Origin of the sequence: Streptomyces sp. NPDC047000 (genome assembly GCF_040644295.1) — a bacterium.
Lineage (GTDB): Bacteria > Actinomycetota > Actinomycetes > Streptomycetales > Streptomycetaceae > Streptomyces.
In genome coordinates this window covers 209,176-265,808 of the sequence record NZ_JBEYWE010000003.1, presented here as the reverse complement: position 1 = coordinate 265,808, position 56,633 = coordinate 209,176, and the positions used below count along the sequence as shown (strand labels likewise).

Below are 56,633 nucleotides of genomic sequence, written 5' to 3'. Positions count from 1 at the left end.
CAGGCGGTGGTCGGCGCGCAGGGCGGCCAGCTGGGCGGGGTTGCGGAACAGCGCCCACCAGCCGTTGACCGTGGCGTTCACGGTGGCCTCGTGGCCCGCGTTGAGGAGGAGCGCGGCGGTGGCGATCATCTCCGTCCCGGTGAGGCGGTCCTCCTCGTCGTGCGCGGCGATCAGGGCGGAGACCAGGTCGTCGCCGGGGGCGGTGCGGCGGGCGGCGATCAGGTCGCGGAGGTAGGCGGAGAACTCGGCGGAGGCGCGGACCGCGCGGGCCGCCGTGTCCTCGGTCGGGTTCAGCTCGTACATCCCGCAGATCGCCGCCGACCAGGGCCGCAGCAGCCCCCGGTCCGCCTCCGGTACGCCCAGCATCTGCGCGATCACCGCGACCGGCAGCGGCTCCGCGACGTCCGCCAGCAGATCGCCGCCGCCCCGCTCCACCAACCGGGTGACCAGGCCGTCCGCGACCTCCTCGACGTACGGCTTCAGCCGCTCGACCGTGCGCGGGGTGAACGCCTTCGACACCAGGCGCCGGATACGGGTGTGGTCCGGCGGCTCCAGGTCGAGCATCCCGTGGTCGTTGAGGGTGTGGAACGGCTCGTGCTCCGGCGGGGGCGCGGTGCGGCCGAACTCCTCGTGGCTGAAGCGGTGCAGGTAGGTACGGCCCAGACGGCGCTCGCGCAGCAGCGCGGAGACGTCCGCGTGGTGGGGGACCAGCCACTGGCCGGTGGGCTCGTAGTACACGATCCGGCCGCGGGCGCGCAGTTCGGCGTAGGCGGGGTACGGGTCGGCGAGGAACGCCGGGTCCCAGGGGTCGAAGGCGAGGCCGGAGACAGGTGCCATGCACGGACGCTAGCCCGGCCGAAGCGGTTCTGAACAGGAGGGACTTGCCCGGCCGCCCGGCCGCGCCCCGGCCCGGCGTCCGCCGTCGGGCCGGTCCGGCTCCGTCACCAGGCCAGTTGCGCGATCTCCTCGGCCGCCACCGCGCAGGCGTCGGCCGCCGGGTCGATCAGCGGGAAGTGGCCCACGTCCTCCAGCAGCGTCAGCCCGATCACCTCGCCGGCCTTCGCCGCCGCCTCCGCGTACGCGTCGGCCACGGCCATCGGGACGACCTCGTCGGCGCGGCCCTGGACCAGCGTGGTCGCGGTCCCGGTCGGCAGCAGCAGCGCCGGGTCGGCGTACGGGCGGCGCTCGGCGAAGTGATCGTCACCACCGAGGAGTTGGCGGGAGGCGTGGCCGCAGACGGCGAGCTTCTCGGCGACCTCGAAGTCGGCGATCGGGGCGAGGGCGACGACACCGCGCAACGGGACGGGCGCGTCGGTGCGCCAGGGCGCGTCGGCGGGCAGGACGTGCCGGGCCGCCGTCCACAGGGCGAGATGCCCGCCCGCCGAGTGCCCGACGAGCACCGTGCGGCGCGGGTCGGCCTGCGGCAGGACCTGCCCTGCGAGGCCGGGCAGCGCGTCGATCGCGGCGGCGACGTCGTCGAACGTCTCCGGCCAGCGTCCGGCGACCGGCCCGCCGGACGGGCCGCCGGCACCGTCGTCCGGCACCGCCCCGCGCCGGTACTCCACACTGGCGACGGCGAAACCCCTGGCGGCCAGGAAACCGGCGAGCGGACTGATGTGCACCCGGTCGTACGGCGCCCGCCAGGCACCGCCGTGCAGCAGGACGACCAGCGGCGCCGACTCGTCACCGGCGGCGCCCCCTGCCGTACCCGGCGCGAAGAAGTCGATCACCTGGTCGGGGTGGTCACCGTAGGCCGCCGTGGCGTCGGGTTCGACGGGCGGATGCCCGAACGCGGACGCCTCCTCGGCGGCGGCCCGGGCTATGGCGGCGTCGTCCGGCATGCTGCACCCTCTCTGCGGCCAGGGGACTGTCCGGCCGTTGGCCGGGACGGTACCAGCCCGTGGACCCCCCACGCGGCCCAGCCGCCTCTCCCGCCGCACCGCGTTCCCCGCCGCACCGCGTTTCCGCCTCCGGCCGTCCGCCGGAGCCGTAGCCGCAGCCGCCTACGCGCCGTCCGTCCAGTACCGCTGGAGCCGGCCGACCGCCTGCTCCTCGGTCAGGGCCGCGGCCTCCGCGTCGGTGAGCCCCACACGGTGGATCAGCAGGTGCACCACCTCGGCGGGCACGGCATCGGCGAGCTCCGCGGTCCGGCGGCACCCCGTGCGGTGTCCGTGGACGTCCGGCAGACATCCGTGCCGGGTCTGCGTCCGCGCGCGAGCACCTCGATGGCACACTGCGTGCCATGACGACACACCGGAATCTGCTCGACGGCCCCGAGCCGACCTATCTGCCCGCCGACGAGGATGCGTACCGGATGCTGGACGAGGAGTCCGCGGCCGCCGTGGAGGTGGCGGCGAGGTATCCGTCGTTCTCGCCCGCCTGGGCGGTCCTCGCCGACGAGGCCTTCGCCGCCGGGCGGGTCGTCGAGTCGTACGCCTATGCGCGCACCGGGTACCACCGGGGGCTGGACGCGCTGCGGCGGGCCGGGTGGAAGGGGCACGGGCCGATCCCGTGGAGCCACCGCGCCAACCAGGGCTTCCTGCGCTGCCTCGGCGCGCTCGCACGGGCCGCCGGCGAGATCGGCGAGGACGAGGAGTACGAGCGCTGCCGGCAGTTCCTGCGGGAGAGCAGCGCCGAGGCGTACGACGAGCTGACCGAGAAGTAGAGGGCAGGGCTACCGCCGCTCCAGGGGCGGGGCCGTCAGACTGCAATGCCTGCGGCACTCGGGGTGACGGCAGTCCGGGGCCGGGCGGCGTACCAGGGCGAAGGCCAGCGCCGCCCCGGCCAGCAGGACCCCCGCGCAGATCGGCATCGCGGCGCGGAACGCGCTGTCGAACGCGCCCGGCGAGCGGTACGCCTCCGGGCTCATCCCCGTCAGCAGCGGCAGCGCCGCCACCGCCATCAGGCCCGCCGCCCGGGCCGCCGCGTTGTTGATGCCGCTGGCCAGCCCGGCCCGCTCGGTGTCCACGGCGGCCAGCACGGTCGCCGTCAGCGGGGCGACCAGCACCACCATCCCGGTGCCCATGACGACGAGGGCGGGCAGCACGTCCGTCACGTACACGGCGTGTTCGCCGACCCGCAGCATCAGCAGCATCGCCGCCGCGCACAGCAGAGGGCCCGCGGTCAGCGGGATGCGGGGGCCGATGCGGTCGGCCAGCTCGCCCGAGCGGGCCGAGAGGAGCAGCATCAGCACCGTGGGCGGCAGCAGTGCCGCGCCCGCCTGGAGGGCGGAGTAGCCCGCCACCACCTGGAGCTGGAGCGCGGTCAGGAAGAAGAAGCCGCCGAACGCCGCGTACACGCACAGCGTCACCAGGTTCACCGCCGTGAACTGGCGTGAGGTGAAGATGTCCAGCGGCATCATCGGGTCGGCGGTGTGTCCCTCGACGTAGAGGAAGGCCGCGGCCGCCACCACGCCGGCGACCGCCGTCACCGTCACCGTCGCCGGGTCACCGTGGCCCGCCTCGATCAGGGCGTACGTCAGCAGGGCGAGGGAGACGGCGGCCAGGGCCGCGCCCGTGATGTCGAAGCGCCGGTGGGACGTACGGTCTCCCGGGGCCGCCGATTCCGGGACGTGCCGTAGCGCCACCGGGACGCAGAGCAGGGCCAGCGGGATGTTCAGCAGGAACACCCAGCGCCAGCCGGGGCCGTCCACCAGCCAGCCGCCCAGGAACGGGCCGATCGCCGCGCCGATGCCGCCGAAGCCGGACCACAGCCCGACCGCCCGGCCCCGGTCGTCGGGGTGGAAGGACGCCTGGATCAGGGCCAGGGAGCCGGGGGTGAGGAGTGCCCCGCCGACGCCCTGGAGGGCCCGCGCGGCGACCAGGACACCCGCGCTCGGGGCGAGACCGCACAGCAGGGACGCCGTCGCGAACCACACCACGCCCGTCACGAAGATCCTGCGGCGGCCGTACCGGTCGCCGAGCGAACCGCCGAGCAGGATCAGGCCCGCGAGTGTCAGGAGGTAGGCGTTGACCGTCCACTGGAGCGCCGCCAGGTCGGCGCCGAGGTCCGCACCGATGTGGGGGAGGGCGACGTTGACGACCGTCGAGTCCAGCAGGGCCATCATCGAGCCGAGCACCGTCGTCAGCAGGATCCAGCGCCCCCGGGAGGAGTCCAGCCGCACGGCCGGGCCCACGGACGCGGCTACGGGCAGCGGGCCCACGGGGGCGGACGGCGACGGGGGTGGGGGCGGGGAGTCACGCCGGTTCGGCGGGTCCGGGGGGTCGGCTTCGGGCATCTCTTCGGTATACCCGCCCGCGCCCGGGATACGGAGAGCCCGGCGCCGTTCTTCCGGCGCCGGGCTCTTCCGGCCGAGGGGGGCGGCAGCGGGCGGCTGCCGTGTCCCGCCCCGCTTACTTGATCTTCGTGCCCGCCGAGCGCAGCGCCTGCGCGGCCTCGACGACGCGCTTGGCCATGCCCGCCTCGGCCAGCTTGCCCCAGGTGCGCGGGTCGTAGGTCGACTTGGTGCCGACCTCGCCGTCGACCTTCAGGACACCGTCGTAGTTGCGGAACACGTGGTCCACGATCGGACGGGTGAAGGCGTACTGGGTGTCCGTGTCGAGGTTCATCTTGACGACGCCGTTCTCCAGCGCGGTCGCGATCTCCTCGGCGGTGGAGCCGGAGCCGCCGTGGAAGACGAAGTTGAACGGGTTGGCCTTGCCGTACTTGGCGGCGATGCCGTCGTTGAGCTCCTTCAGCAGCTCGGGACGGAGCACCACGTTGCCCGGCTTGTAGACGCCGTGCACGTTGCCGAAGGACGCGGCGAGCAGGTAGCGGCCCTTCTCACCGAGACCGAGGGCCTCGACGGTACGGACGGCGTCGTCGAGCGTCGTGTAGAGGGAGTCGTTGATCTCGTGGGAGACACCGTCCTCCTCACCGCCGGTCGGGGTGATCTCGACCTCGAGGATGATCTTCGCGGCGGCGGCACGGGCCAGCAGCTCCTGCGCGATCGCCAGGTTGTCGGAGAGGGTCTCGGCGGAGCCGTCCCACATGTGCGACTGGAAGAGCGGCAGACGGCCGGCCTTCACACGCTCCTCGGAGATCGCGAGCAGCGGGCGGACGTAGCCGTCGAGCTTGTCCTTGGGGCAGTGGTCGGTGTGCAGGGCGACGGTGACCGGGTACTTCTCGGCCACGACGTGCGCGAACTCGGCGAGACCCACCGAGCCGGACACCATGTCCTTGTTGTACTGGCCGCCGAGGAACTCGGCGCCACCCGTGGAGATCTGGACGATGCCGTCGCTCTCCGCCTCCGAGAGGCCGCGCAGCACCGCGTGCAGGGTCTGGGTCGAGGTGACGTTGACGGCCGGGTAGGCGAACTTGCCTGCCTTCGCCCGGTCGAGCATCTCGTTGTAGACCTCGGGGGTTGCGATGGGCATCTGACCGCTCCTTGTATCCGCGGGTTGAGGTACAGCGTGTGCTGCGTGGTGCTACGGCCCTGAGTGTGTCCGGCCTCGTGTCGTGTGGCCCTGACCCGGCCCATGGTGCGACGCCATTGTCAGCCCCATCTTTCCAGACCCGGCCCGATGCTCCAGTCCCCCGCATCCGTCCCGATAGGGCCGTTCGTCCCGGTACGTACGGGCCGCTCAGTCCAGACCCAGTTCGTCCTTCCCGAAGGCGTAGAGGTACGGCACCCCCGCGCCCACCTCGATCTTCTCGGCCGCGCCGGTCGCCCGGTCCACGATGGTGGCGACGGCGACGACCTCGGCGCCCGCCTCCCGCACGGCCTCCACCGCGGTGAGCGGGGAGCCGCCGGTGGTCGAGGTGTCCTCCACGATGAGGACCCTGCGGCCCGCGATGTCGGGACCTTCGACCCGCTTCTGAAGACCGTGGGCCTTCGCCGCCTTCCGTACGACGAACGCGTCCAGCCTGCGGCCGCGGGCCGCCGCCGCGTGCAGCATCGCCCCGGCCACCGGGTCGGCGCCCATGGTCAGACCGCCCACCGCGTCGAAGTCGAGACCGGCCGTCAGGTCCAGCAGCACCTGCCCGACCAGCGGGGCGGCCTCGCCGTCCAGGGTGACGCGGCGGAGGTCGACGTAGTAGTCCGCCTCCAGGCCCGAGGAGAGGGTCACCTTGCCGTGCACCACGGCCTTGTCCTTGATCTGCCGCAGCAGGGTGCCGCGCACGTCGTCCGTCATGCCTGCCAGCTTAGAGGCGGCGCCGGATCCGGTCAGAAGCGGCGCCGGACCGGGGGCCGGGCGGGGCGGGGCGGGGTCGGACCGGGGGCCGGGCGGGGCGGGGCCGGGGCCGGTCAGAGGTGGCGCCAGGTCCAGGTCGTCGCGGCCTCCAGCGGCTCCAGCGGGGTGACCAGGCGCGGGAGGGTGTTGAGGCCGTTCGGCGGGCCGGTCTGCGGTTCCACGCAGACGGCGGCCTCCTGCTCGTCGTAGACGACCACCCACTCCTCCCGGCTCGTCACCCTCAGCTCCAGCCGGCCTGGCCAGGTGAGGGTGACGTCGACACCGCCGGGCATCCCGAAGCAGTCGTCCCAGGGGCCGGGGCGCGGGTCGGTACGGGTGCCGGTGGGGAGGTGGTCGGCGCCGCGCTCCTCCTGCCAGGCGGGCGCGAAGTCGAGCCGTACGCCGGCGCCGTCCAGGGTGCGGTGGAACCAGGGGTGCCAGCCGAGCTGCGCGGGGAACGAGTCGCCGTACGTCTCCACGGACATCGTGAGCGTGATGCTGTCCGGGCTCAGCGCGACCATCTGGGTGACCCGGCCCGGCCAGGGCCAGGGGTCCGTCAGGTCGTACGTGATCACCGCCTCGTCGGCCGAGACGCGGGCGGTGCGCCAGGCGCCGTCGCGGGCGGTGCCGTGGATGGCGTGCGGCGGGGAGTTGAGGGGGAGCCGGTGGACGGTACCGCCGTCCAGGAAACGGCCGTCGCGGGTCCGGCCGCACCAGGGGACCATCGGGAAGCAGCCGAAGCGGTCGCCCTGGCGGAGGAGTTCGGTGCCGGCGATGCGGAGGCCGGTCAGTCTGCCGCCGTCGGCGGGGGCGAGGGTCGCCTGCGCGTCGCCTGCGGTCAGGGTGATGTCTGCGGTCACGGTGCGACCCTACGCCGGGCGCCGGGGCGGGGTTTCGTCTTCCCACCCGCCCACCCGCCCACCCGCCCACCCGCCCACCCGCCCACCCGTCCCGGTCGGTCGCCTCCGCGCCGCACCGGGGCGCCGCCGCTCAGCGTCTGCGGCGCAGCATCCTGCCCAGCACGATCGCCGACGCCACCACCAGCGCGGCCGCCGGGGCCACCCAGCGGAGGGTGACGTCACCGGCCACGGTCTGCGGCACGGGCACGGGGGCGTACCGGCCGCGGGGCGGGGCGTGGTCCACCTCCTCCGCGCTGCGGCCGATCATCGTACGGCGCGCGTGCGCGGCTTCGGCGGGCGGCCGGGGGGACCCGGGAAAGCCCGCGGCGGGGGGACCGGGGGGCTCGGCGGGGCCGGCAGGTTCGGACGGCTCGGCGGAACCGGACGACTCAGCGGGACCGGCGGGCTCGGCAGGACCAGCGGGCTCAGCGGAACCGGACGGCTCAGCAGGGCCGGCGGGTTCGGCGGGGCCGGGCGGTTCGGGGGTGGTGGCCTCCGTCTGCGCGGGCTCCGCCTTGCCGTCGGACGGCGACTCGGGCGATTCCAGCGGCTCCGAGGGTTCCCCGGCCACCGGGGGCTTCCCTGCTGCCGCGTGCTCCGCACCCACCGGGGGCTCCTCCGCTGCTGCGGGCTCCTCCGGTGCCCGGGCCTCTTCCGCTGCCGCAGGCTCTGCCGCCGCCGAGGGGGGCGCCGCCGGTGTCGTCGGCTGTTCAACCGCCGTCGGCTCCTCCGCCGTTGCGGGCCCTGCTCCCGTCGGGGGTTCTTCCTCCGTGTCCGCCGGTGGGGACTGTGTCGTTCGCGCGAGGTGTTCCGCGAAACGGTTCAGCAGGCGGGTTCCCGCCGCCGCCACCGTTTCCCCGGGGAGTTCCGTGAGCCGGCCCGTCGCCGTCGCCGTGCCGCCGAAGGCCAGCGTGGTGCCGTCTCCCGACTCCCGCAGCCGCAGCGTGAGGGCGAGGTGCGCCGTGCCGCCGCCGCGGACCTCGGTGGCGTCGGCGTCGAGGGCGTACCCCTGCCCGGCGCGGGCGGTGACGCGCACCGACCCCCGGTAGGTGATCGTCGTACCGCCGACGCGGACCTTCAGGCGCCCGACGACGGCCCCCTCGTCAGCACCCTGCTCACCGCCACCGCCGCCCCCGCCGGACGAGGCGTCCCGCTGGAGTCCGGGGATCGCGCGGGCCACCCGGGCGGGGTCGGCGAGCGCCGCCCTGAGCAGGTCGGCCGGTACCGGAACGAACACCTCATGCTCCATGTCGGCGGAGCCTACCCAGCCCCGGCCCGGATTCCCATCGGTTCGGCCCCGCCGTCCGGCACCGTTCAGTACTGCGGCTGCACCAGCGTCGACGGTGCCACGCCCGGCACCCGGGTACGGTCCGCCGCCCTGGCGTCGGCGGTGAGGGCGGACTGGGTGAGCGTCCGCAGGAACGGTTCGCTGCCGTCGACGCGGAGGACGGGCGGCCGTACGGAGGCCAGCACGAAGCCCCAGTCGCGCGGTGCCCCGGCCGCCGCGCCGGAGGTGCGGCCGCCCACCCGGTAGGGCGCGGTGCGCAGTCCGGCGGCCCGGACGGTGGCCTCGACCGTCCAGAAGACGCGCGGGCGGGAGTCGACGGGCCCCGCGGACACGACGAGCCGTCCACCGGGCGCGAGGGCGCGGCGGACGAGGCCGTAGAACTCCTCGGAGTAGAGCTTCGCGCCGGACGAGACACCGGGGTCGGGCAGGTCCGCGACGACCACGTCGTACGACGCCGCGGGCAGCGCGCGCAGCCGGGAGAAGACGTCGGCCGTGGTGACGTGGACGCGCGGGTCGGCGTAGGCGTGCCGGTTCAGGCGGGCGAGCGCCGGGTCGTGGCGGGCGAGCCGTACGACGTCCGTGCCGGGCTCGACGATGTCCACCCGGCGCACCCCCCGGTGGCGCAGCACCTCGCGGGCGGCGAGCCCGTCACCGCCGCCGAGGACGAGGACGCGGGCGTGGCGGCCGTGCATCGCGGGGTGCACGAGGGCCTCGTGGTAGCGGCGCTCGTCGTGTCCGGCGACGCGGAGACGGCCGTCGAGGAACAGGTCGAGGGGCCGGCCGCCGGTGCCGCCGGTGAGGACGACCTCCCGGCCGCCGGTCTGCACGGCGACGCGTACGCCCGCGCCGTAGACCGCGCGGCGGGCGGCCCGTTCGAAGTCGTCGACGAGGACGGCGGCGGAGGCCAGGACGGCGAGGACGGTGACGTCGGCGACGAGCAGCAGCCAGCGGCCTCGGCGGCTGAGGTCGCGGCGGAACAGCCCGAGGACGAGGGCGGCGCCGGCGGTGACGTTCACCGTCCCGGTGAGCAGCGCGCCGGTCAGCTGGCCGAGGAACGGCAGGAGGAGGAAGGGGAAGGCGAGGCCGCCGACCAGCGCGCCGACGTAGTCCGCGGCGAACAGGTCGGCGACGGCGCCGCCCGCGTCCTGGCGCCGGATGCGCTGGATCAGCTCCATCAGCAGGGGGACCTCGGCGCCGATGAGCAGGCCGATGACGAGGGAGAAGGCGACCAGCAGCAGGCGGGGTCCGTCGGCCCACAGACCGCCCCAGTCGGCGGTCCAGGCGAAGGCGGCGTACAGCACCATGGCGCTGCATCCGCCGACGAGGGCGAGCCCGGCCTCGACGCAGCCGAACCCGGCCGCCGCGAGCCGGCGCAGCCGCTTCGCGGCGAGCGAGCCGACGCCCATCGCGAAGACCATCACGGACAGCACGACGGACGCCTGGGTGACCGAGTCGCCGATCAGGTACGAGGCGAGGGCGACGAGTTCGAGTTCGTACACCAGACCGCAGGCCGCACAGACGAAGACGCCCAGGAGGACGAGGAACCGGCCGGTCGCGGGCCGGACGGGCAGCCGCGCCGCGTCTCTGCCGAGCGGCCGGGTTTCCGCCGGGCGGATCGTCGGTGAACCTGGGGATGCCGGTGCGCGCGGTTCGATCACCCTGCGACGTTATGTCACGGATGCATCACGTCACGTCACCCACACGTGTGAAACGGGACCGTTGGGCGGGCGCGCGCACACCTGCCGTGCGCCGCGGGGCCGCCGAGCCTCCGGTACTCCCCCGCCCCTCCGCTCCCCCGCTCCCCGTTCACCCGTACTGCGCCGCCGCGGGCACCCGGGTCCCCACCCGGGTCCGCGTCGCCACCAGCTGCCCGTCCTGCGGGTACGCGTGCCAGGTGCGCCAGTGCACCTGGCCCTCGTACCGCTGGGCGAGCAGCGCGGTGAACGCGTGCGGGCTGCCGGGGAAGACGCCCGCGAGCCCGTGCGGATGGTCCGCGACCAGTGCCAGCAACTCCTGTGCCCGGCCCGCGAACTGACCCGGCGACAGCATCTCGACGCGCGCGGCGAACTCGTACTCCCAGTCGCCGACCCGCTTGGCCACGCCCAGCGGCAGGGGGGTGCTGGACCCCGCGATGCACGCGACCGTCTCCGAGCAGTGGCCCCCTCCCTCCTCGAGCAGCACCTGGTGGGACGCGCCGAGAAGTCTCAACTGGAGTTTCGCGCTCGCCAGTTCCAGGTCGAGCGTGGCGAGTGCGGGGAGCGGCTCGCGCCCCAGGGCCCAGGCGAGATCGGCCGCGCGTGTATCGGTGTAGGAGGTGTTCAGGGTCGTGAGCATGGATCGGCTCCGCTGGCGCGCAAGGAGAGGGGTGCGGTCCGGCCTGCCCCGATGACACCAGGGGCACCGGCCGGAACAGCCCAGTCGAGAGGGGGCGTCCTGCGGACGACCGAGGGGCTGCGTTGGTGATTTAGAGGGAATCATGAACTGTGGTGCCGCCACAGCGTTTTTACCCAACTTCGTGGGGTTTCCATCCCTCAGAGGGCCCTACAGCTCATCTGTTCACTCACCGGTGCGCGCCCGGTCCTGACAGGCGCACACCGGTACGACACCTTCCTCCCCGGTCTCTCACATCAGCCACCACCCCCGCAGCCGCCACCGCCACCACAGCCACCGCCCCCGCCGCAGCCGCCTCCACCGCCGCACGAGGAGTGCCCACCTCCGTCACCGCCGCCGTGGCCGCCACCGTGGCCGCCGTGATGCCCGCCGGAGGAGGACCCGCCACCGGCGCCGTCCGACCCCGCCCACCAGCTCGAGTGACTCCCGCTCCCGTACGACCGCGAGGACCGACCGGACCGACCGGACCGGCCGCCGCCCCGCCCCCTGCTCACCGGCCGGTTCCTGCCCCGGCTCCGCCGTGCCCTGCCGATCACGGACCCGAGAACCAGGACCGCGACCACCGCCAGGATGATGCCGAAACCCATGGCGTCACCCTCCTTCCGTTCCCCCGAAGCGGCCCCCCGTGGGCGCCCCGTCACCCGCGTGACCCTCACGCGGTTCAGCGTGACCGGGGGATGCCCGGCCCTCCTGCGGCCCAAAGCGGAGTTGAGGAACTTCTGAGGGTCTATCAACGCGAAAGGCCCCCGACCTGCCCAGATAGGCAGATCAGGGGCCGTCGTGGTCTCACTGGGCCGTCTGTGGGCCGTGATCTTCCTCAGAGAGACGCTGGAACACGGAGTCGATGGCACGGCGGGCACGCTCGCGGCTGTCCGGCATGAGGTGCGCGTACACCCGCAGCGTCAAGGCCGGATCGGCGTGTCCCATGTACTCACTGACGGCCTTGATGTTCTCCCCCGCGTCCAGTAGCGCCGACGCGTAGAAGTGCCGCAGGGCGTGCATCCCGTGCGCGCGGGCCGACTCGTGCTTGCCGTTCTCATCCGCCTCCGGGATGAGTCCCGCAACCGCGAGAGCGGGCTTCCATTCCTTGATGTTGAAGTTGCTCCGCCACACCATGCCGCCCTGCTCAGCCGTGAAGATCAGGCGAGCGGAGACCTTCGGCCCTTCCGGCACGTTCCACGGCAGGGTGACCTCTACGGGCTTGTAGGCGTCCATGTGCGCGCGAAGGGCATCCGCCACCGAGCCGGGCAACGGCACCTCGCGCTTCTTGCCTCCCTTGGGTAGGGCGAACACGGGGTGCCCCTCAACATGCTTGATCTGTCGGACTACATGCAGGGTGCGCCCCTCGACGTCAATGGCCTCTTCAGCCAGCCCGAACACCTCCCCCTGCCGCAGGCCGCACCCGGCACCGACGTCGACCATCGCTCGATACCGCTCCAAGAGCGCCGCGCGAACGGCGAACACCTGGTCGGGCACCCACGGGACCACGAGGTGAGCGTCAGCCTTGGGCCGCCGCACGGTTCGCGCGCTGCACGGGTTGCGCGCCAACAGCGAGTCGTCGACAGCCGCGGACAGGACCGACTGAACGTCCGCGAAGATGTTCCGCGCGTAGGCGGGGCTCACGCCCGGCTTGGCTTCCAGCGCGGCGACCAGGTCGCGGATGTGCTCGGGCCGGAACGTCCCGACCGGCCGGGAGCCGAGCACCGGGTAGACGTGCAGCCGCAGGCGCCGGCCAAGCTCCTTCCGGGTCATCGGGCTTGAAGTCTTGCTGTCCAACCACTTCTCGGCGTACTGGCGGAAGGTGATCCGAACGGACTTCGGGTCGGTGTACTGACCGCGCGTCATGTCCGTTTCAACGGCGCTCAGCCACTTCTCGGCGAGCCGCTTCTGTCCGTCGCGGAAGCTCTTGGACTTCTCTGTGCCGTCGGGCCCGACGTAGCGGGCGCGGTAGCGCAGGCCGGTCCCGTAGCGGTCGGTCTTGACGCGGACGGTCTTGCCATCGGCGCCGGTCTCGGCCTTGAACCAGCGGTCTTGGATGTGGCCAGCCATGTGGGCTGTCCCCTCTCGGTAGCAGGGCGCGGCGGGGGCCCGGTGGGGTCCGTCCGGCCGGTTTCGGGGTGTGCTGGGCCTGGCCCGCTACTCGCTACGGGCCTGATCACTGGGGGTTTGGGGTGCTAGCGGGGTTGCTACCGGTAGCGGGTGGGGGTGCTACCGGTAGCACCTCTCGGCGGTGCCTCAGGGAGGCAGGGACAGGGGGTGCCGGGGGCTTTCTGACAGGGGTTTCGGGGGTGCCGGGCGGGGTGCCTCCCTGCCTCCCTGAGGGGGTGTCCGTGCTGGTCAGCGAGAGGGAGGCGGGGCAGGGAGGCGGTGAGGGAGTTCTCCCTCCCTCCCTGGCCCGACGGCCGGTGCCTCCCTGCCCCGCGGGGTGTCCGCTCGGGCCCGGCGGGGAGGCGACGGCAGGGGGTCGGAGGGACTTGCGGAGGGGGTTTCCGGGTGGGTTCCGGGGGCGCCTCCCCGCCTCCCCAAACTGCTGTTCGCGCTGGTCGGTGCGGGGGATGCGGGGTGGGGAGGCGGTGGGGGAGTTCTCCCCGCCTCCCCCGCCCGGCGGCAGGTGCCTCCCCGCGCTATTCCCGGTCGTTGCGGGGTGTTCGGCGGCGGGGTGACGCCCCCCTTTACCTCCTCTACTTCGCAGGTCGCGGGCCCTTACCTCCCCCTCTACCGGGGTAGAGGGCTCCCCTTACCCGCAGGCGGCGGGTAAGGGATTCTGCGCCGCTGAGCCGCGGGGGTGGCCGGGGGCCGGGGGTAGAGGGGGAGGGCTCTACCCGGGTCGGTTGCCGCGTGACGAAACCCGCGCCAGCTGTCCGGGTTTCGTCACGCGCCCCGGTCCCGTCCCGGTGGCTCAGGCCGCGTCGTCGAGGGCGGTCCGTTCCGCCTCCCATGCCTGCACGGCGGCGGGGTTGAAGCGGAGGTAGCGGCCGACGCGGAAGCCGGTCGGTCCGATGCGCTTGCGGCGCCACTGGTAGACGGTCTCGACGCTAGGGAGGCTGAACATGGTGACCAGGTCTTCGGGGGTGAGGTAGCGGTCAGGGAGGCCGCCGCGCAGGGTGGTGCGCAGGTCGGTCGGCTCGGTGGTGGCCATGACGGTGGTGACTCCTCGTGTCCATGGGTGTGGTGCGTGGGAGTGGTGCCGGTCGCCGTCCTAGAGAGTTGGTGTATCTCAGCGTCCGCAGCGCTCCAGCGTCCGCACGGCCGCGTTCATGCAGGTCAGTGGGGGTGAGGGGTGTGGACGCTGGTGTGGACGCTGCGGGCGCCGGACGGTTGTAGCGTCCGCAACGTCGACGTGTCCGGGCCGCTGGTGTGCGGCCCGGCCCGGAAGGCTTTCCGGCTACGTCAGGGCAGTTCAGGCGGGGTCCCGCTGTCCCCGGTCGGGGCCCGTGTCCGGCCATAGAGCGGCCTGGTCGGGTGCGGACGCTGACTCCTCTTCGTCGGGTGCGTGGGACAGGGTGAGGAGTCGGTGTCGGTGCCGGTCGCGGCTACGTTGCGTGTCGTCCACGGTGATTCCGATGGACCGCAGCAGCGGGGCGAGCCGCTTGACCCTGCCGCTTGCGCGGGTGGCGTCCTTGGGCCAGTTCGGCGGCCGGACCAGCGGCGCGGGCAGCGCTTCGAGCAACTGCCCGGCGGTGCCCTGCCAGGTGCCTACCTGGTCCACCAGGTGCGCGATGGCCATGGCGAACAGGTCGCCCTCCATCGCGTCCGTGGCGACGTTCGCCGACGTGGCCAGGTAGTCGCCCAGGGTGTTCCAGCCCTGGCTCTGGTCGACGGCCGCCAGCACGCGGGCGAAGTCGGCCATGCGCGGCATGGACTCCAGCCGTACCGACGGCAGCACCGCAAGCACGCACGCCAGCACATCGAACAGAGCCCCGAGCACCGCCGGGCGTACCGCGGCGAACGTGGCGTCCAACTCTTCCTCGGAGCGGCGCCGTTCGGAGTCGATGAGCTGGAGGTCCAGCATCAGCACCCGTTCGGCCAGGTCCCCCGCGAGGGCTCCCGCGTCGATGGTGGTCATGGCGAGCACCCGCCGGAAGGTGAGCACCACCACGTCGTCGTCGGTGTAGAGGGCGCGGTCGACCACGCCGTCGCCGGTCACCGCCTTGCACAGGGTGTCCGACAGCCACGGCGGGATCGTGCTCACGTTGTCCAGGCACAGGGCCCATGAGCTGAACGCCTGCCGTGACCACGCCTTTTCGTCCCGGGGTGGACTGCGCCGGGCGGCAGGGGACGGGTCGATGACGTTGACGGCCATCTCGGCCGCCTTGGACTTGCCCGTTCCTTGCTCGCCCTTGCAGACCAGCACCGGGTGCGGGATGTCCGGGATCCATCCCGCGACCAGCCACGCCACAAGCTGACGGAACGTGGGCTGGTCCATGTTCAGCAGCGCGTGCAGCTTGGCCAGCCCGTCACCGTCCAGCACGGGCGGGGGCATGGGTGCCATGGCTCCGGATCGGCGGAAGAGCACCGGGGCCCGGTCGACCACGTCCCAGCCCAGCCCGGAGACCACGACCGCGCGGCCGTCCGTGCTGCCGAGGTCGACCACGACCGCGCCGGACGGATCGCGGCCCACCCGCAGGTGGACAGGTACCGGGTCGGTGTCCTCCGCGATGCCCTCCAGCACGGTCATGGCGTCCGCGAGCGCGGACTGTGAGGCCACCTCGCCGGGGTAGGCGTCCGCGAACTGGCGTGCCAGACGCTGCCGCACGCCCGCCTTGCCCCTTAGCGGGAGAGCGATGTTCGGGCCGTCCAGCGCGACCGCGTACGGGCGGCCGTCGGTGGACGTGACGAACCGGTACTGCTCACGCGCCATGTCCACGATCCGCGCGGCGGCCGGCGGGGGCTTCCCGTCGTCGCCGCGGGTCGACCGGCGCGAGGCCGATCGGGTCGGGTCGGTCGGGTCGACCAGGGCCCGACTCTTGCCGGGGTGGGCGTGGCCGTTGACGGGCTTCTCGGATCGGGTCGCTGTCACGCGAACACCGCCTCTCCAGTCGGGCCCGCGCACGCCCGCACCGGGCGGGGCGCACGCAGGCAGTCGGGTCGGATCGAGGGACGCCGGTCGACCGCACGGCAGGCCGGTCGGGCCACCCGTGCGACGGTGTGACGCGGGGTGTGACGCGGCTCGTCACGCAGGTCAGGGGTAGACCGTCGCTCGATCGGGTCGGGCGACCGAACGGCCGCGAACGTCGACCGGTTGGCGTGCGCGAGTCGGGCCAGCAGGGGCCAGACGGCCGGGTCGACGGTCGGCCGGGTCGGGTCGACCCACGCCAGGACGAGCAGGGCGAGGGAGAGCGGCAGCCGGTCGGCCTTGGCCTGGTTGCAGTCGACGCACGCCAGTATCAGTGACGTGACCGACCACGACCGCCACAACGACTGAGGCACGATGTGGTCCAAAGTGGCTTCCGCCAGATCGGCGAACGGGCGGCGGCAGTACGCACAGCGCTGCCCGTGGCGGCGGGCAAGCTGTTCCTTGCGCAGCCGCCGCCGCGCCGCGTTCAGGGGGCAGTCACGGCGCACGGCTACCACTCCGCCCGCGCAGGCCGCAGCCACCGGCCGTCAGGGCCGGGCGGCGGGGTGAGCCCGATCAGGTAGCCGCCGGTGTCCGGCCGCACGATCAGCGGCGCAGGCTGGCTGCGCTCCCACCGGATGAGGTCGAATGCGAACCGGCGGCGGTGGTAGTCCGGCAGGGCCTGCCGGTACAGCCACTCACGGTCCCGGTCCCGGTCGGCTCCGCCCAGTTCCCCGGACATCACCGCACCGAGCCGGATCAGCGTCTCGGTGGGTACAGCCGTGACGCCCTCATGGATCGCACGGGCCAGCATCAGCTTGCGGCGCGGGAGCTCCCGGAAGACCGCCGACCGGTACCGGTCCAGGCTGGACAGGTAGACGGCAACACCGACCTCACCGGCCGTCATCGGACGGGAGCGGGCACCCGCGTACCAGAACGACAGGGCGAGCCGGTACGCGAACCGGCGGCACTCCGCCACCTCGGGGAACTCATCACCGCCGAGTCCCTCGAAGGTGGGCGTGATGTCCGCGATCCCCGCCGGGCCCAGCGTGTTCACGGCCGCCGTGAGCGCCACGTACAGGGCATCCGTACTGGGCACCGGAAGCGCCAGATCCTCCGCGGCCGTCTCGAACAGCGCGGCGGCTGCCTCCGCCGGGGTCAGCTCCAGCCCGCTCACGGGGATGGTGGGGAAGTCGTCGCCGTACCGGCGCCGGTCCATCTCCGAGAGGGAGACGACCGGCACCGGGGCGGACTGCACCTGCGCGTACAGGGCGTCCAGGGCGGTGGTGCTCACGCGGTCACCCCGAACACGCGGGTGACCGCTCCGGCGAGCATCTGCACGAACAGCGCCGACCTGCACTGTCCGGCCCGCGCGTTGCGGTACTCGACCATGGCGCGCTCGCCGTTGATCTCCAGCGTGCGCGTGTTCGTGTCGATCACCGCGAACTGAAGCGAGTCGGCAATTGCCTCGTCGTCCTCCAGTTCTTCGAACAACAGGCTCAGACCCGGCGTGTAGAGCAGCAGACCCAGGATCTCCGCGAACGACAGGCACATGCGTACCTGCACCTCGGCCCGCACCGGCTCACCCGGCTCCGGACCGCCGAAGATCTCTACTCCCTCACGCAGGCCGACGGCCGACACGGACGGGGAGGGCGCAACGAGAATTCCAGGCATGATGGACGTACCCCTTCTATGGGTGTGGGAGCGGCGTTCTGACTTGGCGGTTGGGCGCCGCTCTTTCCTTGCCGTGCATGACCTAGGGTGTTCTAGGTGGCCTAGGTTGTCAACCGGTTCGGTTAGGTGTCTTAGGTCGACCTAGGCGGTAGCCTCGTTCTATGGCCTTGAAGACTGATGACCCGCGTCCGCCGTATGTGCAGGTCGCGGATGAACTCCGCAGAGAGATCCAGGCTGGCCGCTACAAGCCCGGTCAGAAGCTGCCGTCCTTGCGGGAGCTCTCCGAGCGCTTCGACATCGCGCCCATGACGGCCACCAATGCTCTCCGCGCGCTACGTGAAGACGGACTGGTGATGGGGGTTCCTGGTCGGGGCACCTTCGTTCGTGCAGAGAGCGCGTCCAACCCCACCGTGTCGGACACCGACCAGGTGGCTCAGCTGGCCGACCGAGTGCAGACGCTTGAGACCACCGTGAGCGACCTCATCGAACGGCTCGCGCACCTTGAGGGGCAAAGGCCGGCCGACGGGGCAGAGGACTGACGGTCCATCACCGGTGTTCGCAGCCGTAGTCATTGAGTGCATGCCTCTCGTGTAGGTTCCGGATCGACACGAACAGCAAAGACCAGGTCCGGCCTGTGATTGCAGGCTGAGACTCGATCACTCACAACTCACTCACGGACACAGGGGGAGAGATGGCGAGCGAGGTCCCGGCAGAAGAGCCGTTCATTGCCGAACTCAAGCGTTGGCGGGATGTGAGAGGGATGTCTCAATCCGCCCTGGCCAAGTCGGTTGGCTACACACCGTCTTACGTTTCCAAAGTAGAGAGCGGGCAGCAACGGCCGTCGGTCAGCTTCGCAGACGAATCCGATCGTGTCCTGCGTGCTGGAGGAGCAATCCGGCGCAGCTTCGCAGAACTTGAGGCACGCGGCCGTAATGGCGGCATCACGCCCCACACCCACAAGCCGGATCCATCACACGGTCTAGCGCAACCGACCAGCATCGTCGTAGAGCACGAAGATGCAGAACTCTTCTACTCTGACCAGACGTACCGAGCCACGCAGCGGCGAAAACTCTACAACGCAAGCTCTGACCCTATTGCGCGATATCTAATTCGGATCTCCGTAGACCGGCACCCGGGAAATCCGGAACGCTCTAACCGACTCTATCGAGAGAATCCCCTGACATGGGAAGAGCTGGGCTTAACCGCTAGCATCGGCGGTGAACCCATCGGTTGGCGCATCCAGCACGACCGAGACGCCTTTAAAGAGCTATGACTTCTCTTCGAAAACGACTACGGCCGCTATCCGTTGTATCCGGGCGAGACGGCTTGGCTGGAATACTCGTACACAGTCAGCGACCACAAATGGGGGACCTGGTTTCAGCGTGCCATTCGCCTCCCCACTAATCACCTCAGCGTACGTCTAGACTTCCCCGCAGCGCTCGATCCTGTGGTGTGGGGCACAGAGACAACCATGACAGCTGAAGCGTTCCCATTCCGTACCGCTATCCAACGCGACGATTCCGGCGATCGGCGCATCTTCTCTTGGAGCACCGAGGAACCACCGCTACACGCCCGCTTCCGGCTTGAGTGGAAATTTCGCGCCCACCCGAACACCGAGGAGAGCGGTCCCGACATGTCGCCCGTCAGCGCAAGTCAGAAAATGCAGAGCATCGGAATCCTCCAGGAAGGGGATCCGATCCTCTCTCGCACAGCGCGCCCCTTTACACTGCCGGAAGAAGCAGAGGACGCACGGCGAGTTGTCGCCGAACTCGCATCCGCCGCCGACCGGGCCGACTCCATTCACGTCTTCAGCAAGGGGCTGGGAGTAGCCGCGCCGCAAATCGGAATTGACCGCGCCGCCGCTATCGTCCGAACACCAGACGGTGAATCCATCACCCTGCTCAATCCACGCATCATCGAAGAATCCGCGCAGGTAGACGAACAGTACGAGGGATGCTGGAGTTTCTTCGACGTGCGCGGAATGGTGCCCCGCCCGCTCAGTATCACCGTTGAGCACCAGGACGTTAACGGCGAGCGGCGTATTACTATCTTCGAACGCGGGGTCGCCAGGCTCGTTGCGCACGAAATCGACCATCTTGACGGCGTCCTCTACCGGAAAAAGATGCGGCCCGGAGCGGAGCCGATCCCGGTAGCCGAATATCGAGGAACCGGGCGCGGCTGGCAGTACCGGCACGAGGACGACAGCAAAGCCCAATGAGGTGCGGCCTACGGCCGCGCGACCCTTGGCAGCTCGCTCCGCTCGCGCGCGGCAGCGCTCAGGAGCTCCCGACGGCCGTCGCGCTCTTGCGGTGCAAAGGGCGCAGAACGAAGAGACCACCCGCGCGATGGGGTGGTCTCTTCGCCGTTCGAAGCGTCAGGTTCGCAGCCCGTACAAGAAAGAGGAGCACCACGGCCGGGCGTGCTCTTCTTGCTCGTGCGTCCGCAGCGTCCGCAACTCTCTCCCCCCTAAGAGCTGCTTTGACCTGCGAAAATACACTCTTAGTGGCAGAGAGTGACCGGACGCTGCGGACACTAGCGGACGCTAGCGATTTTTGTTCAGCGTCCACAGGAAAGCGCAGGTCGGATGGGGTGAGCAATGCTCGCTGGACGCTGCGGACGCTGTCTTTCTCTAATCTCTAGTAAGAGAGAGAAGGAAGGCTCTTCAGGAGGGGGCAGGTTCGCGGTACCAACGGCCGCCCTCCCCCGCGTTGAAGAGCCTTGGGAGCATTCCAAGGGGGAGGGGCCCGGCGACACCTGCCCGCGTCTGCCGTCTGCCCCCTGGAAGGCCCTCAGGACGGCCTTTACCGTCGGGGCGGGCCGGACGCTGTCCGGGGGAGGTAAAAGCCGTCCTGACGCGCGCCAGAGAGCCCCGCAGCCGCGAACGGTGCTTGCCACAGACGGCGGCCAGCGCGCGAGCGTAGCGAGCCCAGAGACGCGCGGCCGTAGGCCGCTCCTTCTTGTCCTTCACCGCACAGCGGCCTACGACCCGCCACAGCGGCACGCCCCGCTAGCAGCCCCGGCACCCCCACAAAGACGCCCGACGGGGCGGATCTGGGGTACTGCCTGGACGGGCTGCTAGCCGCTAGCTTGCTGGTCAACCACGGTTTGAGCCGCTAGCGGTGCTGCTAGACCCAGCACCCCTTGCAACTAGACCTAGCGGCTCTCGGGGCCCAGATTCGGGCCGTCTGTGGGCCGTACGAGGGTGGCCGACGACGGCAGATGACGACAGATGACGACGGCCCTCCCCCAGCTCAGAGGGGGTGCGTCGGGCATCGACACAGGTGCTCACACCCGAAGGTGAGTTGAGGAACTCCAGAGCTTCGGCGCAGGATGACCGGCATGACCACCAGCGGACGCCCTTTCCTCAACCGCCGGCTCGCCGAGTTCGGGACGACGATCTTCGCCGAGATGTCGGCGCTGGCCCTGCGGACAGGGTCGATCAACCTGGGGCAGGGTTTCCCCGACACGGACGGCCCCGACGAGGTGCGCGAGGCGGCCGTACGGGCGCTGCGCGACGGCCGCGGCAACCAGTACCCGCCGGGGCCGGGCGTCCCGGAGCTGCGCACGGCGATCGCGGAGCACCAGCACCGCCGCTACGGCCTCGCCGTCGACCCCGACACGGAGGTCCTGGTCACCGCGGGTGCCACGGAGGCGATCGCGGCGGCCCTGCTGGCCCTGCTGGAGCCCGGTGACGAGGTGGTCGCGCTGGAGCCGTACTACGACTCGTACGCGGCGTGCATCGCGATGGCGGGCGGCCGCCGGGTCCCCGTCACCCTGCGCCCCCACGACGGGGCGTTCCGCCTGGACCTCGACGAACTGCGCGCCGCGGTCACGGACCGGACCCGGCTGCTGCTGATCAACACCCCGCACAACCCGACCGGCACGGTCCTGACCCGCGACGAGCTGGCCGCGATCGCCGCCCTCGCGGTGGAGCGGGATCTGCTGGTCGTCACCGACGAGGTGTACGAGCACCTGGTCTTCGACACCTCCGAGCACGTACCGCTGGCGACGTTCCCGGGGATGCGGGAGCGCACGGTGACGATCAGCTCGGCCGGCAAGACGTTCTCGTTCACGGGCTGGAAGGTCGGCTGGGTGACCTCGACCCCGGAGCTGGTCACCGCCGTCCGCTCGGCGAAGCAGTTCCTCACGTACGTGAGCGCCGGCCCGTTCCAGTACGCGATCGCCGAGGCGCTGCGCCTGCCGGAGTCGTACTTCGAGGGGTTCCGCGCCGATCTGGAGGCCAAGCGCGACCTGCTGGCGGCGGGGCTGCGCACGGCCGGGTTCGAGGTCTTCCGGCCGCAGGGCACGTACTTCATCACCACCGACATCACCCCCTTCGGCGAGAAGGACGCCTACGCCTTCTGCCGCGCCCTCCCCGAACGCTGCGGCGTCGTCGCCATCCCGAACTCCGTCTTCTACGACGACCCCGACGCCGGCCGCAGCCAGGTCCGCTTCGCCTTCTGCAAACGCGAGAACGTCCTCACCGAAGCAGCCTCCCGCCTCCGTAAGGCCTTCAACGGCTGAACGGCGGGTGGGCCTGGTGAGTCGTCACTTCCAGGCCTTGATGAGGTCCTCGGATGTCAGACTGAGGACGCCTTGTGCGGCGCTTCCACTGCGGGCGACAGCAAGCAGTGGAGTGGAGTCGTCAGCACCGGGCAGTTGCCCGCGATGCGTGATGAGACGAGCAAGGTCACGATCGTCGAATCGTGCGCTCTCCAGCCATTTGACCGATCCGACAAAGGTGATCTTCTTGGCAATGGGCGAACGGTCGGCACCCACCAGGTCGATCTCCGGATCGTTCGTGCGGGTCCAGTAGCCACCGATCACCTGCGTGCCTTCGGGCAACTGCTCGTCGGTCAGGCGCCACAGGGCTTCGCGGATCACAGGTTCGACGGCCCGGCCGCGCCACGATGTCCAGCTGGTGCGGATGGATGCGAGCACACGGTCGCCGCGACCTCGTTCGATCACGGGAATGCCGGGTCCGATGAAGGAAAGCCAGAAGCGCAGGTAAGGGTCATCGATGCGGTAGCGGGTCTCGCGACTGGGCCTGGTGGACAGCGGTAGATCTGCCGCGACCATGCGGCGCGTGGTGAGAACTTCGAGGGACCGTTTCACGGAGCCCGGGTTGAGATCGCCGGCCGCACGGCCGATGAGAGTGAAGGTACGTTCGCCGTGTCCGATGGCACCCAGAACGACGCGGGCTTGGGCCTCGGTGGGAAACTCCGCGGCCAGGGTGCGCTCACCACTGACGAGGAGCGCCGAGGTCGGACGGAGCAGCGCATGTTCCAGGTACTCCCACAACGTGCCGCCGCGGGGCCACTCCTCGAGGATGAGCGGCAACCCGCCCGAAACCAGATAGGCGTCGAAGGCGTCTGCGGGGTCCAAGTCCAGCATGGTGCCGACCTCGGCAGGATTGAGCGGAGGAACCACCATCTCCGTGCCGCGCTGATAGAACGGCCGACCGTACGAGTTGAGCTGTTCCATCATGGCGAGGTCGGAGCCGACGAGGACCAGCAGAACGGGGAGCTTGGACAGCGTGCGGTCGAACGCTTTCTGCAACGAGCCCTCGAAGCCGGGATCCTCGCGTACGAGGTAGGGCATCTCGTCGAGCACGACCACGCTCGGCGTGTCCCTGGGCAGGAGGCCGGCCAGCAGGCTCAAAGCCGCGTCCCAGTTCTGCGGAGTGGCGAAATCCGCGACCCGGTCGGCGTCAGCGAGGGGAGAAGCAGCGAGCTCGGTCGTGAAACCTTCCAGTTCCTCGGACTTCGGCCCTCCGACAGCGGTGAAGAAGACGTGCGGGATTCCCTGCCGTTCCAAGAACTCCTCCACCAGGCGGGATTTGCCGACGCGTCGACGCCCTCGGATCAACACGGCTCGACCAGGCCGCCCCCCTCGCCCGCCGCCCCTGACGCCCTCCAGCAGCTCGTCAAGGAAGCCGAGCTCCCTGCGCCGTCCCACGAATCCGTCCATGCCTGAGCCACCTCGTGCGTAGCATTCACCCAGCCATGAAACTTTCTTTCATGAAAGTTGCTTTGATGCAACCCGGAATCCCGAACGGGTGGGTCGAGCTGGTGAACGCTCGAAAAATAGGTGGGGGAACAAGGCGTGGCCCGGGTCACGGGCACCGCGGATCCGGTCACGGCGGTGCGCTCGGCCAAGCAGTTCCTGACGTACGTCAGCGCGGGCCCGTTCCCGTACGCGGTCGCCGAGGCGCTCGCGCTGCCGGACAGCCGCTTCGAGGCGTTCCGCGCGGACATGCCGGCCAAGCGGGACCTCCTGGCGACGGGGCTGGCGGACGCCGGTTTCGAGGTGTTCCGGACGGCCGGCACGTACTTCATCACCACCGACATCCGCCCCCTCGGCGAGAGCGACGGCTTCGCCTTCTGCCGCGCACTGCCCGAACGGGCGGGCGTGGCGGCCATCCCGAACGCCGTCTTCTACGACCACCGCGAAGCCGGCGCGCCCTTCGTACGGTTCGCCTTCCGCAAGCAGACCGAGATGTTGACAGAGGCGGCGGAACGGCTCCGCAAGGCATTCGCGGGCCGACCGGCGCCTTGCGGGACCGGTCGACGCGTTCCGCGCCGCCTGGCATGCCTCGCCCGCCCGGCGCTCTCGCTCCGGGGCCGTCGTTTCGGCGCTTGCCGCACCGGCAGGGGCAGACGTACAATTTTCTGTACGTGAAAGGGGGTCGATCGTGAAGACCATGACGTATTCCGAGTCGCGCGCACGATACGCCGAGGTGCTCAACTCCGTCACCGACGACCGCGAAGAGGTCGTCATCACCCGGGCCGGCCATGAGCCGGTCGTCATCGTCTCCCTTGAGGACTACGAGTCCCTGAAGGAGACGGCGTACCTGTTGCGCAGTCCGGCCAACGCCCGGCGCCTGCTCGCGTCCATCGACGAACTGGAGAACGGCGGCGGCACCGTGCGCGAGCTGGCGACCGACGAGTAAGGGCCGCGCGTTGAAGATCACCTTCTCCTCCCGTGCCTGGGAGGACTACCTGTGGTGGCAGCTTCAGGACCGGAAGATCCTGAAGCGCATCAACACACTCATCACGGACATCACCCGGAACGGCAACGAGGGCATCGGCAAACCGGAACCGCTCAAGCACGGATTCCAGGGCTACTGGTCGCGCCGCATCAACGACGAGCACCGGCTGATCTACAAGGCCACCGAGGACGGCGTCCTGATCGCACAGTGCCGCTACCACTACGAAAGCTGACGGAACTCGGGAGTCGGGCACAGCACCCTTCTCACGGCTTGCCCCGTCGCCGCACACGAATAGGTGTGTGAACACGGTGTCGGCTGGGTGACCTCGACCCCGGAACTGGTCGCGGCGGTGCGATCGGTGAAGCAGTTCCTGACGTACGTCAGCGCGGGACCGTTCCCGTACGCGGTCGCCGAGGCGCTGCGCCTGCCGGAGTCGTACTTCGAGGGGTTCCGCGCCGATCTGGAGGCCAAGCGCGACCTGCTGGCGACGGGGCTGCGCACGGCCGGGTTCACGGTCTTCCGGCCACAGGGCACGTACTTCATCACCACCGACATCACCCCCTTCGGCGAGAAGGACGCCTACGCCTTCTGCCACGCGCTCCCGGAGCGCTGCGGTGTCGTCGCCATCCCCCACTCCGTCTTCTAAGACGACCCCGAAGCCGGCCGCAGCCTGGTCCGCTCGCCTTCTGCAAGAAGGACGGCGTCCTCCAAGAGGCGGCCGACCGCCTGCGGCACCTGGACGGCTGAGTTCACATGGTCTTCGTACCGAAAGGGCCTTCGCGACGCGGTGCCGACGTCGCCGGCCACAAGACCGCTGAGGCTATTCGGTGTCTTTCGGGTGTCGCGGGGAGGCGTACACGAGGATCACGGTCGAGGTGTCCGGGCTGACCAGGTAGCGGACCCTGCCGCCACTGGTGATTTCGTATTCCCACTGTTCCAGCTCGGAGCCCTTCCATTCCCTGGTGGCGTGTCTGCCTCGGAGCTGGTGCTGGCGGTTCCAGTTGGCCCGCGACAGCGGGTCGGTGCGAAGGGTTTCCAGGCAGCGGTGCGCGTTCGGCAACGCCACCCGGCACAGTTCCTCCCAGCCGGTCGCGGCTTCCGTCGTCCCGTGGATGACGTTCCAGCCGCTCAGCGGAGGGACGCTGACCCGATCGCCTTTCTTCGGGCTCACTCGTGCACCTCGACCGGGCCGAGGTCGACACCGCCGAGCGGACGGAGTGCTTCCCTGAGCTGGTCAGGGTCGGCGTTGATGCGGGCGGTCGCCCGCCACGAGACGATCACTCGGTGCACAGCCTCCCTGGCGCCCAGTTCAGCGGCGTCAGACAGCGCTTCCAGAAGCTCGACGGTGAATTCCCGGACTTCCTCGGCGTCCAGGTGGCGCACCCACGGGAACACCTCGGGCAGCGCGAGCAAAACCGACTTGGCGCCGTCGTCCTGCTTCAGCAGCGCGAGGAACAGCCGGGACGCCGTGGTCAGGTTCTCCTCGGTGCGTTCTGCGTGTATGGCCGTGGTCAACACCATGTCGGGCGCGTCTCGGTGCGTGACACGCAGGCATCCCAGGGCGGCGGCCCTGGCGGCGACGGCCTTCGGGTTCCGCGACAGATCGGTGAACGAGACGGACTCCGATGCGAACTCCATGGGTGCGATGCTCATACTCAGACCGTACTCTGATTGCGTTCTGATTTCCATCGCGCGAGGTGGGCAGCACCTGAACGCCCTACTCCCGCGCCAGGGCCCGCCCCATCCGACGAAATAGGTGCATGAACACGGAGTGGCCTGGGTGACGTCGTCGCCGGAGCTGGTGACCGCCGTCCGCTCGGCGAAGCAGTTCCTCACGTACGTCAGCGCCGGCCCGTTCCCGTACGCGGTCGCCGAGGCGCTGCGCCTGCCGGAGTCGCACTTCGAGGGGTTCCGCGCCGATCTGGAGGCCAAGCGCGACCTGCTGGCGGCGGGGCTGCGCACGGCGGGGTTCGAGGTCTTCCGGCCGCAGGGCACGTACTTCATCACCACCGACATCACCCCCTTCGGCGAGAAGGACGCCTACGCCTTCTGTCACGCGCTCCCGGAGCGCTGCGGTGTCGTGGCGATCCCCCACTCCGTCTTCTACGACGACCCCGGAGCCGGCCGCAGCCTGGTCCGCTTCGCCTTCTGCAAGAGGACCGGTGTACTCGACGAGGCCGCGAACCGCCTGCGACGCCTCGCCTCCTGACCGCACGCCGGGCCTCCGGCCGTCTCCGGCGTGCCGGTGCCCCCGTTGCGGTGGCAGGCACGGGGGCACCGGCGGAGGAAAGGGGCCGCCGGTCAGTTCTTGATGGTGTAGGAGTCCCCGTAGGTCTTCCAGGTCAGCGGCGGATCGAGGTCCAGGTTGCCGGCCTTGAGGAAGACGCGCTGTTCGGTGTCGACCCGGCTGGTGTCGTCGTGGGCCGCCTCGGTGAGCATCGCGGCCTTGCGCGCGTCAAGGAAGGCGTTCAGGTAGGTGGTCTCGTCGCCGCCCTGCGCCGGGGTCTTCGCCTTCTTCATGGCGGCCTTGCGGATACCGCCGAAGCTGACGCCGTCGTCACCCGGGCCGTGCATCACGATGGCGTCGTAGTAGATGAACTGGCCCAGTGCGCGCAGGCCGTCCGCCTTCGCCTGCTTGACCGACGGGTCGAAGTAGACGCGGTCGCGCTCGTTGTTCTGGGCGGTCCGGAAGACGGTGTCCTTGGCGGCGGTCCTCCAGTCGCTGACGAAGGCGTCGCCCAGGCCGCTGTGGGAGTCCGTGCCGTCGACCTTCTTCAGCGCGGGCAGGTACTTGGCGAGCGGGTTGCCGGGCTCGGCGTCGGTGTACGCCTGCACCAGCTCCAGCATGTCGCCGGTGCCGGAGCAGAAGCCTATGATGCCGGCCGTGTAGCCGCGGCCGTCACCGATGTCCTCGATGTACGCGTACTGGGCCTTCCAGTCCAGCGAGGAGTTCTCGGCGGAGCTGACGAGCTCCATCGCGATCTCCTTCTTGCGCACGTCGTCCAGACCGGTTCCGGAGGCGGCGGTCGCGGTGGCCGACGCGGTGGGCTTGGCGGTCGCCGACGTCGGCGCCGATGCGGTGGCGGTGGGCTTGGCGGTCGGTGTCGCGGACGGGGACGGGGCGGACCCCGGGGACGACTTGACCGTGGCGATGTTGGTCAGGCCCTTTCCTCCCCCCGTGGCGGTGTTGGAGGTGGTCACCGTGTTCTTCGTGGCGCACCTGCTGTTGTCGGTGACGTCGATGCCGTAGCCGGGGGCGCCGGACAGGGTGAACCTGTTGCCGCTGAAGGCGTTGCCGCAGCCGTAGGCGGCGTACACGTTGTGGACCTGGAAGCCGTCGGTGTACGGGTGGCTGACGGTGTTCGCGGAGACGGTGTAGCCGTCGCCCTTGACGTCGATCGTCGAGTCGCCGGAGTTCTGGTTCTTCTCGCCGGTGCCGTCGAGGGTGTTGCCGCTGATCGTGCCGGCCCTGGTGCCCTCCTTGACGTCGATGCCCTCGGCGGCCACGTTCGGGCCGATGCGGTTGTCCAGGACCTGGACGTGGTCGGACGCGTCCACGCCGGCCGGCCCGGCGAACTGGTCCCAGTTGCTGTGGGCCGAGCCTATGTAGACGCCCTCGCCGTACTGCGGGGCGGTGGTACCGGTGTCGTGCACGTACGAGTTCCGGATCACCCCGTAGGAGCTGCCCGCGCGGAAGTGCACGCCCTCGTAGCCGATGTGGTGGACGGTCACCGCGTCGAGGGTGACGTGCGAGGAGGCATCCATGACGATGCCCTTCTTCGCGTTGTCCACGGTGAAGCCGCTGAGGTTCCAGTACGGCGCGCCCTTCAGCCACAGCCCGTAGCCGTTGCCGCCGCTGGAGGTGAGGACGGCGCCGGCGCCTCCGGACAGGGTGATCGGAGCCGAGGCGGTGCCGGCGGTGGTGATCTCGAACCGGCCTGAGTAGGTGCCGTCGGCCAGCTTGATGGTCGTGCCGGGCTTCGCCCCCGCCAGCGCGGACCGCAGCTGCGCGGAGGTCGCGACGCCGACCGTCGTGGTGCCCGGGGCGGAGGTCGCCATCGCCTGGATACCGGTGAACGCGAGGGCGCCCGTACCGAGCACCGCGGCTCCGGTGATCACCGCGGGGTGCTTGATGCCACGACGCCGGTGGCCGTGTGGACGAGGGGCCATGAGGAAGGTCTCCTATGGTTTCCCGGGCGGGAGCGGGCCGGTTGTGCCGTGTGGGCACCCGGGCCTCACCACCGCCTCGGCGGGGACTGTCCGGTGGTCCGGCCGGGCGGTCGGACCACTGGCGGAGGAGCCTGCACGGGGTACGGCGGACTCCTGCAATGGGAAACAAACTTTCCGATTACGGAGCCAGATCCTGGCTCCGCTGTCGGAGGCACGTCAACCGCAACGGAACCGCCCCTCCGCCGCCCCCGAAGCCCGGCCCGCCGCGTCGGCCGAGCCTCACCCCGATCCTTCCAGCGCCCCTGACCAGCAACTTCCCGCCTTCCCGCCGGCAACTCCGAACCCGCCCGTCCCCTCGGCCCGGTCCCGTCCGAGGGGGGAACCCGACCGTCCCTAACGCGATTTACGGCCGTCTTAAGGCGGGCTTGACTCTCGCGGGATCCTCCGGGAACGGGTCGTCCGCGGTGGCCGGGCCCCTCGTCACCGCCGGCATCGGCCCCGCCGGCCGGACCGGCGGCCTCGTCACGGGCACGGTGGATTGTTCGGGCGTTGATCGGTTGATTGCATCCGCCTGCCCTGTATTGCCCCGTCTCCCGCCGCCGCCACAGGCTGTTGCCCGGCAACCGGCCGGTCCACCGCAGGGGAGCGGACCGGCCCCACCCACCTCGACCAGACGGGAAGCGCCCATGCAGCCGGACAAGCCGAACAAGCCGGACAAGCCGAAACCGAAGTCCTGGAAGTCCCTGCTCGCCTGCCTGGTCATGGCAGGAGCGCTCTTCGCCGCCGCACCGCCTCGGTCTCCGCCGACGTCCTGCCCTCCTACGGTGTCAACCTCCACAACCTCGACGCGGGCGGCCGGTGCATCGGCATCTCGGGCGGCTACGCCGGCGACTGGACCTGCACCGGCAACGCCGACCGGTTGTGGCACTCCGGTTCGCTCGATGCGGGCGGCTGGTTCCAGGTGGTCAACGGCAACAGCGAGTGCCTCGCCGTCAGCGCCGGCAGCACGTCACAGGGCGCGCTCGTCCGTACCTGGACATGCAACGGCGGGGCCGACCAGTACGGGAAGTGGTCCGTCTACAGCGGGGACCACCACCACCTGATGAACTACGAGTCCGGTCTCGCCGTGGGCGTCCAGAGCGGCTCGACAGCCAACGGGGCCTCCCTGGTCCTGTGGGCGGCCCAGGGACACGCCGACCAGCTCTGGTACCGAGCCGCCACGGCCCGGCGCCCGGCACTCCGCCGGGCGCCGTTCCCGGGGAGGCTCACCGCACCCGGCAGTTCACCTCGGCGGCGTCCGCGGCGATGCCGTCGGCGGTGCGGCCCCGGTCGGACAGTCTGACGATCAGGGGGTCGGCGGCGAAGGAGTAGGTGCCGGGGACGTCGACCCACTGCCCCTGCCGGGCGCGCTGGTCGACGGTGAAGGTGCCGAGGGGGGTCTTCTGCGGTCCGGCGGTGACGGAGTAGTACGCCTTCTCCGTGCCGACCCGGGTGGCGTCGCCGCGCGGGATGTACAGGCGCAGCGTGCACACGGTCGTGCCCTTGCCCAGGCCGGTCCGGAAGATCCACAGGAAGCGGTCGTGTCCCGGGCGGTCGGTGCCGCTGCCGGGCGTGTAGCGGAACAGCCCCTCGCAGCTCTGGCCCGCCCAGCCGCCGTCCTCGGACAGGAACCAGCCGCTGGCACCGCCCTGCTCGGAGGGATTGCCGTTGGTGTTCCAACCGTGGCCGGAATGGCAGTCCTCGGCGGCGATCACGGAGTAGCCGGCGGTCCGCCCGGCCACGGCGGCCTTGGCCGTCCCGCGCGCGCCGGCCGTGTCCCCGTCCCCCGCGTCCCACCGCACGGTGACGGCCGCGGTGACGGCGGCCAGCACCACCGCGGCCCCGGCCACGGCGAGCACCCGGCGCCGGGCCCACGGCCACGGCGCCCGAAGCCACCGCGGCCCGGCGGGTTCGCCGGGAGCGGCGGGATCAGCGGAATCGGTACCGGGCCCGGACGGGGGCCCGGAAGGGAGCAGCACCGTGCTCATGGTGGTCCGGCCGGCAGCGGTCTGATCGGCAGCCGCCGTGCGCCCGGCGGCGCCCCCGGCCGGCCGGCTCGCCATCGCCCGGGCCGTGGCGGTCCAGCGCCGCTCCCACTCGGCGGTGTCGCCCCCGCACGCGGCGGCGTACGCCAGCGTGACCTCCCGGGAGGGCAGCTTGCGCCCGCTCGCGGCGGTCGACAGCACCGACTGGGAGTAGTTCGCCCGCCGGGCCAGCTCGCGGTAGCTGGGGTCGCCGGCGCGCCTGCGCAGCTGCCGCAGCTCGTACGCCAGCGAGGCGAGCGGCCCCGACCCGGGGTCGATGGGAATCTCCGGCCTGCCCACGTCCAGCACTCCGTACAGGTCCGACACCGTTGGCAACACCTGTATGAAACGGCAAACCGCACCCCCGGACAACGACGCAACAGGCCAACTCGGCCGCGCCGGTCCCCGCACGGCAAGAGCCCGGTCCTGGCGCCTCCCTGGGACGGGTGGGGCCTGGCCGGGCTCTCGGCGGGGCGGGGTGCGGAGTCACTCCTCGTCGGAGTCGTCCTCGCCGTCGCCCTCGGGGGCGTCCGATTCGTTGACCTCCTGCTCCAGGCCGAGCTGCTCGACCAGCCACTTGTCGAACTCGATCGCGGCCCGCACCCAGCTGACCGTGGAGGAGACGAAGTGGTTGAGGTCGACGCCCGTGCCGATCAGCATCTGGGCCTCACCGATGAGACGGACGGTGCCGTCGTCATGCGTGTGGGTGTAGACCTTGGGCCACAGCGTCCGGCGGTTCCAGTCGTCGATGGACTCGAGGAGCTGCGACTTCTCGTCGATCTTGTGCGGACGGTCGTAGAAGGTCCGTACGGAGAAGACCGCCTGTTCGGCCTCCCCACGGAACATGAAGTACGTACGGAACTGCTCCCACGGCGCCGCGAGGTCCCCCTCGTCGTCGACGACGTACTTGAGCTCCATCTGGTCGAGGAGCTGCTTCACGAGGTCCTGATCCGGGACGACGGGGCCCGCCGGTCCTTGGGGCTGCGGCTCGGGCTGGCCCCCGAAGTTCGGAATCGAGGACGGATCGATGGTCACCGTGTTTTTCCCTTCGTACGGATTCCGCCATCCTCCCTCATGCGGGGAGGGGAGTGGCAACCCCGGCGGGGGTGCCGGGGCCGCGGTGACCCGATCCGGTCAGCGGGCGGCCCGCCGCGGCCTCCTCACAGCGTCTTCCCCGTCGCCGGGCCCACGATCAGCCCCTCCCCGAACGTGTCCACGCGGACCGTGTCGCCGTCCTTGACCTCGCCGGCGAGGATCTCCCGGGCCAGCCGGTCGCCGATGGCGGTCTGGACGAGGCGGCGCAGCGGGCGCGCGCCGTACGCCGGGTCGTTGCCCTCCTCGGCGAGCCACTCCAGGGCCTCGGGGGTGATCTCCAGGCTGAGCCGGCGCTCGGCCAGCCGGGCCGCGAGCCGGTCGATCTGGAGGCGGGCGATACGGCCCAGCTCCTCCTTGCTGAGCGCGGAGAACACCACCAGGTCGTCGAGACGGTTGAGGAACTCCGGCTTGAAGGAGACCCGGACCACCTCCAGAACCTGCTGCTTCTTCTCCTCCTCGCTGGTCACCGGGTCCACCAGGAACTGGCTGCCCAGGTTGGAGGTGAGGACCAGGATGGCGTTGCGGAAGTCGACCGTACGACCCTGCCCGTCCGTCAGGCGGCCGTCGTCCAGCACCTGGAGCAGGACGTCGAAGACCTCCGGGTGGGCCTTCTCCACCTCGTCGAGCAGCACCACGCTGTACGGGCGGCGGCGCACCGCCTCCGTGAGCTGGCCGCCCTCCTCGTAGCCGACGTAACCGGGCGGCGCGCCGACCAGGCGGGCGACGCTGTGCTTCTCGCCGTACTCCGACATGTCGATACGGACCATGGCCCGCTCGTCGTCGAAGAGGAAGTCGGCGAGCGCCTTCGCGAGTTCGGTCTTGCCGACACCCGTCGGACCGAGGAAGAGGAACGAGCCGGTGGGGCGGTCCGGGTCGGCGATCCCGGCGCGGCTGCGGCGTACGGCGTCGGAGACGGCCCGGACGGCCTCGGACTGGCCGATCAGCCGCTTGCCGAGCTCGTCCTCCATGCGCAGCAGCTTCTGCGTCTCGCCCTCCAGGAGACGGCCGGCCGGGATGCCGGTCCAGGACGCGACGACGTCCGCGATGTCGTCGGGGCCGACCTCCTCCTTGACCATGGTGTTGCGGGCGACCTCCTCCTCGGCCTCGGTGGCCTCGGCCAGGTCCCGCTCCAGGGCGGGGATCTCGCCGTAGAGCAGCTTGGAGGCGGTGTCGAAGTCGCCGTCGCGCTGGGCCCGTTCGGCCTGGCCGCGCAGGTCGTCGAGGCGTTCCTTCAGCTCGCCGACCCGGTTCAGGGACTGCTTCTCCTTCTCCCAGCGGGCGTTGAGGCCGCGCAGCTCCTCCTCCTTGTCGGCGAGGTCGCGGCGCAGCTTCTCCAGGCGCTCCCGGGAGGCCGCGTCGGTCTCCTTGGCGAGGGCCAGCTCCTCCATCTTCAACCGGTCGACGGAACGCTGGAGTTCGTCGATCTCGACGGGCGAGGAGTCGATCTCCATCCGGAGCCGGGAGGCGGCCTCGTCGACGAGGTCGATGGCCTTGTCGGGCAGGAAGCGGGAGGTGATGTAACGGTCGGAGAGGGTGGCCGCGGCGACCAGCGCGCTGTCCGCGATCTGCACCTTGTGGTGGGCCTCGTAGCGGCCCTTGAGCCCGCGCAGGATCGCGATGCTGTCCTCGACGGACGGCTCGGCGACCAGCACCTGCTGGAAGCGCCGCTCCAGCGCCGGGTCCTTCTCGATCCGCTCGCGGTACTCGTCGAGCGTGGTCGCGCCGACCATGCGCAGCTCGCCGCGGGCCAGCATCGGCTTCAGCATGTTGCCGGCGTCCATCGCGGAGTCGCCGCCCGCGCCCGCGCCGACGACGGTGTGCAGCTCGTCGATGAAGGTGATGATCTGGCCGTCGGAGTCCTTGATCTCGGCGAGCACCGTCTTCAGGCGCTCCTCGAACTCGCCGCGGTACTTCGCGCCGGCGACCATCGCGCCCAGGTCGAGCGCGACCAGCCGCTTGTCCTTGAGGGACTCCGGCACGTCGCCCTTCACGATCCGCTGGGCGAGGCCCTCCACGACGGCCGTCTTGCCGACGCCGGGCTCGCCGATGAGGACGGGGTTGTTCTTGGTGCGCCGCGACAGCACCTGCACGACCCGCCGGATCTCCTGGTCCCGCCCGATGACCGGGTCGAGCTTGCCCTCACGGGCGGCGGCGGTGAAGTCGGTGCCGAACTTCTCCAGGGCCTTGTACTGCCCCTCCGGGTCGGCGTTGGTCACCCGGCGTCCGCCGCGCGCCTTGCGGAACGCCTCCTGGAGCTTCGCGGCGCTCGCGCCCTGCCGGGTGAGCACCTCACCGGCGGCTCCGCCCTTCGCCGCGATGCCGATGAGCAGGTGTTCGGTGGAGAGGAACTCGTCGCCCAGCTCCTTGGCGCGGCGCTGCGCGTCCGCGAGGACGGCGAGCAGCTCGCGGTTGGGCTGCGGCGGCGCGACGGTCGACCCGGCCACGCTGGGCAGCTGGGCCAGCACGCGCTCGGCCCCGGAGCGCACGGCGGCCCGGTCGGCCTCGGTGGCCGCCAGCAGGTCGATGATGTTCTCGTTGTCCTGGCCCTCGAGCAGCGCGAGGAGCAGGTGAGCGGGGGTGAGGTCCGGGTGTCCTCCGGTCACGGCACGGTTGCCGGCCGCGTTGATCGCGTCCCGGCTCCTGTTGGTCAGCTCGGCTTCCACGTTCGCTTTCTCCTCCTGGCGTCAGTCAGCCCCACTACTGACTCAGTCAGCGTACACAAAGTTGAGTCTATTCCGCTCAAGTACCGCCGTGGGCGGGATCGGGCGGGATCCGTCGGCGAAATCCCGGTGGAATCCGCGGACCGTCGCGATCATGGCGACCATGGCGACATACCCCCAGGACCCCGGCGCCCCCGACGTCGCGTACCTCTCCTTCTGGCGGGAGCGGCATCTCTGCACGCTCACCACCCTCCGCCCCGACGGCAGCCCGCACGTGGTGCCGGTCGGGGTGACGTACGACCCCGGCGCCCGGCTGGCCCGGGTGATCGCGAGCCGGGGCAGCGCGAAGGTACGCCATGTTGTTGCATCCGGGCCGGACGGCGCCCGGGTCGCGGTGTGCCAGGTGGACGGCCGGCGCTGGGCCACGCTGGAGGGGCCGGCCGTCGTACGGACCGAGCCGGAGCGGGTCGCGGAGGCGGAACGGCGGTACGCCGAGCGGTACGGGCACGCGCCGCGGCCGAATCCGTCCCGGGTGGTGATCGAGATCGCCCTGACACGCGCGATGGGGCGGGGGTGACGCGCGACACACGGCGGCACTGATGACACGTACACATCACTCGAACAGTCGATTTCCGGCCAAACCCTGGACCCGTCCGGTGTCCTGAAATATCAGCGCAAAACTGCAGCGGCGTCACCGTGTTCAGGTCACGGTGACGCCGCTGCGGGGGGAAGCGCCTGAGGCGATCTTTTACGACGGGGGAATCGCGTCAGGCACTGCGGGGGGTGGCTGAAACAGTCTGGATGTCAGGGGTTTCCGGCTCAGCCAGCCGGTGGTCACGCTGATCAAGATTCACAAAGATCATTCCGTACCGTATGGCACACCGCACCGGCTGCGGCGCGCCCCGCGGCCTGCGCAGGCAGCGGTAGGCCCGCACGTCCTCGTCCTCGTCCCGCGTGACGACCACCGGCTCGCCGAACACGGTCACCATCAGCGAGTCCCCGCTGTGCGGGATCGCGGTGACCAGGTCGATGAAGTGCCAGCCGGAGCGGTAGGCGGTGGCCATCTCCCGGCGGAACGAGCGGTCGTCCGGGGGAGTGGTCATGCCGCCGCACCCGCCTGGACGCTGTCCCAGCCGAGGTCGTCCTGGGCACCGTTCACCGTGGCCACGGCGGTGGTGCCGTCCCAGCCGAGATCGCCCGGCGTACCCGCCGCGCTCACGACCGCCGTGCTGCTGTCCCAGCCGAGATCCAGCTTGCCGCTGTCCCAGCCGAGGTCCTGCGAAACGTCGGACACGCTCACGACCGCCGTGCCGCTGTCCCAGCCGAGGTCCAGAGTGGTGGCCACGCCGAAGACCAGTCCCGCGGAGAAGGCAACGGCAAGTATCGAGCGAAGCGTTCTCTTGCACATGGTGGGCTTCGTCCTCACTTCCCCTGTGTCTCTCCCCCGCCCTCAAGACGATGGCTCATCAAGCCACGTCAAAGCCACAGCAGCGGTGCATCATGTTCCTGCATGTTCAGGACCCTGGGGGGTGGAGATTTGCCGCATATAACAAAAAAGGGGACACATCCTCATGGCATGACGGACCTGTGCGACGCCGGCAAGCGACTGTACGCCGACGCGCTCCGTCTGGGACGCGTCGCCCGGTCGGAGGCCGAAGTGGCCCCCTGCCTGCTGGAGTTCGCCCTGCTCCATCCGGATCCGGACGACCCGACATGGCTCCAGCCCGTCCCTCCGGCGATCGCCCTCGCGCAGCGTCTGCACCCCCTGGAACGCGAGATCCAGGAACGCCGCCACGAGGCCAGCGAACTGACCGACTCCTTCGAGCCGTTCATGGCCATCAGCGCCCAGAGTCCGGGTGAGACGCACGCGGTCACCGTGCACGAGGGCATCGAACGCATCAACGCGGCCATCGAACGGGCCACCCACGAGTGCCAGTCGGAGGTGCTCACCGTCCAGCCGGGCGGCGGACGCAGCGAACACGTCCTGGAGACCGCCCTCAAGCGGGGCCAGGACGTCATCGAGCGCGGCATCACCATGCGCACGCTGTACCAGCACACGGTCCGCCACAGCCAGGGCACGCTGGCGTACGCGGAGATGATGGCGAAGGGCAAGGTGGAGATCCGCACCCTCGAGGAACTCATCGAACGCCTGATGATCTTCGACCGCGCGGTCGCCTTCATACCGGCCCGCGACGACCGCCAGATCGCCCTGGAACTGCGCCACCCCGGCCTGGTCCAGTACCTCGTCAAGGTCTTCGAGCAGCTGTGGCGCCGCGCCGTGCCCCTCCTGGAGGAGCCCGCCTACGCGCCCCCCACCGACGGCATCACGGGCGTCCAGCGGTCCATAGCGAAGCTGCTGATCGAGGGGCATGTGGACGAGGCCATCGCCCGCCGGCTCGGCATGAACGTCCGCACCTGCCGCGCCCACATCGCCAAGCTCGCCGCGGCGCTCGGCAGCGGCAGCCGGGCCCAGCTCGGTTACCTGATCGCCCAGTCGGGCCTGCTGGACGAGGAGCACTGAACCGGGTCCCCGGGGAGGAGGCGGGCGCCGGGGGCGGACGCGAACGGCACGGCGGACGCCCCGGCGGGAGGGCCGTCCACCGGACTCCGTCGGGAGGGCCGCGGGCCGGACGCCGACGGCGGCGCCGGACGGCGGACGCCGCACGCCGCACGCCGGCAGGAGAGCGGTCCACCGGACGCCTGCGGCCGAGGCGGGCCACCGGACACTCCTGGCAGGCCCAGGAGGCCCAGGAGCCCCAGGAGGCCCTGTCCCTGGTCGTACACCGGACGCGGTGGCAGGACGTAACCGGATGCCCGTCAAGGCCGGACGCGGGACGCCGACGGGCGTACCGTCCGCCGGACGCCGGTGGGAGGGCCGTCCGCCGGACGCCGGTGGGAGGGCCGTCCGCCGGACGCGGGGGAGAAGGACCGTCCGCCGGACGACCGCGGCGGGGCCGTACGCCTGACGCCCGCGGGGGCGAGGGGACGTACGCCGGGCGGTCGGCAGGCGTGCGGGTGGCGGGCGCGGTGGATACTCGGACCGGACGGAGGATGCATGTCATGAACGCGGCGGCACATCCGGAGCACGGGGTCGAGGACCTGTGCCCGGCGGGCGAGAAGCTCTACGAACGCGCCCTGCGCGACGGCGGGGTGGCCGCCGGTGAGGCCGCCGAGGCCCCCTGCCTGGTCCGCCACGGCCTGCTGCAGCCCGCCGTGGACGACCTGGACCGGCTGGAGCCCGTACCGCCCGCCGTCGCCCTGCACCGGCTGCTGCGCGCCTCCGCGACCCGGATCGCGGACGAGCGGCGCCGCGAGGAACGGCTGGCGGCCTCGTTCGAGCGGCTGATGCGGCTCGGCGGAGACCGTACCGAGCCCGCCGCCGAGACCCCGACGCTGCGCATCCTCAGCGGCACCGACCGGATCAACCAGGTCATCACCGACGCGATGGCGGAGGCCTGCCGCGAGACCCTGTGCATCCAGCCGCACGCCCACTACGACGACCACCGCAACGAGGTGGCCAGGTCCCGCGCCCGCGCCCGCGACCAGGCGCTGCTGGACCGCGACGGCCGGATCCGCACCCTCTACCAGCACACCCAGCGCCACTCCCCCGCGATCCTCGCCAACTGCGAGGCGCTGCGCGGCGACGTGGAGTGCCGCACCCTGGACGAGCTCACCGACCGGCTCATCGTCATCGACCGCGCGGTCGCGTTCATCCCGGCCGGCGAGGACGGACGGCTGGCGCTGGAGGTCCGCCACCCCGCCCTGCTCGACTACTTCGTGACGACCTTCGAACGGCTGTGGCGGCTGGCCACGCCGATGTACCCGAGCGCGGTACGGCCGCCCGCCCCGGACGGCGTCACGGCCCGCCAGCGGGCCATCGCGGCCCTGCTGGTCGAGGGGCACACCGACGCGGTGATCGCGAAACGGCTCGGCATGAACGTCCGCACGGCCCGCGTGCACATCGCCAAGCTCGCCACGACCCTGGGCAGCGACAGCCGCGCCCAGCTCGGCTACCTCATCGCACGCTCGGCGATCCTCGACCGGGAAGGATGACCGGCCCGGCTCCCGGCCCTCCCGATCCTCCCGGCCCTCGCGACGGGCCTGTGGGGCCCGTGGGGCCGTCGAGGCCGACCTGGGCGATGCGTACACCCAGCTGGGTGCGGTTCGCCGCGCCGAGGGTCTCGGAGAGGCGGGCGATGTGGGCGCGGCAGGTGCGCACGCTGATGCCGAGGCGTTCGGCGATCGCCGCGTCCTGGTGGCCCTCGGCGAGCAGCGCGGCGATGGACTGCTCACGGAGCGAGATGCCCTCGATGCCGGTGTCCGGCAGCGGCTCGGTCAGCGGGATCGCCAGCCGCCACAGCCGTTCGAACACGGTCACCAGATAGCCCACCAGGGCCGGGTGGCGGAGTTCCAGGGCCATGGTGCGGTCGGTGTTGGCGGGGATGAACGCGACGGTGCGGTCGAACAGGATCAGCCGGTCGATGACCTCGTCGAGGGTGCGTGCCTCGACCGCGTCGCCCATCAGTTCCATGTACGTCAGCAGCCCCTGGCCGTGCCGGGCGACGTGCGTGTAGAGGTCGCGCATCCGTACGCCGCGGCCCCGCAGGGCGAGCGCCCGGTGCAGGCCCTCGGTGAGCTCGTCCTCCCTGCGGATGCCGCCGGGCTGCACGGTGAGGACCTCGGTGGTGCAGGCCTCGGTGGCCTCGTCCATGGCGGCCTGGATGCGGGACAGCCCGTCCAGGACGCGGATCGCGGTGCCCTCGGCGGGGGTGGGTGCCCGGAGCCGCTGCCCGAGTCCGGCGTACCGTTCGATGGCCTCGACGGCGGAGCCGACCCGGCGGTGGCTGGCGGTGACCTCGTCGTGGACGCCGCGCAGCAGCCGGATCATCACCTCCTGCGGGGCGGTGGGCACCAGCCAGTCCATGTCGTCGGGGTCGGGGTGCAGCAGGGCCAGTTCCAGCAGGCACGGCACCCGGTCGGCCTCTCCGCGCGGCACCCGGCCGCGGTGTACGGCCCGCGCGTACACGCGCTCCCCCGCCTCGCACAGCCGGTCCGCACCGTGCGGATGCCGACTCGCGGTGTGCCCGGCCATCGCCCGTCTCACCCCCGAGACCCACCTGTTCCACGTCCGCCCGCGGGGCGCGACAGCGCGTGTCGAGCCCTCTCGGCTCCGCAACTATGCGCGGCCCGGACCTGCTCCGCAACACGGCTCCTCGCGGCGCGGGCAGCGCAAAACACCGGTATCCACCGCTATTTCCCGGCCTCCGCCCATGGCACTGCAACAAGCTGACGGTGGTGTTCCGGCGTGCCGCCGGGCAGGGTGGATTCCGCTTCTCCCGGGTGCCGGGCACCCAACTCCGGTCCCGTCGCGGCCCCCTGGCCGCGGCCCGGACCGACGCATGGCCGACACCCCCGGAAAGCACGACGCCGCATCGCGTCCACGGGGGTGACGCGATGCGGCACGGGGGAACGGGGGACGAGGAGACGGCGGCCCGGGGGGACCGCCGTCACGTCGTGCCACGGGCGGAGGAGCGGGGGTACGGGGGAGAGACGGGGGACAGGGGTACGGGGGCAGGGGGAGACAGGGGAGCGAGCGGGCCGGGAGACCGGCCCGTGAGCCCGCCCCGGGCGGACGCCGGAGGGTTACTTCAGGCCCGCCGAGGAGCACTCCGCCTTGTACTTGCCGGCGCAGATCTCGGAGATCGTGTAGATCTGGTCCGCGACCACCGTGTCCTTGATGTTCGCCTTCGTCAGGGCGGTCACGGCGACCAGCTGGGCCGGGATGTCCTTGGCGGTGGGGCTGTCGACCTTGTCACGGGTGAGGGCGTCGAACTGGATGTTCTTGCCCTGGACGCGGGCCACGGCCATCTGCGCGGCGGCCTGGGCCTCCTGCGGGTAGGACTTGTAGATGCTCATGTACTGCGTGCCGTCGAGGATCCGCTGCACCGCGGCGAGTTCGGCGTCCTGGCCGGTGATGGGCGGCAGCTTGGTGACCCCCGCGGCCTCCAGGGCCTGGATGACACCGCCGGCCATGCCGTCGTTGGCGGCGTAGACGCCGGCGATGTTGCTCGCGCCGATGGCGCTGATCGCCTCGGCCATGTTGGCCTGGGCGTTCACCGGCTTCCAGTCCTTGGTGTCGTAGGACTTGGCGATCGTCACCTTGCCGTTCAGCTCGGACAGGGCGCCCTGCTTGAACTGCTTGGCGTTGGGGTCGGTGGGCGAGCCGTTCATCATGACGATCTTGGTGGAGGTGTCGATGTTGCCCATCGCCTCGATCAGGGAACGGCCCTGCACCTCGCCGACGAGTTCGTTGTCGAAGGAGATGTACGCGTCGATCGGACCCTCGGCGAGCCGGTCGTAGGCGATGACCGGGATGCCGGCGTCCTTGGCCTTCTTGACGCTCGTGGCGATGCCGTGGGAGTCGACGGCGTCGACCAGGATGACGTCGACCTTCTCGTCGATCATCTGCTGCATCTGCTTGGCCTGGGTGGCGGCGTCGGCGTCCGCGTTCTCGTAGAGGACCTTGCCGTCGCCCTTGGTGAGCGAGCCGACCTGCTTCTTGATGATCGGGTAGTCGAAGTCGTCGTACCGCGTGTTGGCCTTCTCCGGGAGCAGGAGGCCGATGGTGACATCGTTTCCCTTGGTCGGGCTGGCGCTCGCGCTGTCCCCCGAAGCGTTGAGCACCCCGCATCCGGCAAGCGAGAGGGTCATCGTGGACGCGGCCACAGAGATGGCGATACGACGCATTGGGGGCTCACTTCACAAGCGTTTCCGGGGCGTGGGCGCAACATTTGCGACCCAGGGTTGTCTAGGTGGTTTTAAGACCCAGATGACTCAAAAGCCAACGCTCCATGCGCCCCCACCGTCAAGGGCAATACTTAACGAGTGCGCAACGCCACGCTCCGCAAGGCCCGTGAAGGGCTTGTGAAATCACCACCTATCAGTCTTTACGGATGTTTCACCCGGCGAGCGGCCGACGGCCGGGGAAGATCCGGACGCCCCGCGGCACCCGCGCGGCGCGCGGCGCGCCCTTCCCGTGATCCGTTCGCCGCCGATTCGACACGACGAAGGGGCCCGGAGGATGTCTCCTCCGGGCCCCTCGGACGCCATGTCGCGGCGCTGCCGCCGTCAGTCCGGCTGCCGCTTGGGCCGCCACACGACCAGCGCGCTGGTCTGCTGGACCTCCTGATACGGCACCAGGTCGCGCCGGTAGGACGCGTGCACCGCGGCCTCCCGCTGGCGCATCGCCGCCGCCGCGCCGTCCAGTGCCGCCTCCAGCTCCGCGACCCGGGACTGGAGCGCCACGACCTGGTTCTCCAGTTCGATGATGCGCTTGATGCCCGCCAGGTTTATGCCCTCGTCCTGCGACAACTGCTGCACCTGGCGGAGCAGCTCGATGTCACGGGCCGAGTAGCGGCGGCCCCGGCCCGCGGTGCGGTCCGGGGAGACCAGGCCCAGGCGGTCGTACTGGCGCAGCGTCTGCGGGTGCAGGCCGGAGAGCTGGGCCGCCACCGAGATGACGTAGACCGGGGTCTCCTCGGTCAGTTCATACGGATTACGTCGACGGCCGTCCATCACCTTCAAGCTCCCTTCGCGGCCTCGAACAGCTGAGCCCGCGGGTCCTCGCCCGCGGTCGCCTCGCGATACGCCTCGAGTGCGTCACGAGCCTTCCCCGGCAGGTCCTTCGGAACACTCACCTCGACGGTGACCAGGAGATCGCCGCGGGTGCCGTCCTTGCGGACCGCGCCCTTGCCCCGGGCCCGCATGGTGCGGCCGTTGGGGGTACCCGGGGGCAGCTTCAGGGTGACCGGCGGTCCGCCCAGGGTCGGCACCCGGATCTCGCCGCCGAGCGCCGCCTCCGTGAAGGTGACGGGCACGGTGACGGTCAGGTTGTCGTCCTTGCGGCCGAACACCGGGTGGGACCCGACGTGCACGGTGACATACAGGTCACCGGCCGGGCCGCCGCGTTCGCCGGGCGCGCCCTTGCCGCGCAGCCGGATCCGCTGCCCGTCGGTGACGCCCGCCGGGATACGGACCTGCATGGTGCGCGAGGACTTGGCACGGCCGCTGCCCTTGCACTCCATGCAGGGGTGCTCGGCGATCAGGCCGCGGCCCTTGCAGTCGGGGCAGGGGTCGGTGAGCGAGAAGCCGCCGCCCGACCCCCGGGCCACCTGCCCGGTGCCGACACAGGTCGGGCACACCCGCGGGGTGCCGTTCTTGTCGCCGGTGCCGGAGCACGCCTTGCACGGTGCCTGCGAGGACATCCGCAGCGGGACCGTGGCGCCCTCGATGGCCTCCGTGAAGCTGAGGGTGACCTCGGACTCGATGTCCTGGCCGCGCCGCGGCTGGGTCCGCGGGCCCGTGCCGCCCCGGTTGAACAGGCCGCCGAAGACATCCCCGAGGCCGCCGCCGAAGCCGCCGGCGCCCGCCTGGCCGCCTCCCTGGGGGCCGCCTCCGAAGAGGTCGCCCAGGTCGAAGTTGAAGGACCCGCCGCCCGCCCCGGGTCCGGGGCGGAAACCGCCGCCGAACAGGGCGCGGGCCTCGTCGTACTCCTTGCGCTTCTTGGGGTCGCCGAGGACGTCGTTCGCCTCGGAGATCTCCTTGAAACGTTCCTCCGCCTTGGCGTTGCCCTTGTTGGCGTCCGGGTGGAACTCACGCGCGAGCTTCCGGTACGCCTTCTTGATCTCGGCCTCGGTGGCGTCCTTGGGGACGCCGAGGACCTTGTAGAAGTCCTTCTCGATGAAGTCCTTGGTGCTCATCCCCGACGCCCCTCCTTCCGTTCGGTGTCCGCGCCGTCCACGTCAGCCCTCTTCCGGGCCACCGTTCTCCTTGTCGTCGGCCGCCGCCGCGCTCTCGTCCGCCGTCTCGGCCTTGACGGTCTGCGCGCCCGGCTGGGGCTCGGCGACCGCCACGCGCGCGGGGCGGATGGTGCGTTCGCCGAACCGGTACCCGGGCTGCAGAATCGCCACGCACGTCGTCTCGGTGACGTCCGGCGCGTACGAGTGCATCAGGGCCTCGTGGACCGTCGGGTCGAAGGGCTCGCCCTCCTTGCCGAACTGCTGGAGGCCCATCTTCGCGACGACGGTCTCCACCGACTCGGCGACGGACTTGAACCCGCCGACCAGTTCGCCGTGCTCCCGCGCGCGGCCGATGTCGTCGAGCACGGGCAGCAGCTCGGTCAGGAGGTTCGCGACGGCGATCTCCTTGACCGCGACCCGGTCGCGCTCGACACGGCGGCGGTAGTTCTGGAACTCGGCCTGGAGACGCTGTACGTCCCCGGTGCGCTCGGACAGCGCCGTGCGCGCCTGGTCGAGCTGGGCGATCAGACCGGCGGTCTGTGCGCTCGCGTCCCCGGCCGGGGCCGCCTCCTCCTCGGAGGCGGCCTTCGGCTCGGCGTCGTCAGGGGTGGCGCCGGAAGGGACGTCGGGCTTCTCCTCGAAGCCCGGGGTCTCCTCCGTCACGCGGCACCGTCCTTGCGCTCGTCGTCGACGATCTCGGCGTCCACGACGTCGTCGTCACCGGCGGGGGCGCCGGCGGACGCGCCGCCGGTGGCCTGCGAGGCCTGGGCGTCGGCGTACATGGCCTGGCCCAGCTTCTGCGAGACGGCGGCGACCTTCTCCGTGGCGGTGCGGATCGCGGCGGTGTCCTCGCCCTTCAGGTGCTCCTTGAGCTCCACGATGGACGCCTCGACCTCGGTCTTGATCTCGCCGGGGACCTTGTCCTCGTTGTCCTTGAGGAACTTCTCGGTCTGGTAGACGAGCTGCTCGCCCTGGTTGCGGGTCTCGGCGGCCTCGCGGCGGCGGTGGTCCTCGTCCGCGTACTGCTCGGCCTCCTGGCGCATGCGGTCGACCTCGTCCTTCGGCAGCGAGGAGCCGCCGGTGACGGTCATCTTCTGCTCCTTGCCGGTGCCGAGGTCCTTCGCCGTGACGTGCATGATGCCGTTGGCGTCGATGTCGAAGGACACCTCGATCTGCGGGACGCCGCGGGGCGCCGGCGGCAGACCGGTCAGCTCGAACATGCCGAGCTTCTTGTTGTACGCCGCGATCTCGCGCTCGCCCTGGTAGACCTGGATCTGCACGGAGGGCTGGTTGTCCTCGGCGGTGGTGAAGATCTCCGAGCGCTTGGTCGGGATCGTCGTGTTCCGCTCGATGAGCTTGGTCATGATGCCGCCCTTGGTCTCGATGCCGAGGGACAGCGGGGTCACGTCGAGGAGCAGGACGTCCTTGACCTCACCCTTGAGGACACCGGCCTGGAGGGAGGCGCCGATGGCGACGACCTCGTCCGGGTTCACGCCCTTGTTGGCCTCGCGGCCGCCGGTCAGCTCCTTGACCAGCTCGGCGACGGCGGGCATCCGGGTGGAACCGCCGACCAGGACGACGTGGTCGATCTCGCTCAGGGCGATGCCGGCGTCCTTGATGACGTTGTGGAACGGCGTCTTGCAGCGCTCCAGGAGGTCGGCCGTCAGCTGCTGGAACTGGGCGCGGGTGAGCTTCTCGTCCAGGTGCAGCGGGCCCTCGGCGGACGCCGTGATGTAGGGCAGGTTGATCGAGGTCTCGGTGGACGAGGACAGCTCGATCTTGGCCTTCTCCGCGGCCTCACGGAGGCGCTGGAGGGCCATCTTGTCCTTGGAGAGGTCCACGCCGTGGCCGGAGTGGAACTGGCGCACCAGGTAGTCGACGACACGCTGGTCCCAGTCGTCACCACCGAGGTGGTTGTCACCGTTGGTGGCCTTCACCTCGACGACGCCGTCGCCGATCTCCAGGAGCGACACGTCGAAGGTGCCGCCACCGAGGTCGAAGACCAGGATGATCTGCTCGTCCTTGTCGAGGCCGTACGCCAGCGCGGCGGCGGTCGGCTCGTTGACGATGCGCAGCACGTTCAGACCGGCGATCTCACCGGCCTCCTTCGTGGCCTGGCGCTCCGAGTCGTTGAAGTACGCCGGGACGGTGATGACCGCGTCGGTGACCTTCTCGCCCAGGTAGGCCTCGGCGTCCCGCTTCAGCTTCTGCAGGATGAAGGCGGACATCTGCTGCGGGTTGAAGTCCTTCCCGTCCAGATGGATCTTCCAGTCGGTGCCCATGTGACGCTTGACGGACCGGATGGTCCGGTCCACGTTCGTGACCGCCTGGCGCTTGGCCACCTCGCCGACCAGCACCTCGCCGTTCTTGGCGAAGGCGACGACGGACGGCGTGGTCCTGGCACCCTCGGCGTTGGTGATGACGGTGGGCTCGCCGCCCTCCAGAACGCTGACGACGGAGTTAGTCGTGCCCAGGTCGATGCCGACCGCACGTGCCATGGTGATTTCCTCCAGCTGACTTGAGTGGAACAGGCTCAAGTGTGCATGACGCCTCCCGCTGGGTCAACAGACCTGAGTCGAACGGGCTCAAGTCTTATCCGTTCCTTACACGCAATGGGGCGCCGACCTGGGGGTCTGCGGCGGGGCCGGACGGGGCGGAGGCGCGTACGGAGTGGACCGGGTCACCCGCGAGGGTGACGTCGGAGGGGCACAGGCGGGCAGCCGTACGGCGCTTCCCCGCGCCCGTGCGGGCCGGGGCGCACCCACGGGCACCGGCGGGCGGGGAGGCTCCCCCGCGCGCGGGGTGCCCTGCGACTCGCCGCGGACCCGCGTGTCGCAGGCACCGTACGCACCGGACGCGCGGTACGTGTCGTACACGCGGCGCGTGTCGTACACGCCGGACGCGCCGGAGCCGCCCGGGGTCCGCCGGCCGGTGGCACCGAGACCGGCGCGCGCACCTGTACGCCTGTCCGCCCTTCCGTTCCCCACCCTTCCGGTCCCGTGCTCCGCCCTTCGGCGCGGCGGCGACACGCACAGCAGCCCGAGTACGGCCGTGAACGCGCCGCCCGCCGTCCACAGTGCCGCACCGGCCCCGAGCCACCCGGCGTGGATCAGCACCGCCACCGAGACACCGGCCGCCGCCCCGGCACCGGTGAGCACGACCGCTCCGGCCGGGGTGACGCCGAGCCGCCGGAGACGGTGGGCCAGGTGATCGGGGCCCTTGCGGAGCAAGGGGCGCCGGGCCGGCAGCCGGGACAGCAGCACGAGCCCGGCGTCGGCCACGGCCACCGCGCCGAGCCCGTACAGCACCGCCGCACTCGCCCCGAGGCCGTGTCCGTCCCCGCCCCGCACCACCACACCCGCGGAGGCGAGCAGGAACCCGGTGAACAGGGCCCCCGACGCGCCGAGTCCCCCGCGCGCCGGGGGCCAGTTGTGGAGGAGGAAGCCGGTGAGCGCCGCCGCCAGCACGCAGAGCAGCACCGCCAGCCCGTCCAGCACCTCCACGGCGGCGCACACCCCGGTCCCGAAGGCCGTCACCACACCCACCGTCCCCGCGAGCCCGTCGGCGTGGTCGAGCCCCCGGAAGGCGAGACTGACACCGGCGATCCACACCACGGCGGCGGCCCCGGCCAGCGGCCCGGTGTCGCCGTACGGCACGACGAACGCCGCCGCGACCGCCGTACCGAGGACCAGGAACCGTGTCCTGAGCCGCCAGACGTCGGCGACCGCCCCGAGGACGGCGACCCCCGCCGCGGCGAGCAGCACGCTCTCGCCCGTCCCCGCACCCAGCGGCGCGGCCCCGGTCCAGTCCCCGGCCAGCGCGACGGCACAGGTCGAGAGCGCGACGGCGGCACCGCCGAGCAGCGGCACGGGCCGCGCCCGGCGCCGGTCGACGACCCCGGCGCGCAGCAGCGGCACCCGCAGCAGCGCCGCGAGCAGGGCGGAGAGGAGCAGGGCGGAGGTGGCGGCGGTGATCCCGTAGAGCACGGGTCCAAAGTAGGGGTGGAGAAGGGGTGAATGTAGCAATTCGGTACGAATCGCATGATCAGACCGCGTGTCGGGGAGGGACGCCGAGCGCGGGTCGGGGTGGCGCCGACCGGGCGTCGAAGGTGGCGCCGCACGCCGGGGAGTGACGTGGACAGCACTCAGCGACGCAGATCACCGAACGACCGGCTGCATTGCGGTCCAAGATGAGGGTAGTCTCAGACGGACCCCATAAGTTACCGCTTAGTAATACATTAGCCTCGCAGGCCCGAGGAGCCCCCATGCAACTCGCCGCGATCATCGTGTCGCTGGTCCTGACGGTGGTCGGCATCGCGTTGATCGCACGCGCCATCGGTCAGTTCGTCCGGTACTTCAGGCTCGGCCAGCCCGTCCCGGCCGGCAGCCGCACGGACAACCCCTATCAGCGCAGCGTGACCCTGGTCAGGGAGTTCCTCGGCCACACCCGTATGAACCGCTGGGGCGTCGTCGGTTTCGCCCACTGGTTCGTGGCGATCGGCTTCCTCACCCTGCCGCCGACCCTGGGCCAGGCGTACGGCCAGCTCTTCAAGGCCGACTGGCTGCTGCCGTGGCTCGGCGACTTCCTGCCGTTCGAGATGTACACCGAGTTCATCGGCGTGATGACGGTGCTCGGCATCGCCGTCCTCATCACGATCCGCCTGCTGAGCCTGCCGACCCGCCCGGGCCGCAAGTCCCGCTTCGCGGGCTCGAGGCTGGGCCAGGCGTACTTCGTCGAGTACGTCATCCTGACCATCGGCCTGGCGATCTACACGCTGCGCGGTCTGGAGGGCGCGCTGCACCACGTGGACGGCTACGAGGCCGGGTACTTCGCCTCGTACCCCCTGGTCCTGGCCTTCAAGGGCCTGGGCGTGAGCACGCTCCAGAACCTGGTCTACCTGGTCGCCATGATCAAGATCAGCGTGTCGATGGTGTGGATGATCGTCGTCTCGCTCAACACCGACATGGGCGTGGCCTGGCACCGCTTCCTGGCCTTCCCGAACATCTGGTTCAAGCGGAACGCGACCGGCGGCACCTCGCTCGGCGCCCTGCAACCGATGACGAGCGGCGGGCAGCCGATCGACTTCGAGGACCCGGGCGAGGACGACGTCTTCGGCGTGTCGCAGGTCGAGCAGTTCTCCTGGAAGGGCCTGCTGGACTTCTCCACCTGCACGGAGTGCGGCCGCTGCCAGTCGCAGTGCCCCGCCTGGAACACCGGCAAGCCGCTGTCGCCCAAGCTGCTGGTCATGTCACTGCGCGACCACGCCCACGCCAAGGCGCCGTACCTGCTGGCGGGCGGCGGCAGGACGGCGGAGGGCGAGGAGAAGGCGTCCGCGGAGCAGCTCGCCCAGGTCCCCGCCGCCGCCCTCGCGGAGGCGGAGCGCCCGCTGATCGGCACCTCCGACGAGAACGGCGTCATCGACCCGGACGTCCTGTGGTCCTGCACCACCTGCGGCGCCTGCGTGGAGCAGTGCCCGGTGGACATCGAGCACGTCGACCACATCGTCGACATGCGCCGCTACCAGGTGATGATCGAGTCCAGCTTCCCCTCCGAGGCGGGCACGATGCTCAAGAACCTGGAGAAGAAGGGCAACCCCTGGGGCCTGGCCAAGAAGCAGCGCCTGGAGTGGCTCAAGGAGGTCGACTTCGAGGTCCCGGTGGTCGGCAGGGACATCGAGGACCTCACCGAGGTCGAGTACCTCTACTGGGTCGGCTGCGCGGGCTCCCTCGAGGACCGCGCCAAGAAGACGACCAAGGCGTTCGCCGAACTCCTCCACATCGCGGGCGTCAAGTTCGCGATCATGGGCGGCGACGAGAAGTGCACCGGCGACTCCGCCCGCCGCCTGGGCAACGAGCCCCTGTTCCAGGAGCTCGGCATGGAGAACGTCATGGCGCTGAACACGGCGTTCGGCGAGGAGCTGGACGACGACGGCAAGGTGACGGAGGAGTCCCGCAGGCCCCGGGCGGCGAAGAAGATCGTCGCGACCTGCCCGCACTGCCTCAACACCATCGGCAACGAGTACCCGCAGCTCGGCGGCGACTACGAGGTCGTCCACCACACCCAGCTGCTCCAGCACCTGGTCGACGAGGGCAAGCTGGTCCCGGTGACCCCGGTCGAGGGCATCATCACGTACCACGACCCCTGCTACCTGGGCCGCCACAACAAGATCTACACCCCGCCGCGCGAGATCATCGCCAGTGTCCCGGGCCTCAGGAACGAGGAGATGCACCGGCACAAGGAGCGCGGCTTCTGCTGCGGCGCGGGCGGCGCGCGCATGTGGATGGAGGAGCGCATCGGCAAGCGCATCAACAACGAGCGCGTCGACGAGGCCCTCTCCCTCGACCCCGACATCGTCTCCACGGCCTGCCCGTTCTGCCTGGTCATGCTGACCGACTCGGTCAACGGCAAGAAGAACGAGGGCAAGGCCAAGGAGTCCGTCCAGGTCGTGGACGTCGCCCAGCTCCTCCTGAACTCGGTGAAGACCCCGGCCGACCCGGCGGGCGAACCGGAGCCGGAACCGGCCCCTGAGCCGGAACCCGTGAAGTAGCCCTTCCCGCACGCCGGTCGGGTGCCCTCCGTCTCCTACGAGCTCCTACGAACTCCTACGAGGCGGAGGGCACCGCCGTTTCCACGGCTCAGCCGGTCCGCTCCAGCCGCCGCCCCCGGCCCCTCGGCCCACCGGCAGCGGGCGGGGGCACGGCACCACACCCACCGGCCGCAGGCGGGGGCGCGGCACCGCACCGCAGGAGCTACGCCCCCGCCTGCTGCACCACCTCGAACGACCACAGCGTGGCGTCCGTCGCCGCCGGCCTGGGACGCTCGCCGCCCTCACCCGCGGCGCCGTCGCCCCGGTGGGCGGAACGCATCGGCCCGTCCCGCCACGCCTCGAAGGCGGCCTCGTCGCGCCAGCGCGTGTAGACGAGGTACTGGTCGGTCCCCTCGACCGGCCGCAGCAGCTCGAACCACTCGAACCCGTCGGAGTTCTCGACGGCGTGGGCCCGCGAGGCGAACCGCTTCTCCAGGATCTCCCGCTGCTCAGCGGGAACCGTCAGCACGTTGATCTTGACGATGCTCATGCCCTCATCCTCCTCCCCGCCCCCACGGCGGCCCGGCCCGGGGTCACCCCGCGCGTCGCCGCCGGGCGACCGAATCGATCATTTTCAGCCGTTCACCGAATGCACGTACAACCCTTACGCACCCCTCATGGTCATCCGTACGCCGACCAGTTCATGACATCGGGACCAACTCCCTTCGAACAGCGGAACGTTCGCACCACGGAACGGTCAGCACCCCATTGACGCGGATGCCCGTGCGAGGCATCCCCCGCATGCAGCAGGAGAACCCGCATGCACCAGCACCGCCATCTGCGACTCGCCCTCGCGACGGCCACCGCGGCCGCGCTGACGGGCGGGCTGCTCACCTTCGCGGCGACGACGGCCACCGCCGCGGACTCCTTCAAGGTCGCGAAGGCCGACTTCAACGGCGACGGGATCGGGGACGTCGTCGCCTCCGCGCCCGTCGCCACCGTGAGCGGCCGCACCGGCGCGGGCCAGATCGTCGCTCTCTACGGCAGCGCCTCCGGCGTGACCTCCGCCAAGCGCACCACCATCAGCCAGAACACCAGCGGCGTCCCCGGCACCGCCGAGGCGGGCGACTACTTCGGTTACGTCACGGCGTACGCGGACTTCAACGGCGACGGCTACGACGACCTCGCCGTGGGCACCCCGTACGAGAAGGTCGGCACCGACACGGACGGCGGCGACCTGACCATCCTGTGGGGCTCCAAGAGCGGTCTCACCGGTAAGGGCGTAAACGTCAAGGACCCGGCCCCGACCTCGCACGACTACTGGGGCAGCACCCTGGCCGCGGGCGACTTCGACGGCGACGGCAAGGCCGACCTGGCCGTCGGCAGCGGCGCGAGCACGATCTATGTCTACAAGGGCGGCTTCACGACCACCGGCACCTCCGGCGGCCGTACGACGGTCAAGGCGCCGATCATGTCGAGCGGCATCGGCCCGATCAACCTCACCGCCGGCGACGTGAACGGCGACGGCAGGACCGACCTCGTCGTCGACGGCTTCGAGACCAAGACCGGCATCGGCTGGAACACCAACTACTACGTCCCCGGCACCGCGAGCGGCCTCAGCGCGGCGCCCACGAAGACCCTGCTGCCCGGCACCATCACCGGCATCGGAGACATCAACGGCGACGGCTACGGCGACATCGTCAGCGGCGCGGGCTGGGACTCCAAGACCAGCGACGGCACGCCGTACCCGGTGGGCGCGGCCGACGGCGGCAAGGTGAACATCACCTACGGCACCGCCTCCGGCCCGGGCAGCACCACCGGTGTCACGCAGAACACCGGCAGCGTGCCCGGCACCTCGGAGAAGGGTGACAGCTTCGGCTGGGAGATCGACCTGGGCGACATCAACGGGGACGGCTACCAGGACCTGGTCGTCGCCACCGCCAAGGAGGACATCTCCGGCGTCACCGACGCCGGCATGGTCACCGTCCTGTACGGCTCCGCGTCCGGTCTGAACGTGTCGTCCGGCTTCCAGTCCTTCGCGCAGAGCACCGCCGGCGTCCCCGGCACCGACGAGAAGAACGACCTCTTCGGCCTGGACGTCAAGCTCGACGACGTCACCGGCGACGGCAAGGCCGACCTGGTCGTCGGCAGCCACGAGAACAGCGGCGACGGCTCGGTCACCTACCTGCCCTCCAACGGCAAGAAGATCACCACGACCGGCTCCCGGGCGCTCTCCGTGACCAGCGTCGGAGTCTCCACGGCCGGCGCACCGCAGCTGGGCGCGGTGTTCGCGAACTGACGCGGCTCCCCCGCCGTACGCCCTCTCGTACACCCTTAGGGCCGACCTGTGACGCCCCCTTAGGGGATGTTACAGGTCGGCCGCAAAGCCGACCCCGGATGGCCGGGCCCGGCACGTCACTCTGCGGAAGCAGGTACGTTCGAGGACGTGGCTGGATTCAGGAACGGACGCGGCGGCCGCGACAACCACGCCGCCCCGCACTCGCGACCGCAAGGACCGTCGTACGGCCGGCAGCAGGGCCCGCCGTACGGACAGGCCCCGTCGGGCCCGGCATACGGCTACCCGCAGGCGCCCCAGGGCGGAGGCTACGGCCCCGGACCCGGCGCGTACGGGGGCGGCGGCGCGCCGCACGGCGCGCAGGGTGCCCACGGCGAGCCGGAGTACTTCGGTGACGGCGGCGCCCCGCACGGGCACGGCGGGGGCGCCCCGGACCCGTACGCGGCGAACAACCCGGGCAGCACCCAGGCGTTCGCGTTCGGCGAGGACCCGTACAGCCAGGGCGAGACGTACCGGTCGGGCTCGGCCACGGCGCCGCCGCCCGGCCCCACCGGCCCGCCCCTCCGCTGGAAGGAACTGCTGCGGGGCATCGTCCTGTCCCCGAACCAGACGTTCCTGCGCATGCGGGACTACACGATGTGGGCCCCGGCCCTGATCGTCACGTTCCTCTACGGCCTGCTCGCCGTCTTCGGCTTCGACGGCGCCCGCAAGGACGTGATCGACGCGACGCTGTCGAACGCGGTACCGATCGTGCTGGTCACGGCGGTGGTGATGGTGCTGGGCGCGTTCGTGCTCGGCGTCGTGACCCACACCCTGGCCCGCCAGCTGGGCGGCGACGGGGCGTGGCAGCCGACGGTGGGCCTGTCCATGCTGATCATGTCCCTCACGGACGCGCCGCGCCTGGTGGTGGCGATGTTCGCGGGCGGCGACGCGTCGTTCGTACAGCTGCTCGGCTGGGCGACCTGGGTGGCGGCGGGCGCCCTCCTCACCCTGATGGTCTCCCGCTCCCACGACCTCCCCTGGCCGAAGGCCCTGGGCGCGTCGGCGATCCAGCTGATCGCCCTGCTGTCGATCGTGAAGCTGGGCACGTTCTGAGGTCCTGAGCCTCACGGCCGTGGAAGGGGCCCGGTGCCGCGCCGGGCCCCTTCCGAGTCTCAACCGTCAGCGCCGCTGTCCGCCCCTGTCGCCGGCCCGGGACCGGGCTGGTACCCGCACCCGAAGAACACGAACTCCCCCGGCCGGACGCGCACCTCGGTTCGCTCCCACCGGTAGATGCCCTCCTGCTCCCCCTCGTAGGTGAAGGTCTCCCCGGCATCGATGTCCGCCAGCGACTCGTCCCCGATGTCCCCGAAGGACTCCCACTCCCCGTTCCCGCTGTAACCGTCCCCCCACCACCGCTGCTGAAGCTGCGCACGGACCGGGTACGAGGCGGTGTTCCGCACCTTCACGGTGTACGCGGCCGAGTGGGTGAACTCCTCGTCGGACCGCTCCCCGATGGACACGCTGATGTCGAGCGCGTCGGAGCCCGGACAGTCCTCGTCCTGCTCGACGGGCACCGGCTCGCTGTAGACGCCCCCCGTCACCGCGGCGGTCTGCTCCGGACAGTAGAAGGTGACGGCCTCCACGATGAAGGCCGCCTGATCGATCTGATCCTCCAGAGCCACCCCCGCCGCCACGGGCACGTCCTCCATGTCCGTGCCCCCGGCCAGCGCGTCACAGACGGCCCGGGCGTCCTCGACCACCGCCTTGCGGAAGTCGGCGACATCACTGCCTCCGGGGAAGGACGACATGATCCCGTACGAGACGACCCCGCTGGGCCAGCTGGAGAACTGCCCCACGTCCCCGACGAAGGCGGTGTCACGGGCTGTGCGGGAACTGAACGCGGGAACGGCGGCATAGGGCGGCCCGTCGGCCGGCGAGGAAGGCTGGGCCGACGACGCGGTGGCCTCGACGGAGGCAGAAGCGACAGGCACCCGCGACGCCCCCGATTTCCCCCCATCCCCCGACGACGGCCAGACGGCGAACCCGACCACTCCGGCGACCACCGCAAGCCCGACGCCCCCGGCGACAGTCCGCCGGGAACGTTTCCCACCGGCCGTCTTCCCGACCACGGCGTCACCCGTCACCCAAGGCGACGCGCCGGCCCCCGCCCCGCGGCTGAAAGGATTCTGCGGATGTTCGCTGCCCTCCGGCGACGCGTCAGACATGACCGGCGCCCCTCCCCTCACCCTCGCAACGGCCGGAACCGGCCGAAGGTGATCATTTTAGGAAGCCCGCACAGTCCACACCAATACCGCACACATCACCGTTACATATCGGGCAGGCGGGCGACCAGGGCGGTCAGGCGTCGAGCACCTGCCCCGTCCGCTTCACCACAGGCCGCGCGGCCGACCACGGGAAGTTGATCCACTGATCCGTGCGCTTCCAGACGTACTCGCACTTCACGAGGCTCTGGGCCTTCTCGTAGATGACCGCGGAGCGCACCTCCGCGACGTGCCCGAGGCAGAAGTCGTGGACGAGCTTGAGCGTCTTGCCCGTGTCGGCGACATCGTCCGCGATGAGCACCTTCTTGTCGGTGAAGTCGATCGCGTTGGGTACGGGCGCCAGCATCACCGGCATCTCGAGCGTCTGCCCGACCCCGGTGTAGAACTCGACGTTGACCAGATGGATGTTCTTGCAGTCGAGGGCGTAGGCGAGGCCACCGGCGACGAAGACACCGCCGCGGGCGATGGAGAGGACGACATCGGGCTCGTAGCCGTCGTCGGCGATGGCCTGTGCGAGCTCCCGTACGGCGGTGCCGAACCGCTCGTAGGTGAGGTTCTCCCTGACGCCGCTGTCGCTGATACCGCTGTCGTTGCTCACCGGCTCACACCTGCGTCCGGTGGAAGTTGAGGTAGGACCGGGAGGCGGTCGGCCCCCGCTGTCCCTGGTAGCGGGACCCGTAGCGCTCGCTGCCGTACGGGAACTCGGCGGGCGAGGTGAGCCGGAACAGGGCCAGCTGGCCGATCTTCATACCGGGCCAGAGCTTGATGGGCAGGGTGGCGAGATTGGACAGCTCCAGCGTCACGTGCCCCGAGAACCCCGGGTCGATGAACCCCGCGGTGGAGTGGGTGACGAGCCCGAGCCGCCCGAGGGAACTCTTCCCCTCGAGCCGCGAGGCGAGGTCATCGGGCAGGGTGACGACCTCGTACGTCGAGGCGAGCACGAACTCCCCGGGATGGAGGATGAACGGCTCGTCGCCCGCGGGCTCCACCAGGCGGGTGAGGTCGGGCTGCTCGACGGAGGGGTCGATGTGGGGGTACCGGTGGTTCTCGAAGACCCGGAAGTAGCGATCGAGGCGTACGTCGACGCTCGACGGCTGAACCATCGACTCGTCGTACGGATCGATCCGAACTCGCCCGGCACCGATCTCGGCCCGGATGTCCTTGTCAGAGAGAAGCACGTCCCGAGGATACGCAAGGCGCGCGGACCGGCGACAATCCGCCGGCACCGCGCGCCCGTACTCCTGCTCTCCCGCTCTCCTGTTACCGCCGCTACCGCTTCTCGAGGCTCACCGGCACCGAACTGCGGAGCCGGGCACACCGTGGACACCGGACGAGCCGGCCGGGACCGAGTCGGCCGGCCTGCTGCATCGGGAACGAAGCGGTACTGAACACGTGCCCATCGGCACAACGGACGACGGTGCGCTCCATCAAGTCCTGAAGTCCCTTCCCCAAGAACCGCGTCTGCCCATCAGTCTCCTGACGGCAAATGCCACATTACGGGATCTACGGGGCGGCCCTCCAGACGGCACTCCGACCCCGTCCAGACCCTCAACCACCCGCACACCGTACGCCCCAACTCCGCACCCCCGCAGCCTCGTCACCGGTCCGAAACACAGAGCGGCCCCGGCGGCTCCGACACCTGAGGCCGGGCATGGGGTACAGTGATCGAGCGTTCCGACACCACCCGGGACTGATCACCGTGGGTGGTGGATGCGCTACGCGGGTGTAGTTTAATGGTAGAACATCAGCTTCCCAAGCTGAGAGCGCGAGTTCGATTCTCGTCACCCGCTCCACGAAGAAAGCCCAGGTCAGAGACCTGGGCCTTTTGTTGTCCGCCGCGATCACTCGCCGCGTGCCAGAAGGCTTGTCGGGCTCCCTCCTCTCACGGGCAGCGGCCCGAGCCTTCCGCACCGTCGCATCGCGGAGTACGCCCGTCACGTCTTCGCCAATTGTGCGGTCGCTGTCTGTCGCGTGGCCTCGGTCTCGACGAGGCGACTCGCTCCGCCCGCGGCCCGGCCCCGGCCGGGCCTGCGCTCCTAATGGCGTCGTAAGACGTTGGTCTTGATCCTGCCGGCGAACGTCTTGAGTGAGCCGACGTGCGGTGATCCGCAGTCGCTCCTGAGGCCCGACCTCCCGAGGCAGAGTCGGCCCCGTATGTCGGCTCGCTCTCCTGTGCCTGGCCGGGTGGGGATGGCGGGGGCGGTCCGCGCGGTGATCGGCCCCCTGGCCAACGTACTGATCGCCCTGACCAAGAACACCACCGTGGCGGCCGCCATCGGCGTGGCCGAG

Annotated in this window: 49 protein-coding genes, 1 tRNA gene and 6 pseudogenes (1 of these 56 running past the window's edge); 19 read left to right on the top strand and 37 right to left on the bottom strand. The window is 70.9% G+C overall.

What is annotated here, in order from left to right; translation table 11 throughout:
• From ABZ862_RS07635 to ABZ862_RS07625, 3 genes are all read right to left on the bottom strand, one after another.
• Positions 1–837, bottom strand: the 5' portion of a protein-coding gene (locus tag ABZ862_RS07635; protein WP_360953865.1) for a cytochrome P450. The gene continues 384 nt to the left of window position 1, outside the view; the window shows 837 of its 1,221 coding nt (coding positions 1–837); its start codon is at positions 835–837; the stop codon falls past the left edge of the window.
• A gap of 104 nt (positions 838–941) precedes the next feature.
• Entirely contained in the window at positions 942–1,841 is a 900-nt protein-coding gene (locus tag ABZ862_RS07630) for an alpha/beta hydrolase (protein WP_360953862.1), read from the bottom strand.
• 162 nt (positions 1,842–2,003) lie between these two features.
• Entirely contained in the window at positions 2,004–2,126 is a 123-nt protein-coding gene (locus ABZ862_RS07625; protein ID WP_360953859.1) for a hypothetical protein, read from the bottom strand.
• Between the two features lie 116 nt (positions 2,127–2,242).
• Between ABZ862_RS07625 and ABZ862_RS07620 the strand changes: the two genes are divergently transcribed.
• Positions 2,243–2,665 carry a DUF3151 domain-containing protein gene (locus ABZ862_RS07620; RefSeq protein ID WP_360953856.1) on the top strand — a complete coding sequence of 141 codons (423 nt, stop codon included), beginning with the start codon at positions 2,243–2,245 and terminating at the stop codon, positions 2,663–2,665.
• A gap of 9 nt (positions 2,666–2,674) precedes the next feature.
• Here the strand turns inward: ABZ862_RS07620 and ABZ862_RS07615 are convergent, their stop codons facing one another.
• The 13 genes from ABZ862_RS07615 to ABZ862_RS07555 form a co-directional block, all read right to left on the bottom strand.
• Positions 2,675–4,237: an MFS transporter gene (locus tag ABZ862_RS07615; RefSeq protein ID WP_360953853.1), complete on the bottom strand. Its 1,563-nt coding sequence runs from the start codon at positions 4,235–4,237 to the stop codon at positions 2,675–2,677.
• Between the two features lie 115 nt (positions 4,238–4,352).
• The gene (fbaA, locus tag ABZ862_RS07610) at positions 4,353–5,375 is read right to left on the bottom strand and encodes a class II fructose-bisphosphate aldolase (protein WP_360953850.1); all 1,023 of its coding nucleotides are present in this window, start codon (positions 5,373–5,375) and stop codon (positions 4,353–4,355) included.
• 207 nt (positions 5,376–5,582) lie between these two features.
• Positions 5,583–6,134 carry an orotate phosphoribosyltransferase gene (gene pyrE, locus ABZ862_RS07605; protein ID WP_360953847.1) on the bottom strand — a complete coding sequence of 184 codons (552 nt, stop codon included), beginning with the start codon at positions 6,132–6,134 and terminating at the stop codon, positions 5,583–5,585.
• Between the two features lie 113 nt (positions 6,135–6,247).
• The gene (locus ABZ862_RS07600) at positions 6,248–7,033 is read right to left on the bottom strand and encodes an aldose 1-epimerase (RefSeq protein ID WP_360953844.1); all 786 of its coding nucleotides are present in this window, start codon (positions 7,031–7,033) and stop codon (positions 6,248–6,250) included.
• A 130-nt stretch (positions 7,034–7,163) separates the two neighbouring features.
• Complete coding sequence (locus ABZ862_RS07595; protein WP_360953841.1) at positions 7,164–8,321, bottom strand: SRPBCC family protein; 1,158 nt, start codon at positions 8,319–8,321, stop codon at positions 7,164–7,166.
• Between the two features lie 65 nt (positions 8,322–8,386).
• On the bottom strand, positions 8,387–9,976 hold the full coding sequence (locus ABZ862_RS07590) for a polyamine aminopropyltransferase (protein ID WP_360954515.1): 1,590 nt from the start codon (positions 9,974–9,976) through the stop codon (positions 8,387–8,389).
• A 190-nt stretch (positions 9,977–10,166) separates the two neighbouring features.
• On the bottom strand, positions 10,167–10,694 hold the full coding sequence (locus tag ABZ862_RS07585) for a DUF2617 family protein (protein WP_360953838.1): 528 nt from the start codon (positions 10,692–10,694) through the stop codon (positions 10,167–10,169).
• Positions 10,695–11,537: 843 nt separating this feature from the next.
• Positions 11,538–12,800 (bottom strand): site-specific integrase, encoded by a 1,263-nt coding sequence (locus ABZ862_RS07580; RefSeq protein WP_360953835.1) that lies wholly within the window; start codon positions 12,798–12,800, stop codon positions 11,538–11,540.
• 850 nt (positions 12,801–13,650) lie between these two features.
• Complete coding sequence (locus ABZ862_RS07575; RefSeq protein WP_360953832.1) at positions 13,651–13,890, bottom strand: helix-turn-helix domain-containing protein; 240 nt, start codon at positions 13,888–13,890, stop codon at positions 13,651–13,653.
• 261 nt (positions 13,891–14,151) lie between these two features.
• Entirely contained in the window at positions 14,152–15,771 is a 1,620-nt protein-coding gene (locus ABZ862_RS07570) for an ATP-binding protein (RefSeq protein ID WP_360953829.1), read from the bottom strand.
• On the bottom strand, positions 15,768–16,316 hold the full coding sequence (locus ABZ862_RS07565) for an HNH endonuclease (protein WP_360953826.1): 549 nt from the start codon (positions 16,314–16,316) through the stop codon (positions 15,768–15,770). The genes ABZ862_RS07570 and ABZ862_RS07565 overlap by 4 nt, the downstream gene beginning before the upstream one ends.
• 2 nt (positions 16,317–16,318) lie before the next feature.
• Positions 16,319–17,101, bottom strand: a complete 783-nt coding sequence (locus ABZ862_RS07560; RefSeq protein ID WP_360953823.1) for a hypothetical protein — start codon at positions 17,099–17,101, stop codon at positions 16,319–16,321.
• A complete protein-coding gene (locus ABZ862_RS07555) occupies positions 17,098–17,481 on the bottom strand; it encodes a hypothetical protein (RefSeq protein WP_360953820.1) in 384 nt (127 codons plus the stop codon). The genes ABZ862_RS07560 and ABZ862_RS07555 overlap by 4 nt, the downstream gene beginning before the upstream one ends.
• 161 nt (positions 17,482–17,642) lie before the next feature.
• On the opposite strand from ABZ862_RS07555, the gene ABZ862_RS07550 reads away from it, so the two are divergent.
• From ABZ862_RS07550 to ABZ862_RS07535, 4 genes are all read left to right on the top strand, one after another.
• Positions 17,643–18,020 carry a winged helix-turn-helix domain-containing protein gene (locus ABZ862_RS07550; protein ID WP_360953817.1) on the top strand — a complete coding sequence of 126 codons (378 nt, stop codon included), beginning with the start codon at positions 17,643–17,645 and terminating at the stop codon, positions 18,018–18,020.
• 152 nt (positions 18,021–18,172) lie between these two features.
• A complete protein-coding gene (locus ABZ862_RS07545) occupies positions 18,173–18,754 on the top strand; it encodes a helix-turn-helix transcriptional regulator (protein ID WP_360953814.1) in 582 nt (193 codons plus the stop codon).
• A 198-nt stretch (positions 18,755–18,952) separates the two neighbouring features.
• A complete protein-coding gene (locus ABZ862_RS07540; protein ID WP_360953811.1) occupies positions 18,953–19,699 on the top strand; it encodes a peptide deformylase in 747 nt (248 codons plus the stop codon).
• 1,112 nt (positions 19,700–20,811) lie between these two features.
• Entirely contained in the window at positions 20,812–22,005 is a 1,194-nt protein-coding gene (locus ABZ862_RS07535) for a pyridoxal phosphate-dependent aminotransferase (RefSeq protein WP_360953808.1), read from the top strand.
• 24 nt (positions 22,006–22,029) lie between these two features.
• Here ABZ862_RS07535 and ABZ862_RS07530 read toward each other — a convergent pair whose 3' ends face one another.
• Positions 22,030–23,451 (bottom strand): DUF234 domain-containing protein, encoded by a 1,422-nt coding sequence (locus ABZ862_RS07530; RefSeq protein WP_360953805.1) that lies wholly within the window; start codon positions 23,449–23,451, stop codon positions 22,030–22,032.
• Positions 23,452–23,595: 144 nt separating this feature from the next.
• Between ABZ862_RS07530 and ABZ862_RS07525 the strand changes: the two are divergent.
• The 4 genes and pseudogenes from ABZ862_RS07525 to ABZ862_RS07510 all read left to right on the top strand — a co-directional run.
• Positions 23,596–24,021 (top strand): annotated as a pseudogene (locus ABZ862_RS07525) (aminotransferase class I/II-fold pyridoxal phosphate-dependent enzyme); the annotation flags it as partial.
• Positions 24,022–24,175: 154 nt separating this feature from the next.
• Entirely contained in the window at positions 24,176–24,433 is a 258-nt protein-coding gene (locus tag ABZ862_RS07520) for a type II toxin-antitoxin system prevent-host-death family antitoxin (protein ID WP_037676836.1), read from the top strand.
• A 10-nt stretch (positions 24,434–24,443) separates the two neighbouring features.
• Positions 24,444–24,704 carry a Txe/YoeB family addiction module toxin gene (locus tag ABZ862_RS07515; protein ID WP_338896977.1) on the top strand — a complete coding sequence of 87 codons (261 nt, stop codon included), beginning with the start codon at positions 24,444–24,446 and terminating at the stop codon, positions 24,702–24,704.
• A 78-nt stretch (positions 24,705–24,782) separates the two neighbouring features.
• A pseudogene (locus ABZ862_RS07510) lies at positions 24,783–25,219 on the top strand (aminotransferase class I/II-fold pyridoxal phosphate-dependent enzyme); the annotation flags it as partial.
• A 73-nt stretch (positions 25,220–25,292) separates the two neighbouring features.
• On the opposite strand, the gene ABZ862_RS07505 reads toward ABZ862_RS07510, so the two are convergent.
• Entirely contained in the window at positions 25,293–25,643 is a 351-nt protein-coding gene (locus ABZ862_RS07505; protein WP_360953802.1) for a hypothetical protein, read from the bottom strand.
• On the bottom strand, positions 25,640–26,125 hold the full coding sequence (locus ABZ862_RS07500; protein ID WP_360953799.1) for a prevent-host-death family protein: 486 nt from the start codon (positions 26,123–26,125) through the stop codon (positions 25,640–25,642). Before ABZ862_RS07500 ends, ABZ862_RS07505 begins: the two co-directional genes overlap by 4 nt.
• A 124-nt stretch (positions 26,126–26,249) precedes the next feature.
• On the opposite strand from ABZ862_RS07500, the pseudogene ABZ862_RS07495 reads away from it, so the two are divergent.
• Positions 26,250–26,681, top strand: a pseudogene (locus ABZ862_RS07495) (aminotransferase class I/II-fold pyridoxal phosphate-dependent enzyme); the annotation flags it as partial.
• A 92-nt stretch (positions 26,682–26,773) separates the two neighbouring features.
• Here the strand turns inward: ABZ862_RS07495 and ABZ862_RS07490 are convergent.
• Positions 26,774–27,625, bottom strand: a complete 852-nt coding sequence (locus tag ABZ862_RS07490) for a chitosanase (RefSeq protein ID WP_360954512.1) — start codon at positions 27,623–27,625, stop codon at positions 26,774–26,776.
• 288 nt (positions 27,626–27,913) lie between these two features.
• Positions 27,914–28,531: pseudogene (locus tag ABZ862_RS07485) on the bottom strand (right-handed parallel beta-helix repeat-containing protein); the annotation flags it as partial.
• Between the two features lie 676 nt (positions 28,532–29,207).
• Between ABZ862_RS07485 and ABZ862_RS07480 the strand changes: the two are divergent.
• A complete protein-coding gene (locus ABZ862_RS07480; RefSeq protein WP_360954509.1) occupies positions 29,208–29,984 on the top strand; it encodes an RICIN domain-containing protein in 777 nt (258 codons plus the stop codon).
• On the opposite strand, the gene ABZ862_RS07475 is transcribed toward ABZ862_RS07480, so the two are convergent.
• The 3 genes from ABZ862_RS07475 to clpB all read right to left on the bottom strand — a co-directional run bounded on the left by ABZ862_RS07475 (position 29,908) and on the right by clpB (position 34,463).
• Positions 29,908–31,032 (bottom strand): helix-turn-helix transcriptional regulator, encoded by a 1,125-nt coding sequence (locus tag ABZ862_RS07475; RefSeq protein ID WP_360953797.1) that lies wholly within the window; start codon positions 31,030–31,032, stop codon positions 29,908–29,910. The two genes, ABZ862_RS07480 and ABZ862_RS07475, sit on opposite strands and share 77 nt — an antisense overlap.
• Positions 31,033–31,191: 159 nt before the next feature.
• The gene (locus tag ABZ862_RS07470; protein WP_360953794.1) at positions 31,192–31,740 is read right to left on the bottom strand and encodes a YbjN domain-containing protein; all 549 of its coding nucleotides are present in this window, start codon (positions 31,738–31,740) and stop codon (positions 31,192–31,194) included.
• Positions 31,741–31,865: 125 nt separating this feature from the next.
• A complete protein-coding gene (clpB, locus tag ABZ862_RS07465; protein WP_360953791.1) occupies positions 31,866–34,463 on the bottom strand; it encodes an ATP-dependent chaperone ClpB in 2,598 nt (865 codons plus the stop codon).
• A gap of 160 nt (positions 34,464–34,623) precedes the next feature.
• Here clpB and ABZ862_RS07460 point away from each other — a divergent pair, with 160 nt between their 5' ends.
• Complete coding sequence (locus tag ABZ862_RS07460; RefSeq protein WP_360953788.1) at positions 34,624–35,037, top strand: TIGR03618 family F420-dependent PPOX class oxidoreductase; 414 nt, start codon at positions 34,624–34,626, stop codon at positions 35,035–35,037.
• 190 nt (positions 35,038–35,227) lie between these two features.
• Here the strand turns inward: ABZ862_RS07460 and ABZ862_RS07455 are convergent, their stop codons facing one another.
• Positions 35,228–35,563, bottom strand: coding sequence for a hypothetical protein (locus ABZ862_RS07455; protein WP_360953785.1), 336 nt, complete (start codon positions 35,561–35,563; stop codon positions 35,228–35,230).
• Positions 35,560–35,805: a hypothetical protein gene (locus ABZ862_RS07450; protein WP_360953782.1), complete on the bottom strand. Its 246-nt coding sequence runs from the start codon at positions 35,803–35,805 to the stop codon at positions 35,560–35,562. The genes ABZ862_RS07455 and ABZ862_RS07450 overlap by 4 nt, the downstream gene beginning before the upstream one ends.
• Before the next feature lie 165 nt (positions 35,806–35,970).
• On the opposite strand from ABZ862_RS07450, the gene ABZ862_RS07445 reads away from it, so the two are divergent.
• A complete protein-coding gene (locus tag ABZ862_RS07445; protein ID WP_360953779.1) occupies positions 35,971–36,981 on the top strand; it encodes a helix-turn-helix transcriptional regulator in 1,011 nt (336 codons plus the stop codon).
• Positions 36,982–37,520: 539 nt separating this feature from the next.
• Positions 37,521–38,513 (top strand): helix-turn-helix transcriptional regulator, encoded by a 993-nt coding sequence (locus tag ABZ862_RS07440; protein ID WP_360953776.1) that lies wholly within the window; start codon positions 37,521–37,523, stop codon positions 38,511–38,513.
• On the opposite strand, the gene ABZ862_RS07435 is transcribed toward ABZ862_RS07440, so the two are convergent.
• The 7 genes and pseudogenes from ABZ862_RS07435 to ABZ862_RS07405 form a co-directional block, all read right to left on the bottom strand.
• Positions 38,476–39,552, bottom strand: coding sequence for a LuxR C-terminal-related transcriptional regulator (locus ABZ862_RS07435; RefSeq protein ID WP_360953773.1), 1,077 nt, complete (start codon positions 39,550–39,552; stop codon positions 38,476–38,478). The two genes, ABZ862_RS07440 and ABZ862_RS07435, sit on opposite strands and share 38 nt — an antisense overlap.
• 551 nt (positions 39,553–40,103) lie before the next feature.
• The gene (locus tag ABZ862_RS07430) at positions 40,104–41,207 is read right to left on the bottom strand and encodes a substrate-binding domain-containing protein (RefSeq protein WP_360953770.1); all 1,104 of its coding nucleotides are present in this window, start codon (positions 41,205–41,207) and stop codon (positions 40,104–40,106) included.
• Positions 41,208–41,588: 381 nt separating this feature from the next.
• A complete protein-coding gene (locus tag ABZ862_RS07425) occupies positions 41,589–42,035 on the bottom strand; it encodes a helix-turn-helix domain-containing protein (RefSeq protein WP_360953767.1) in 447 nt (148 codons plus the stop codon).
• A gap of 5 nt (positions 42,036–42,040) precedes the next feature.
• Positions 42,041–43,219: a molecular chaperone DnaJ gene (gene dnaJ, locus ABZ862_RS07420; protein WP_360953764.1), complete on the bottom strand. Its 1,179-nt coding sequence runs from the start codon at positions 43,217–43,219 to the stop codon at positions 42,041–42,043.
• A 42-nt stretch (positions 43,220–43,261) separates the two neighbouring features.
• Entirely contained in the window at positions 43,262–43,921 is a 660-nt protein-coding gene (gene grpE / locus ABZ862_RS07415; RefSeq protein ID WP_360953761.1) for a nucleotide exchange factor GrpE, read from the bottom strand.
• Positions 43,918–45,756 carry a molecular chaperone DnaK gene (gene dnaK, locus ABZ862_RS07410; protein WP_360953758.1) on the bottom strand — a complete coding sequence of 613 codons (1,839 nt, stop codon included), beginning with the start codon at positions 45,754–45,756 and terminating at the stop codon, positions 43,918–43,920. Before dnaK ends, grpE begins: the two co-directional genes overlap by 4 nt.
• 525 nt (positions 45,757–46,281) lie before the next feature.
• Positions 46,282–47,244: pseudogene (locus tag ABZ862_RS07405) on the bottom strand (MraY family glycosyltransferase); the annotation flags it as partial.
• Positions 47,245–47,522: 278 nt separating this feature from the next.
• Between ABZ862_RS07405 and ABZ862_RS07400 the strand changes: the two are divergent.
• On the top strand, positions 47,523–49,805 hold the full coding sequence (locus tag ABZ862_RS07400) for a (Fe-S)-binding protein (RefSeq protein WP_360953755.1): 2,283 nt from the start codon (positions 47,523–47,525) through the stop codon (positions 49,803–49,805).
• Positions 49,806–50,007: 202 nt separating this feature from the next.
• Here ABZ862_RS07400 and ABZ862_RS07395 read toward each other — a convergent pair whose 3' ends face one another.
• A complete protein-coding gene (locus tag ABZ862_RS07395) occupies positions 50,008–50,334 on the bottom strand; it encodes an antibiotic biosynthesis monooxygenase (RefSeq protein WP_360953752.1) in 327 nt (108 codons plus the stop codon).
• A 270-nt stretch (positions 50,335–50,604) separates the two neighbouring features.
• On the opposite strand from ABZ862_RS07395, the gene ABZ862_RS07390 reads away from it, so the two are divergent.
• Both ABZ862_RS07390 and ABZ862_RS07385 read left to right on the top strand, forming a co-directional pair.
• Positions 50,605–52,083 carry an FG-GAP and VCBS repeat-containing protein gene (locus tag ABZ862_RS07390; RefSeq protein ID WP_360953749.1) on the top strand — a complete coding sequence of 493 codons (1,479 nt, stop codon included), beginning with the start codon at positions 50,605–50,607 and terminating at the stop codon, positions 52,081–52,083.
• A gap of 66 nt (positions 52,084–52,149) precedes the next feature.
• The gene (locus ABZ862_RS07385; protein ID WP_360953746.1) at positions 52,150–53,175 is read left to right on the top strand and encodes a Yip1 family protein; all 1,026 of its coding nucleotides are present in this window, start codon (positions 52,150–52,152) and stop codon (positions 53,173–53,175) included.
• Positions 53,176–53,234: 59 nt separating this feature from the next.
• On the opposite strand, the gene ABZ862_RS07380 is transcribed toward ABZ862_RS07385, so the two are convergent.
• The 3 genes from ABZ862_RS07380 to dcd form a co-directional block, all read right to left on the bottom strand.
• Positions 53,235–54,053 (bottom strand): DUF732 domain-containing protein, encoded by an 819-nt coding sequence (locus tag ABZ862_RS07380; RefSeq protein WP_360953743.1) that lies wholly within the window; start codon positions 54,051–54,053, stop codon positions 53,235–53,237.
• A gap of 367 nt (positions 54,054–54,420) precedes the next feature.
• The gene (locus ABZ862_RS07375; protein ID WP_360954506.1) at positions 54,421–54,924 is read right to left on the bottom strand and encodes a phosphoribosyltransferase; all 504 of its coding nucleotides are present in this window, start codon (positions 54,922–54,924) and stop codon (positions 54,421–54,423) included.
• A gap of 22 nt (positions 54,925–54,946) precedes the next feature.
• On the bottom strand, positions 54,947–55,522 hold the full coding sequence (dcd, locus tag ABZ862_RS07370) for a dCTP deaminase (protein WP_360953740.1): 576 nt from the start codon (positions 55,520–55,522) through the stop codon (positions 54,947–54,949).
• Positions 55,523–56,063: 541 nt separating this feature from the next.
• Here dcd and ABZ862_RS07365 point away from each other — a divergent pair.
• Positions 56,064–56,137: transfer RNA gene (locus tag ABZ862_RS07365), tRNA-Gly, on the top strand.
• 406 nt (positions 56,138–56,543) lie between these two features.
• Positions 56,544–56,633 (top strand): annotated as a pseudogene (locus ABZ862_RS07360) (amino acid ABC transporter permease); the annotation flags it as partial.

What these genes read in the sequence shown, in the direction of transcription:
- ABZ862_RS07400 (WP_360953755.1), top strand. Translation starts at nt 47,523, where the DNA reads ATGCAACTCGCCGCGATCATCGTGTCGCTGGTCCTGACGGTGGTCGGC.
- ABZ862_RS07585 (WP_360953838.1), bottom strand. Translation starts at nt 10,694, where the DNA reads ATGCTCACGACCCTGAACACCTCCTACACCGATACACGCGCGGCCGAT.
- ABZ862_RS07550 (WP_360953817.1), top strand. Translation starts at nt 17,643, where the DNA reads ATGGCCTTGAAGACTGATGACCCGCGTCCGCCGTATGTGCAGGTCGCG.
- ABZ862_RS07535 (WP_360953808.1), top strand. Translation starts at nt 20,812, where the DNA reads ATGACCGGCATGACCACCAGCGGACGCCCTTTCCTCAACCGCCGGCTC.
- ABZ862_RS07385 (WP_360953746.1), top strand. Translation starts at nt 52,150, where the DNA reads ATGTTACAGGTCGGCCGCAAAGCCGACCCCGGATGGCCGGGCCCGGCA.
- fbaA (WP_360953850.1), bottom strand. Translation starts at nt 5,375, where the DNA reads ATGCCCATCGCAACCCCCGAGGTCTACAACGAGATGCTCGACCGGGCG.
- ABZ862_RS07620 (WP_360953856.1), top strand. Translation starts at nt 2,243, where the DNA reads ATGACGACACACCGGAATCTGCTCGACGGCCCCGAGCCGACCTATCTG.
- pyrE (WP_360953847.1), bottom strand. Translation starts at nt 6,134, where the DNA reads ATGACGGACGACGTGCGCGGCACCCTGCTGCGGCAGATCAAGGACAAG.
- dnaK (WP_360953758.1), bottom strand. Translation starts at nt 45,756, where the DNA reads ATGGCACGTGCGGTCGGCATCGACCTGGGCACGACTAACTCCGTCGTC.
- ABZ862_RS07545 (WP_360953814.1), top strand. Translation starts at nt 18,173, where the DNA reads ATGGCGAGCGAGGTCCCGGCAGAAGAGCCGTTCATTGCCGAACTCAAG.
- ABZ862_RS07630 (WP_360953862.1), bottom strand. Translation starts at nt 1,841, where the DNA reads ATGCCGGACGACGCCGCCATAGCCCGGGCCGCCGCCGAGGAGGCGTCC.
- ABZ862_RS07580 (WP_360953835.1), bottom strand. Translation starts at nt 12,800, where the DNA reads ATGGCTGGCCACATCCAAGACCGCTGGTTCAAGGCCGAGACCGGCGCC.
- ABZ862_RS07440 (WP_360953776.1), top strand. Translation starts at nt 37,521, where the DNA reads ATGAACGCGGCGGCACATCCGGAGCACGGGGTCGAGGACCTGTGCCCG.
- ABZ862_RS07425 (WP_360953767.1), bottom strand. Translation starts at nt 42,035, where the DNA reads ATGGACGGCCGTCGACGTAATCCGTATGAACTGACCGAGGAGACCCCG.
- ABZ862_RS07435 (WP_360953773.1), bottom strand. Translation starts at nt 39,552, where the DNA reads ATGGCCGGGCACACCGCGAGTCGGCATCCGCACGGTGCGGACCGGCTG.
- ABZ862_RS07500 (WP_360953799.1), bottom strand. Translation starts at nt 26,125, where the DNA reads ATGAGCATCGCACCCATGGAGTTCGCATCGGAGTCCGTCTCGTTCACC.
- ABZ862_RS07555 (WP_360953820.1), bottom strand. Translation starts at nt 17,481, where the DNA reads ATGCCTGGAATTCTCGTTGCGCCCTCCCCGTCCGTGTCGGCCGTCGGC.
- ABZ862_RS07390 (WP_360953749.1), top strand. Translation starts at nt 50,605, where the DNA reads ATGCACCAGCACCGCCATCTGCGACTCGCCCTCGCGACGGCCACCGCG.
- ABZ862_RS07460 (WP_360953788.1), top strand. Translation starts at nt 34,624, where the DNA reads ATGGCGACATACCCCCAGGACCCCGGCGCCCCCGACGTCGCGTACCTC.
- ABZ862_RS07530 (WP_360953805.1), bottom strand. Translation starts at nt 23,451, where the DNA reads ATGGACGGATTCGTGGGACGGCGCAGGGAGCTCGGCTTCCTTGACGAG.
- ABZ862_RS07430 (WP_360953770.1), bottom strand. Translation starts at nt 41,207, where the DNA reads ATGCGTCGTATCGCCATCTCTGTGGCCGCGTCCACGATGACCCTCTCG.
- ABZ862_RS07540 (WP_360953811.1), top strand. Translation starts at nt 18,953, where the DNA reads ATGACAGCTGAAGCGTTCCCATTCCGTACCGCTATCCAACGCGACGAT.
- ABZ862_RS07595 (WP_360953841.1), bottom strand. Translation starts at nt 8,321, where the DNA reads ATGGAGCATGAGGTGTTCGTTCCGGTACCGGCCGACCTGCTCAGGGCG.
- ABZ862_RS07575 (WP_360953832.1), bottom strand. Translation starts at nt 13,890, where the DNA reads ATGGCCACCACCGAGCCGACCGACCTGCGCACCACCCTGCGCGGCGGC.
- ABZ862_RS07615 (WP_360953853.1), bottom strand. Translation starts at nt 4,237, where the DNA reads ATGCCCGAAGCCGACCCCCCGGACCCGCCGAACCGGCGTGACTCCCCG.
- dnaJ (WP_360953764.1), bottom strand. Translation starts at nt 43,219, where the DNA reads ATGAGCACCAAGGACTTCATCGAGAAGGACTTCTACAAGGTCCTCGGC.
- ABZ862_RS07455 (WP_360953785.1), bottom strand. Translation starts at nt 35,563, where the DNA reads ATGACCACTCCCCCGGACGACCGCTCGTTCCGCCGGGAGATGGCCACC.
- ABZ862_RS07395 (WP_360953752.1), bottom strand. Translation starts at nt 50,334, where the DNA reads ATGAGCATCGTCAAGATCAACGTGCTGACGGTTCCCGCTGAGCAGCGG.
- ABZ862_RS07445 (WP_360953779.1), top strand. Translation starts at nt 35,971, where the DNA reads ATGTTCAGGACCCTGGGGGGTGGAGATTTGCCGCATATAACAAAAAAG.